Origin of the sequence: Vibrio sp. Isolate30 (genome assembly GCF_022397975.1) — a bacterium.
GTDB classification, from domain to species: domain Bacteria; phylum Pseudomonadota; class Gammaproteobacteria; order Enterobacterales; family Vibrionaceae; genus Vibrio; species Vibrio fortis.
The window spans coordinates 57,672-113,616 of record NZ_JAKEUS010000013.1; the positions used below are offsets into that span (position 1 = coordinate 57,672).

47 protein-coding genes and 2 pseudogenes (1 of these 49 running past the window's edge) are annotated in these 55,945 nt (G+C 43.6%); 20 read left to right on the forward strand and 29 right to left on the reverse strand.

Annotation, left to right across the window (positions count from 1 at the left end):
* The first annotated feature begins 87 nt into the window (after positions 1 to 87).
* Together L1D60_RS21265 and L1D60_RS21270 are read left to right on the forward strand one after the other, a co-directional pair.
* Positions 88 to 1,734: a DUF1800 domain-containing protein gene (locus L1D60_RS21265; protein WP_239842859.1), complete on the forward strand. Its 1,647-nt coding sequence runs from the start codon at positions 88 to 90 to the stop codon at positions 1,732 to 1,734.
* On the forward strand, positions 1,731 to 3,041 hold the full coding sequence (locus L1D60_RS21270) for a DUF1501 domain-containing protein (protein WP_239842860.1): 1,311 nt from the start codon (positions 1,731 to 1,733) through the stop codon (positions 3,039 to 3,041). Before L1D60_RS21265 ends, L1D60_RS21270 begins: the two co-directional genes overlap by 4 nt.
* Positions 3,042 to 3,187: 146 nt before the next feature.
* Here the strand turns inward: L1D60_RS21270 and L1D60_RS21275 are convergent, their stop codons facing one another.
* Both L1D60_RS21275 and L1D60_RS21280 read right to left on the reverse strand, forming a co-directional pair.
* A complete protein-coding gene (locus L1D60_RS21275) occupies positions 3,188 to 3,781 on the reverse strand; it encodes an NAD(P)H-dependent oxidoreductase (RefSeq protein ID WP_239842861.1) in 594 nt (197 codons plus the stop codon).
* A pseudogene (locus tag L1D60_RS21280) lies at positions 3,778 to 4,686 on the reverse strand (EamA family transporter). The gene L1D60_RS21275 and the pseudogene L1D60_RS21280 overlap by 4 nt, the downstream one beginning before the upstream one ends.
* A gap of 127 nt (positions 4,687 to 4,813) precedes the next feature.
* On the opposite strand from L1D60_RS21280, the gene L1D60_RS21285 reads away from it, so the two are divergent.
* Positions 4,814 to 5,296: a MarR family transcriptional regulator gene (locus L1D60_RS21285; protein WP_239842862.1), complete on the forward strand. Its 483-nt coding sequence runs from the start codon at positions 4,814 to 4,816 to the stop codon at positions 5,294 to 5,296.
* Positions 5,297 to 5,497: 201 nt separating this feature from the next.
* A complete protein-coding gene (locus L1D60_RS21290) occupies positions 5,498 to 6,463 on the forward strand; it encodes a DHH family phosphoesterase (protein WP_239842863.1) in 966 nt (321 codons plus the stop codon).
* Positions 6,464 to 6,731: 268 nt separating this feature from the next.
* Here the strand turns inward: L1D60_RS21290 and L1D60_RS21295 are convergent, their stop codons facing one another.
* Positions 6,732 to 7,625, reverse strand: coding sequence for a LysR family transcriptional regulator (locus L1D60_RS21295; protein WP_239842864.1), 894 nt, complete (start codon positions 7,623 to 7,625; stop codon positions 6,732 to 6,734).
* Between the two features lie 111 nt (positions 7,626 to 7,736).
* Between L1D60_RS21295 and L1D60_RS21300 the strand changes: the two genes are divergently transcribed.
* Genes L1D60_RS21300 through L1D60_RS21310 form a run of 3 tightly spaced genes read left to right on the forward strand, consistent with a single transcriptional unit; the run spans position 7,737 to position 9,504 of the window.
* Positions 7,737 to 8,141: a nuclear transport factor 2 family protein gene (locus L1D60_RS21300; RefSeq protein WP_239842865.1), complete on the forward strand. Its 405-nt coding sequence runs from the start codon at positions 7,737 to 7,739 to the stop codon at positions 8,139 to 8,141.
* Positions 8,142 to 8,162: 21 nt separating this feature from the next.
* Complete coding sequence (locus L1D60_RS21305) at positions 8,163 to 8,903, forward strand: SDR family oxidoreductase (protein ID WP_239842866.1); 741 nt, start codon at positions 8,163 to 8,165, stop codon at positions 8,901 to 8,903.
* Between the two features lie 37 nt (positions 8,904 to 8,940).
* Entirely contained in the window at positions 8,941 to 9,504 is a 564-nt protein-coding gene (locus tag L1D60_RS21310) for a cysteine hydrolase family protein (protein ID WP_239842867.1), read from the forward strand.
* Positions 9,505 to 9,672: 168 nt separating this feature from the next.
* Here the strand turns inward: L1D60_RS21310 and L1D60_RS21315 are convergent, their stop codons facing one another.
* On the reverse strand, positions 9,673 to 10,107 hold the full coding sequence (locus L1D60_RS21315) for a bacteriohemerythrin (RefSeq protein ID WP_239842868.1): 435 nt from the start codon (positions 10,105 to 10,107) through the stop codon (positions 9,673 to 9,675).
* A 326-nt stretch (positions 10,108 to 10,433) separates the two neighbouring features.
* Between L1D60_RS21315 and L1D60_RS21320 the strand changes: the two genes are divergently transcribed.
* The gene (locus L1D60_RS21320; RefSeq protein ID WP_239842869.1) at positions 10,434 to 11,267 is read left to right on the forward strand and encodes an NmrA family NAD(P)-binding protein; all 834 of its coding nucleotides are present in this window, start codon (positions 10,434 to 10,436) and stop codon (positions 11,265 to 11,267) included.
* 114 nt (positions 11,268 to 11,381) lie between these two features.
* Here the strand turns inward: L1D60_RS21320 and L1D60_RS21325 are convergent, their stop codons facing one another.
* Entirely contained in the window at positions 11,382 to 12,365 is a 984-nt protein-coding gene (locus L1D60_RS21325; RefSeq protein ID WP_275665789.1) for an AraC family transcriptional regulator, read from the reverse strand.
* A 140-nt stretch (positions 12,366 to 12,505) separates the two neighbouring features.
* On the opposite strand from L1D60_RS21325, the gene L1D60_RS21330 reads away from it, so the two are divergent.
* Positions 12,506 to 13,027: a flavodoxin domain-containing protein gene (locus tag L1D60_RS21330; protein WP_239842871.1), complete on the forward strand. Its 522-nt coding sequence runs from the start codon at positions 12,506 to 12,508 to the stop codon at positions 13,025 to 13,027.
* 95 nt (positions 13,028 to 13,122) lie between these two features.
* Here L1D60_RS21330 and L1D60_RS21335 read toward each other — a convergent pair whose 3' ends face one another.
* The 6 genes from L1D60_RS21335 to L1D60_RS21360 form a co-directional block, all read right to left on the reverse strand.
* A complete protein-coding gene (locus tag L1D60_RS21335; RefSeq protein ID WP_239842872.1) occupies positions 13,123 to 14,502 on the reverse strand; it encodes a nucleobase:cation symporter-2 family protein in 1,380 nt (459 codons plus the stop codon).
* Between the two features lie 161 nt (positions 14,503 to 14,663).
* Positions 14,664 to 15,596, reverse strand: a complete 933-nt coding sequence (locus L1D60_RS21340; RefSeq protein WP_239842873.1) for an EamA family transporter — start codon at positions 15,594 to 15,596, stop codon at positions 14,664 to 14,666.
* A gap of 97 nt (positions 15,597 to 15,693) precedes the next feature.
* Positions 15,694 to 16,407 (reverse strand): AraC family transcriptional regulator, encoded by a 714-nt coding sequence (locus tag L1D60_RS21345; RefSeq protein ID WP_239842874.1) that lies wholly within the window; start codon positions 16,405 to 16,407, stop codon positions 15,694 to 15,696.
* A 95-nt stretch (positions 16,408 to 16,502) separates the two neighbouring features.
* The gene (locus L1D60_RS21350) at positions 16,503 to 17,300 is read right to left on the reverse strand and encodes a CLCA_X family protein (protein ID WP_239842875.1); all 798 of its coding nucleotides are present in this window, start codon (positions 17,298 to 17,300) and stop codon (positions 16,503 to 16,505) included.
* A 292-nt stretch (positions 17,301 to 17,592) separates the two neighbouring features.
* On the reverse strand, positions 17,593 to 18,144 hold the full coding sequence (locus L1D60_RS21355; protein WP_239842876.1) for a carboxymuconolactone decarboxylase family protein: 552 nt from the start codon (positions 18,142 to 18,144) through the stop codon (positions 17,593 to 17,595).
* Positions 18,145 to 18,197: 53 nt separating this feature from the next.
* On the reverse strand, positions 18,198 to 18,440 hold the full coding sequence (locus L1D60_RS21360) for a DUF2798 domain-containing protein (RefSeq protein ID WP_239842877.1): 243 nt from the start codon (positions 18,438 to 18,440) through the stop codon (positions 18,198 to 18,200).
* Between the two features lie 148 nt (positions 18,441 to 18,588).
* On the opposite strand from L1D60_RS21360, the gene L1D60_RS21365 reads away from it, so the two are divergent.
* On the forward strand, positions 18,589 to 19,512 hold the full coding sequence (locus tag L1D60_RS21365) for a LysR family transcriptional regulator (RefSeq protein ID WP_239842878.1): 924 nt from the start codon (positions 18,589 to 18,591) through the stop codon (positions 19,510 to 19,512).
* A gap of 86 nt (positions 19,513 to 19,598) precedes the next feature.
* Here L1D60_RS21365 and L1D60_RS21370 read toward each other — a convergent pair whose 3' ends face one another.
* The 5 genes from L1D60_RS21370 to L1D60_RS21390 form a co-directional block, all read right to left on the reverse strand.
* Positions 19,599 to 20,114, reverse strand: coding sequence for a hypothetical protein (locus L1D60_RS21370; RefSeq protein ID WP_239842879.1), 516 nt, complete (start codon positions 20,112 to 20,114; stop codon positions 19,599 to 19,601).
* A 277-nt stretch (positions 20,115 to 20,391) separates the two neighbouring features.
* Positions 20,392 to 20,625 carry a hypothetical protein gene (locus tag L1D60_RS21375; protein WP_239842963.1) on the reverse strand — a complete coding sequence of 78 codons (234 nt, stop codon included), beginning with the start codon at positions 20,623 to 20,625 and terminating at the stop codon, positions 20,392 to 20,394.
* A gap of 54 nt (positions 20,626 to 20,679) precedes the next feature.
* Positions 20,680 to 21,159 (reverse strand): cupredoxin family protein, encoded by a 480-nt coding sequence (locus L1D60_RS21380; RefSeq protein WP_239842880.1) that lies wholly within the window; start codon positions 21,157 to 21,159, stop codon positions 20,680 to 20,682.
* Positions 21,160 to 21,975: 816 nt separating this feature from the next.
* The gene (locus L1D60_RS21385; RefSeq protein ID WP_239842881.1) at positions 21,976 to 23,748 is read right to left on the reverse strand and encodes a solute:sodium symporter family transporter; all 1,773 of its coding nucleotides are present in this window, start codon (positions 23,746 to 23,748) and stop codon (positions 21,976 to 21,978) included.
* A 113-nt stretch (positions 23,749 to 23,861) separates the two neighbouring features.
* A complete protein-coding gene (locus L1D60_RS21390; RefSeq protein WP_239842882.1) occupies positions 23,862 to 25,964 on the reverse strand; it encodes an alpha-galactosidase in 2,103 nt (700 codons plus the stop codon).
* 258 nt (positions 25,965 to 26,222) lie between these two features.
* Between L1D60_RS21390 and L1D60_RS21395 the strand changes: the two genes are divergently transcribed.
* Positions 26,223 to 27,299, forward strand: coding sequence for a LacI family DNA-binding transcriptional regulator (locus tag L1D60_RS21395; protein ID WP_239842883.1), 1,077 nt, complete (start codon positions 26,223 to 26,225; stop codon positions 27,297 to 27,299).
* 5 nt (positions 27,300 to 27,304) lie between these two features.
* Here the strand turns inward: L1D60_RS21395 and L1D60_RS21400 are convergent, their stop codons facing one another.
* The 4 genes from L1D60_RS21400 to L1D60_RS21415 all read right to left on the reverse strand — a co-directional run bounded on the left by L1D60_RS21400 (position 27,305) and on the right by L1D60_RS21415 (position 32,492).
* A complete protein-coding gene (locus tag L1D60_RS21400; RefSeq protein ID WP_239842884.1) occupies positions 27,305 to 28,636 on the reverse strand; it encodes an MFS transporter in 1,332 nt (443 codons plus the stop codon).
* Positions 28,637 to 28,862: 226 nt separating this feature from the next.
* Positions 28,863 to 30,089: a membrane dipeptidase gene (locus L1D60_RS21405; RefSeq protein ID WP_239842885.1), complete on the reverse strand. Its 1,227-nt coding sequence runs from the start codon at positions 30,087 to 30,089 to the stop codon at positions 28,863 to 28,865.
* Positions 30,090 to 30,185: 96 nt separating this feature from the next.
* Positions 30,186 to 31,037 carry an AraC family transcriptional regulator gene (locus L1D60_RS23615; protein ID WP_239842886.1) on the reverse strand — a complete coding sequence of 284 codons (852 nt, stop codon included), beginning with the start codon at positions 31,035 to 31,037 and terminating at the stop codon, positions 30,186 to 30,188.
* Positions 31,038 to 31,265: 228 nt separating this feature from the next.
* Positions 31,266 to 32,492, reverse strand: coding sequence for a membrane dipeptidase (locus tag L1D60_RS21415; protein WP_239842887.1), 1,227 nt, complete (start codon positions 32,490 to 32,492; stop codon positions 31,266 to 31,268).
* A 364-nt stretch (positions 32,493 to 32,856) separates the two neighbouring features.
* Between L1D60_RS21415 and L1D60_RS21420 the strand changes: the two genes are divergently transcribed.
* Entirely contained in the window at positions 32,857 to 34,113 is a 1,257-nt protein-coding gene (locus tag L1D60_RS21420; protein WP_239842888.1) for a carbohydrate porin, read from the forward strand.
* Between the two features lie 80 nt (positions 34,114 to 34,193).
* Here the strand turns inward: L1D60_RS21420 and L1D60_RS21425 are convergent, their stop codons facing one another.
* Positions 34,194 to 35,576 carry a PLP-dependent aminotransferase family protein gene (locus tag L1D60_RS21425; protein WP_239842889.1) on the reverse strand — a complete coding sequence of 461 codons (1,383 nt, stop codon included), beginning with the start codon at positions 35,574 to 35,576 and terminating at the stop codon, positions 34,194 to 34,196.
* Between the two features lie 97 nt (positions 35,577 to 35,673).
* On the opposite strand from L1D60_RS21425, the gene L1D60_RS21430 reads away from it, so the two are divergent.
* Positions 35,674 to 36,564 (forward strand): EamA family transporter, encoded by an 891-nt coding sequence (locus L1D60_RS21430; protein ID WP_239842890.1) that lies wholly within the window; start codon positions 35,674 to 35,676, stop codon positions 36,562 to 36,564.
* A gap of 145 nt (positions 36,565 to 36,709) precedes the next feature.
* Here the strand turns inward: L1D60_RS21430 and L1D60_RS21435 are convergent, their stop codons facing one another.
* Together L1D60_RS21435 and L1D60_RS21440 are read right to left on the reverse strand one after the other, a co-directional pair.
* Entirely contained in the window at positions 36,710 to 39,892 is a 3,183-nt protein-coding gene (locus L1D60_RS21435) for a multidrug efflux RND transporter permease subunit (protein ID WP_239842891.1), read from the reverse strand.
* A 13-nt stretch (positions 39,893 to 39,905) separates the two neighbouring features.
* On the reverse strand, positions 39,906 to 41,132 hold the full coding sequence (locus L1D60_RS21440; RefSeq protein ID WP_239842892.1) for an efflux RND transporter periplasmic adaptor subunit: 1,227 nt from the start codon (positions 41,130 to 41,132) through the stop codon (positions 39,906 to 39,908).
* A gap of 160 nt (positions 41,133 to 41,292) precedes the next feature.
* On the opposite strand from L1D60_RS21440, the gene L1D60_RS21445 reads away from it, so the two are divergent.
* Positions 41,293 to 41,901, forward strand: coding sequence for a TetR/AcrR family transcriptional regulator (locus L1D60_RS21445; RefSeq protein WP_239842893.1), 609 nt, complete (start codon positions 41,293 to 41,295; stop codon positions 41,899 to 41,901).
* Between the two features lie 30 nt (positions 41,902 to 41,931).
* Here L1D60_RS21445 and L1D60_RS21450 read toward each other — a convergent pair whose 3' ends face one another.
* The 3 genes and pseudogenes from L1D60_RS21450 to L1D60_RS21460 all read right to left on the reverse strand — a co-directional run bounded on the left by L1D60_RS21450 (position 41,932) and on the right by L1D60_RS21460 (position 44,523).
* Positions 41,932 to 43,083 (reverse strand): tyrosine-type recombinase/integrase, encoded by a 1,152-nt coding sequence (locus L1D60_RS21450; RefSeq protein WP_239842894.1) that lies wholly within the window; start codon positions 43,081 to 43,083, stop codon positions 41,932 to 41,934.
* Between the two features lie 150 nt (positions 43,084 to 43,233).
* Positions 43,234 to 43,681: pseudogene (locus L1D60_RS21455) on the reverse strand (GNAT family N-acetyltransferase).
* A gap of 35 nt (positions 43,682 to 43,716) precedes the next feature.
* Entirely contained in the window at positions 43,717 to 44,523 is an 807-nt protein-coding gene (locus tag L1D60_RS21460; protein ID WP_239842895.1) for a sulfite exporter TauE/SafE family protein, read from the reverse strand.
* Between the two features lie 347 nt (positions 44,524 to 44,870).
* On the opposite strand from L1D60_RS21460, the gene L1D60_RS21465 reads away from it, so the two are divergent.
* Both L1D60_RS21465 and L1D60_RS21470 read left to right on the forward strand, forming a co-directional pair.
* A complete protein-coding gene (locus L1D60_RS21465; RefSeq protein ID WP_239842896.1) occupies positions 44,871 to 45,845 on the forward strand; it encodes a DUF1852 domain-containing protein in 975 nt (324 codons plus the stop codon).
* 18 nt (positions 45,846 to 45,863) lie between these two features.
* A complete protein-coding gene (locus L1D60_RS21470) occupies positions 45,864 to 46,898 on the forward strand; it encodes a methionine synthase (protein ID WP_239842897.1) in 1,035 nt (344 codons plus the stop codon).
* 1,639 nt (positions 46,899 to 48,537) lie between these two features.
* Here L1D60_RS21470 and L1D60_RS21475 read toward each other — a convergent pair.
* Positions 48,538 to 49,404 carry a PhzF family phenazine biosynthesis protein gene (locus tag L1D60_RS21475; protein WP_239842898.1) on the reverse strand — a complete coding sequence of 289 codons (867 nt, stop codon included), beginning with the start codon at positions 49,402 to 49,404 and terminating at the stop codon, positions 48,538 to 48,540.
* Between the two features lie 229 nt (positions 49,405 to 49,633).
* On the opposite strand from L1D60_RS21475, the gene L1D60_RS21480 reads away from it, so the two are divergent.
* A complete protein-coding gene (locus L1D60_RS21480) occupies positions 49,634 to 50,191 on the forward strand; it encodes a type II secretion system protein (RefSeq protein WP_239842955.1) in 558 nt (185 codons plus the stop codon).
* A 157-nt stretch (positions 50,192 to 50,348) separates the two neighbouring features.
* Here the strand turns inward: L1D60_RS21480 and L1D60_RS21485 are convergent, their stop codons facing one another.
* Positions 50,349 to 51,344: a zinc transporter ZntB gene (locus L1D60_RS21485; protein ID WP_239842899.1), complete on the reverse strand. Its 996-nt coding sequence runs from the start codon at positions 51,342 to 51,344 to the stop codon at positions 50,349 to 50,351.
* 176 nt (positions 51,345 to 51,520) lie between these two features.
* On the opposite strand from L1D60_RS21485, the gene L1D60_RS21490 reads away from it, so the two are divergent.
* A complete protein-coding gene (locus L1D60_RS21490) occupies positions 51,521 to 51,916 on the forward strand; it encodes a DUF2391 family protein (protein ID WP_239842900.1) in 396 nt (131 codons plus the stop codon).
* 86 nt (positions 51,917 to 52,002) lie between these two features.
* Here L1D60_RS21490 and L1D60_RS21495 read toward each other — a convergent pair whose 3' ends face one another.
* The gene (locus L1D60_RS21495) at positions 52,003 to 53,433 is read right to left on the reverse strand and encodes an EAL domain-containing protein (RefSeq protein WP_239842901.1); all 1,431 of its coding nucleotides are present in this window, start codon (positions 53,431 to 53,433) and stop codon (positions 52,003 to 52,005) included.
* A gap of 1,009 nt (positions 53,434 to 54,442) precedes the next feature.
* On the opposite strand from L1D60_RS21495, the gene L1D60_RS21500 reads away from it, so the two are divergent.
* Together L1D60_RS21500 and L1D60_RS21505 are read left to right on the forward strand one after the other, a co-directional pair.
* Positions 54,443 to 54,712 carry a hypothetical protein gene (locus tag L1D60_RS21500; protein ID WP_239842902.1) on the forward strand — a complete coding sequence of 90 codons (270 nt, stop codon included), beginning with the start codon at positions 54,443 to 54,445 and terminating at the stop codon, positions 54,710 to 54,712.
* A 659-nt stretch (positions 54,713 to 55,371) separates the two neighbouring features.
* Positions 55,372 to 55,945 carry the 5' portion of a VCBS domain-containing protein gene (locus L1D60_RS21505; protein WP_275665798.1) on the forward strand. 2,543 nt of this gene lie beyond the right edge of the window, so only the first 574 of its 3,117 coding nucleotides appear in the window; its start codon is at positions 55,372 to 55,374; its stop codon lies beyond the right edge, outside the window.

The window sequence follows — 55,945 nt, forward strand, 5'->3', positions numbered from 1 at the left end:
TTATGCTGCGCTGGATTGCCGCGAATGATGTTCTTCGCTAGTGTGCGGTAAATTATCTTTAGAGTTAGTGTTTCTGGGTTGTTGTCTATGTTAAAGCGTTCTCACCTCAAACTGAGTGTGTGTTTTCTGAGTATCTCAATTCTCTCGGCATGTGGTGGGGGGGATAGTGGTGGCAGTTCTCCTGCGCCAAGCTCTCTAACGCAAGAGCAGCGCTACGATCTTCTGTATCGCTCGACGTTTGGGCCAGCGCCAGGCTCTTATCAAGAGTTAGAAAGCTTGGGTTATTCAGCTTGGCTAGATAAGCAGTTTTCTATGTCTCCAACCTTGCACTCAACGCGTCTGCAAGAGTATCCACTGGCGGAGAACGCTGACAGTTACAATCAATCCGATCGCGTTGCTGTTTGGTGGGACGTTAGTTTGAATGCACCGGACCAATTGCGTCAGCGCGTCGCGTTCGCTTTGAGTGAGCTTTTCGTGATCTCAAGATATGGCGCAAGTTTGGGTGGTCGTCCGGTAGAGATGACAGACTACTACGATATGCTCATCACGCATGCGTTTGGTAACTATCGCGACCTGATTGAATCTGTCACGCTGCATGCTGCAATGGGTGATTACTTATCCATGATGGCAAACCAAAAAGCGGATCCAGACAATAATCGTTTTCCAGATGAAAATTATGCACGTGAAGTGATGCAGTTGTTTAGTATCGGTCTGTATGAATTGAACCCCGATGGCACAGATAAACTGGACAGTCAGGGACAACTGATCCCAACTTACACGCAAGATGACATCGAAAACCTTGCGCGTGTATTTACTGGATGGCACATCGCCGAAAAAACTAAGCCATGGTGGGGTTCCAAAGAGGGAAATTGGCTTGTCCCAATGGTGGCGTATCCTGACTACCATGATGATGAACAGAAGGTCGTGATGGGGAATGTTTTTGCTCAAGGGCAGACGCCAGAGCAAGACATGGCTCAGGCAATGGATATGTTGCTCAATCACCCGAATACCGCGCCTTTGATCAGTAAACACCTTATTCAAAGATTGGTTACATCGAATCCTTCGCCTGCTTATGTTGCTCGAATCAGTGCATTGTTTTCTGACAACGGTTCAGGTGTCAGAGGTGATCTTAAAGCTGTGATTCGTGGAATTCTGACTGACGCTGAAGCACTGAGTGGCGAAGATCGAACCCCTGCTAAGATGAAAGAACCACTTATCGCGATGACCAACTTTTTCCGCGCATTCGAAGCGAAATCGGCTGACCCTACTGGGCGGTTCCATAACTCCATCAATATGTTTGGCGCATACGGGCAATCACCATTAGGTTCACCAAGTGTGTTCAACTTCTTTTCTCCAGAATACGCTCCAAACGGCGAGATAGCGGCAGCGAAAGACGTTGCACCGGAATTTGAAATACTAAGTTGGAATAATTTTATTCTGACGAACAACCAGTTGTGGACAGCGACGGGACGAACCAATTACGAGGGAGAAACGAATCCAACTCGTATTGTCATCAACACGGCACCGTTAGAAGCGATCGCTAATGATCATGAAGCTCTGATTACAGAAATTGAAAGGCGTTTGCTCTCTGAAAGGATGAGTGATGAGCTTCGGGAGATAGTATTAGAAGCGTTAGAGGAGCTTCGAGATACGCAACAGAGTTTAAAGGTTCGCAATGCCATCTATATCGCTGTCACGAGCCAAGAGTTTCACATCGAGGAGCTAGCCCAATGATTTCTCGTCGTCAATTATTAGCAGCCATGGCCTCGACACCTATTGTTTCGATGATGGGGACTAACTCCGCTTATGCATTGCCAAACAACGACTATAAAGCCCTTGTTTGTGTATTTTTGTTTGGTGGAAACGATGGCTTTAATATGTTGGTGCCTAACGACAACGCACACTACGATGAATACGCGAATGCTCGTCCAGACATTGCCATCCCACAAGCATCACTACTGCCTTTGTCACTAAACACTGGTTCAGGTTTATCGTTGAGTTTGCACCCTTCTATGGGAGAAGCACAAAGCCTGTTCGATGCTGGGAAAATGATTGCTATTGCCAACAGTGGTGTACTCATTGAACCTGCGACTAAGGCAGGGCTGAAGGACGGCACACATGCAATGCCACCTTTCCTGTTCTCTCACAATTCCCAACAAGCCGAATGGCAACGTGGTTGGTCTGGTAGCAACACGACGCTAGGCTGGGCAGGTCGCTTAATGGATGTGTTGAGTAGTGAATCAGACTCCATTAGCCCAAGTTTCAGTCTTAACGGCTATGCTCAGCTGTTGAATGGTAGCGACCATACTGCCAATCTGATCAATGCCTCTTCGCTACCAAGAGTGAATGGAATTAACAACGCTCAACGTCGCAAAAGTTTCGATCGTGTTATGAGCTTGTCGCCACATACAGCCTTTGGACGAGAGTTTGACCGTGTGAAAAGCGATTCGGTTTCGATAAGAGATACGCTCGCAAACGCGATTGGTTCGATACCTGAAGAAGGGCATTTTCCAGATTTATCTTTAAGTAAGCAGCTGCATACGGTTGCTCGTTTAATTAAATCAAGCGATCAGCTGGGTCATCAAAGGCAAGTTTACTTTGTCGGTTTTGGTGGCTTTGACACCCACGCAAATCAATTGAACGACCATGCGGAGCTGATGAGCGCTTTAAGCCAGTCTTTAGCTGCGTTCAACCAATCCATGGAAGCATCGGGTTTGGGTGACAAGGTGACCACCATGACCATGTCTGATTTTGGCCGTCGTTTGGCAAGTAATGGTACTGGTACCGATCACGGCTGGGCGAGTAATCACCTTGTGATGGGCGGAGCTCTGAATGGTGGGCAACTATACGGGCAATGGCCATCTCTGATCCTTGATGGAGAGAATGACTTCAACAAAGGGCGTATGATTCCAACGACATCCGTTGAGCAAATCGGTGCGACGATTGCGAAGTGGATGGGAGTAAATACCGATAGTGCGATGGACTACATCTTTCCTAATTTAACGAACTTCTCAGTGAAAGATTTAGGGTTTCTCAAATGATCTAATTTGAGTAGTGAGGAGTTTGATGTGCTTGTAACTCCTGTCACTTTAAGTTGTTAAGGGCTCGAAAAAGCTATTTAATCTCTTAAGTTTATGTCGACTAAGAACCACCTGTTTTGAGAAGGTGGTTCTTAGTTATCTATTGCTTACATCCCATAGCGGAAAGCTTTGCCAACCTTGACCATATCACGATGAATAGGGGCTAACGCATTGGCGTAAGCGGCGAGTAACTCGACGGTGTATTGACTACGCTCGTGGAGTTGCTGGTCTGTACATTCATGATGAGCAGTTAGGGTGTTTTCACAATTTCTAAATATCAAATGGTCAGGCAAAAAGCATACGTGGTTATTTTTACTGCCCGTCAATCGGAGTTCACTTATCGGGTAAACACCATTTATGCTGGCTGACACGCTCACTAACAACGCGGCTTTGTGAGCAAGTTCATCATCAGAGGTCAGCATCAAAAAATTTTTGAGTGCTGGTGTTGCCATTCCATGCCATTCGGGTGTGATAAAGATGAATGCGTCTGATTGCTTGAGGATTTGAGTGATTGGTTTCCAGCAGTCCCATTCTTCACTGCCTTGCCATACGCCCTCATTCCAAAACGGCAAATTGAGTTGGTGTAAGTCAAGAACTGTTGTGTCATCAAAGTAGGACGAAGCTAATTTTTGCAGATAATTAGCGACATTTAAGCTTTGAGATTGTGCTCTCTGACTTCCGGATACGATGGTGATTTTCATAATAATCCCTTTTTAAGATCTGAAGTTGTGATTGATGGTTGTGTTTTAGTTGAGCGAGGTGTTGATAGGAAAATCGAGACGAGAACCGCAACAGCGCCGAGTGATTGGAGCCAAGTAAGGCTCTGATCTAGAATGAGATAGCCAAGAAAGCAGGCAGAAACACTGCTGAGAAAGCCTAAAAATGAGACCGTTACTGGTGCGAGCTTTTCAATGCCGCGAAACCATAAAAAGTATCCCAAAATGGCTCCAATCAAACTTAAGTAGGCGTAACCCAAGTAGTTAGTTGGTGTAAGTTGAGCTGGAATACCTTCTAGCCAAAGCGCGACGGGCAGTAATGCCACTCCACCAAATAACAACTGCCAACCAGTGAAGCCAAGCATGGTCATGCCTGAAGGGCGCCCCCACTTTTTCGTTAATACCACCCCTGAAGCCATGCTTAATGTGCCAAGTATAGCGATTAGTACGCCTCGTATATCGAGTTGGGTCGAGTTATTCAGTACCAAAAGCGTGACCCCAATAACCCCAAGTCCACATGCTGCCATCTGTTTTGAAGAAAAATGCGCCCCTAATAAGTACCAGCTTAGGATCATCACAATGATCGGTTGAACCGACATCACGACGGAAGCCAATCCACCTGGTAAGTAAGTCGCCGCGAAAAATAGGCAGTAGAAAAAAAGTCCGATGTTTAGAAACCCGAGCACTACCATACGAGATCACCATAACCCAGAGGGAAAGGTACGACTTAAGAGCACTAATAGGAGACCTGCTGGCAGCGCACGAATAGTAGACGCAATTAAAGGACTTTCTGTTGGTAGTGCTTCTGTCGTCACAATGTAAGTGCTGCCCCAGACAATTGGGGCAACAGCCGTTAGTGCGACGGTTTTCATCTGTTGAAATCTATTCATACCTCACCTTTCTGAATCGGTAGTTTTTTTAAAAGTATCTCTTGTAAAAGATACTTTTAAAAAAGTAATTGAGGTTTGTTTTTTAGTCAAGTATCTTTTTGAAAAGATATTTATTGGAGAGATAAAAATGGCATCAGATAAAGTCGATAGGATTCTTGCTCAATGGGATGAAGTGAGACCGGATCTTGACTGTTCAGCGATGGGAGTGGTCGGGCGATTGCGTCGCACCAGTGGTGTGTGGAAGAAGAAGCTAGATCCGGTGTTCCAAGAATACGGGCTTAGCAGTATCGAATTCGATATTCTTGCCACGTTGCGTCGTTGTGATGCAGCCGTCACTCCAACAGAGTTGTATCAAACTCTGATGCTTTCTTCAGGCGCAGTGAGTACTCGTATTGAACAGTTGGTGAAACGTAATTGGGTCCAGCGAATTGCTAGTGAGCATGATAGACGAAGTTGCAAAGTCGTCTTGACTCAAGAAGGTGTTGAATTTGTTGATAAAGTTTTGAATTCACATGTCGCTAACATGGATAAAATGCTAAACGTCCTGAGTAAACAAGAACAAGATCAACTGGCGCATTTGTTGAAGAAAGTACTCTTAGCAGAACAATAATCCTAAGGTCGATCCTACAGGGCTTATCCTCTTAAGGAGCATTGTCGATATTTGCGTCGCTCATGAGAGCTTGTTGTCTGCAATATTGTTCAATCGTGTTATATCACCTAACAACTTGATATTGATATGAAATGAAGTCGCCTGTAAAAATACAACTATATGTTTTGACCAATTCGATTTAGAGAACGAAGGGAACCCCCAATGCATTACGATGTATTCAATGGAGACGCGGACGGCATTATTGCGTTGTTGCAACTGCGCTTGAGCGAACCAAAAGAGAGTGTACTTATTACGGGCGTTAAGCGTGATATTAAGTTACTCTCTCAAGTTGTGGCTCAAAAGGATATTTCTTCTGTTACGGTACTTGATGTATCGATGGAGAAAAATCAAGATGCGTTACATTCGCTGTTGGATGCAAAGGTCGATGTGTTCTATTGCGACCACCATCGTACGGGTGAAGTACCTAGTTCTGCTCACCTTGAAACCTTAGTCGATACTACGCCAGAGTGTTGTACTAGTTTGTTGATTAACCAAAAACTCAACGGTCAGCATGTCGCATGGGCAATCGCAGCAGCTTTTGGCGACAACTTAAAAACAGTTGCGACTAAGCTGGCAATAGAAAATGGTTTCGATGATTCACAAATTGCGTTTTTGGAAGAGCTGGGCACTTTAGTCAACTACAACGGCTATGGAGCATCACTCAGTGATCTCCACTTCACGCCTGTTGAGCTTTACCAAACGCTTTATCAATATCCAAATCCGTTTGATCTCTTGAGTGACGAAGAGTCGGTGTTCTACCATTTACGTTCGGCTTACCAAAGTGACAACCAGCAAGTCTCTATCCTTGCTCCAACCTATGAGAACCATTCAGTGCGAGTCTTCGAATTACCGAGTGAAACTTGGGCGAGAAGGATTAGTGGGGTATTTGGGAACGAGATCGTTAACCAAGATCCAAGCCGTGCTCAGGCTGTGCTAACAAGAAACCAAGATGGCGAATCTTACACAGTGAGTTTACGTGCACCTTTGTCGAATAGAACTGGCGCTGATGAGGTGTGTTCAAGCTTTCCGACGGGGGGCGGGCGTAAAGCGGCTGCAGGCATAAATGCTTTATTAGAAGAAGATAAGCAGCTGTTTATCCAAAGGTTAACAGATTACTATTCGAAGTAGCTTCGAATGGTGAACTGACCACTACGTTCGTTGCTCACATTGTAATTTGGCGTAATACACTCAATAAAACGTCATGGATAATATCGAGAAAGAGCTTTATCAAGCGCGTTAGACCTTAGCTTTAACGCGCGTTTTAGACCAAAATTGCACTATGACTTCATTTTCCCCTCAAGACTTCCCGTTTAACATCCAAAACACTCATTGCCCTCAAAGATATGAGATAAGGGAGCATTGATCTTCTCCTGTAAAATTTTCTGTTCTTGTAGGGTTATGGGTACCTACCGCGCAGTTGTTCTTGGATAAAGTTAACGAAGCAACGCACCTTCAAAGGAACGTGTCTGCTTTGCGGGTAAATCGCATTGATCGGAACGGTATCGCTTGGATACTCTTCCAGTACTCTTACTAGTTTTCCTGATTGCAAATGCTCATCCATCATCCAAATAGGGAGTTGGGTAATACCTAAACCAGCAAGCGCCATCTCTAGATTGGTTTCACCACTATTACTACGAAAAGTGCCTCGAACAGGGATAGAAACATCTTGGCCATTGTCGACAAAATGCCAGTTGTTGAGGGAGCGATTAAAGGTGTAAACAATACATTGATGAGATTTGAGATCCTTTGGTTGTGTAGGCACACCATGTTTCTTTAGGTAGCCAGGCGCAGCCACTAATAGCAATGGGTTATTGAAAAGTGGCCTTGCGATTAATGACGAATCTTCCAGTTTTCTCGCACGAATGGCGATATCGATGCCTTCAGCGACAAGGTCGATATGGCGCTCATCGATCACCATATCCACCTCTATGTCTGGGTATTCCTCTAAAAATTCCGCAATTAACGGTGCAAGGAGAATCCTCGCTAATGGCGCCGCCGCTGCAATGCGCAACGTTCCCTTGGGTGAACTGACTTGGGAGCGAACACTAGCTTCTACTTCATCAATCTCTTGCACAATGTTCAAGCAGTGCTCGTAGTATTCTTGCCCTGCTTGAGTTAGTGATAACTCGCGGCTTGTACGTGTGAGTAGCTTTACCCCCAATTTATCTTCGAGTGCGGCGACTTTTTTGCTAATGGTTGCTTGAGAAGAGTTTTGCTCTCTGGCTGCGGCCGAGAAGCTTCCTGTTTCTATTACGCGAAGAAATACGCGCATTGCCCCGAGTTGATCCATACATGTATTCGATTTTGGAATAGATGTTGTTCATTTTAGCTTGGTTCTATAACAAATCCAGTGTGGTTAATATCTTCTTCGTCAACCAAACATTCGATAGAAGAGAGAAAAATGATGAAACCGACTCATACCAAACAAGCCATTCGTGAAGCTATGGATCACCTGATTGATCGTGCTACAAACTTTGATATTGAAGCCCTAGACACGATTTACCACCAAGACTTTCACACCACGCTGATCATGCCTGATAGCACAGTGCAAACCTTTAACAAAGCGGAGTTCAAAGCGCATTTCGCTAAGCAAGCTCAAGAAGGGAAAAACCAACTCAACACATGGGCAGAATGGCATGATTTCCACATTCTGGGTGACTCAGCGGTGTGTGTATTAACTCGTAAGCACAGTGGCATGAATGGTGAAGAGATGATGTTGTTGTGCAACATCGAATTGCGATTTGAAGATGAGCGTTGGCAAGTTCTGCGTGAGCAAATCTTTCTTCGCCCTTTGATTGAAGCGTAATGGTGACGTAGGGGAAGCATTATGAACAATAAAGTTGTCATCATTACCGGTGGCAGTGATGGGATTGGCAAAGCAGCGGCTTTAGAGTTTGCTCATTTAGGCGCCAATGTATTGATAACAGGGCGAAGAGCATGCGCCTTAGCGGAAGTGGCTTCACTACATCGAAACATTGAAACGATAGTTGCAGATAGTGAAGAACAAACCAGCGCTCAGCTGATCGTAGATGCCGCAATCGAAAAATGGGGACGCATTGATGTGCTGGTAAATAATGCCGGTGCGGGTGCTAATGCGAGCTTGGACGAGATAGGCGCAGAGAGAATTGAGCAAATGTTCTCGATCAATGTCGTCGCAACAAGCTTGCTGACGAAGGCGTGTCTCCCATACCTAAGAAAGAGCCAAGGCAATATCATCAATATATCGAGCACCATTGGACATATGCCTGCTCCGAATCTTTCTCATTACGGAGCAAGTAAAGCCGCCGTTGAGTATTTAACTCAGTCATGGGCTCTGGAGCTTGCGCCAGACATTCGTGTGAATGCGGTGGCTCCTGGGCCGACTTATTCCGGTGCGTTAACTGGGATGATGGGGTTGTCAAAAGAGCAAGCGAAAGAAGTTGAGAAGAAAGAAGCATCAATGATTCCTATGGGGAGGCGAGGAAACCCGGAAGATATCAGCCGATGGATTGTTAAATTGGCTGAGCCAGAAAGTGCTTGGGTAACAGGGCAGGTGATTGGTGCTGATGGCGGATTAGGTTTGCGTTAAAGCGCATTAACATAGCAATTAATATTTGGAGTTAATTATGGGCAACACAGCATTACTGCTTATCGATTATCAAAATGACTATTTTCCTTCTTACAATGGAGCTAAATGGCCACTATCTGAAACTGAAAATGCGGCGAATAATGGTGCAAAACTGCTTTCCCTGTTTAGAGAAAAGAAGGGACTTGTGATCCATGTTCGGCATGAGTCACTCACAGATGACGCCCCGTTTTTTTTGCCTAATTCTGAGGGAGCAGAAATTCACTCATGTGTTGCTCCGATTGATGATGAGCCTGTTATTGTTAAGCACGAAATCAATAGTTTTAAAAGCACAAAGCTTGATGAAATCTTGCGTCAAAATTCGATTGAAAAGTTGGTTATTGTTGGGGCTATGAGCCACATGTGTATTGATGCTGTGACTCGTGCTGCAACTGACCTCGGTTATGAGTGCAACGTGGCTCATGACGCGTGTACAACCTTGGCACTTGAATTTAATGGTGTGATGGTACCGTCTAGCCATGTCCATGCAGCGTTCATGTCGGCTCTCAGCTTCGGTTACTGCAATGTTGATACTACTGCTAACTTAGCCAAACTGATTGCTTGATCAAACACAAGCAAACTATAGGTAAAGGGAATTGCCTATGGTGTAGATATGCCCTTTTCTTGAACACAACAACGCCCATTGTCTCAGATAATTGTTGTGTAAATGAGGTGGGCACATCACTTCGGTAAGAGTCGTTTATAAACTGGTTTCACATGGTCGACTCTGGAGCTAGTTACTGTTTTCTAACGTCAGTAGGTTGTGATATTTATCTGAAGAGCGTAAGTATCTGGCTAACGCACGATCATTTTGTTCTGCAATGATATGGTCGATGAGCCAGCGTGCCATAAAAACAATGATTTCTTTAAGTTCAATCTGACCATTAACGTAATGTGTGTATTGATTTCTCAGTTTTTTGAGCAGCATTTTATGTACTTTTTGGTGCTGTTCGAATCCGTCGTAATGAGTGATCATCATGATGTTGTCTTCGCTCAAAAAGTGGAACTCTGCGTAGGCTATCACTTCATCAATTAGACGGCGTACGATCGCTTTAGACTCGTTCTGAAACATGATCAGCTTGTTGATCATTGCGAGTAAGTTTTTATGCTGAAGATCGAGCTCTTCTACATCTAAGTTGTATTCTTTTTTCCATGTGTAGAGATGCATTGTGGCCCTCGATTGCTCTCGTTAGTTACGCTATTGATAAGATGAGTTGCACTTTATAGATTTATTTTTCGAATGAATAACTTAACCATACATTTTGTGAGGACAGATAGGTTTTTTAGCAGTTTATTGTTTCATTTTTCAATACAAGCGACGGAAAAATAACATGTTTTGAGGACGAACTTACTTACTATTCTTTGCTAGTAGTTAAAAGCGACATCACGAACTTTCTGTAAACAAATCCGAATTTCACATCAATCAACCACGGTTTTCCTAAGTCATCATAGTGCAGCAATTAAGCATTAAGTGATATCAGTAGGAGAACGATCATGTCAGACATCAATTCAGTAAGACCCATTGTGATTATCGGCAAAAATGCCAAAACGGGTGTTCGAGTTAACAAGCTACTGTGTGAACTTGGTATTGAAACGCGCCAAGTTTCTCGTAGTGCTGCTACGTATTTTGATTGGGGAGCGCGAAGCTCATGGCCTACTGCTTTAGCCGGTGCACGCTCAGCTTATGTTACCTATCAACCTGACTTGGCAGTGCCTAACGCTGAGGGAGACATCAGTGCATTCGTCGAAGTTGCCAAAGCACAAGGTGTCGAGCACATCGTATTGCTTTCGGGTCGTGGTGAAGAGGGTGCAGAAAAAGCAGAACGTATACTTATCGATAGTGGTTTAGATTGGAACATTGTTAGAGCCTCGTGGTTCGCGCAAAACTTTAGCGAGAGCTTTATGGCTCAGGGTATTTTAGAAGGCGAACTTGTGTTACCCGCAGGCGATACCCCAGAGCCATTTATTGACACTGATGATATTGCAGAAGTTGCGGTGGCGGCATTGGTTGATCCAAGTAAGCGCAATCGCCTCTATGAAGTGACAGGCCCGGAGTTGATGACGTTTCAAGATTGTGTTGATGAGATCTCAAAACAGCTCGGGAAGGAGATCAAGTTTACCTCTGTGAGCATCGAAGCATATTTAGGTATTCTAGAGAGCCAAAACTTACCAGAAGATTATCAATGGTTGCTGAATGAGTTGTTCACCGTAGTTTTCGATGGACGTAATTCAAATCTTACTCATGGCGTTGAAGAAGCGACGGGACGTAAGCCGACTAAGTTCGCAGACTATGTATCTAAAACGATCGCCGCCGGTTACTGGGATTAGCTGTCGGCCATTGGACTTAATAGTCGTTTATTGGATTTAGCTGCTTTGATCGAGAGTAAAAAGTGAAACATGAAGAACAGCCTGAATGCTTATTCGGGCTGTTTTCGTAAATGCCTAGGATTTTGGGTCTAGGCTATTCTTTTTAGTGGTCGATGGAGATTCACCGTATTTGTTCTTATAGGCTCGGCTGAATGCTGCCTCTGATTGATAGCCGACGTCGAGAGCGATATTCAAAATATGAGCTTTACCATGTAGCAGCTTTTCTCTGGCGAGAGATAGTCGCCAATCGGTGATGTATTTCTTGGGCGTTTCCCCTACAGTCCTCTTGAAGTACTCAATGAAGCTGGTACGAGACATCCCTGAAATATCAGCCAGCGTTTCAATATCGATATTGGCTGCACTGTCGCTATGGATTCTCTTCATTGCGCGAGATAAGCGTTTGTCGGTATGCGCCATTATCCAACTCTGGTTATCATCAGATACTTGGTCTATCCAGGCTCGAATACCCTGTAGAATAAGCACGTCGGCCAATTTAGATACCACTAATTCCGAGCCATATTCTTCATTTTTCGTTTCTCTATGTATGGCTTGAACGACACTCTTAATTGTGTCGTGAGCCTGTGATTGTGAGTCAATTAATACGAACTCAGGCATGGATGTAATAACCGAAGTCGTGACCTCGTTTTCAAACAAAACCGTGCCACATAGAGTCGTTGTTGTATCACCATTTCCTTTGGTTGTGAGTCGTTCATAGTGCTCCGTGATTTCTTCTATGTCATTCTCAAATAAATCGGTGGCAGCTGACTTATTTATATCGACGATGTCATGTCCAGTCCCGCGAGGAAGTAAGACAAAATCGCCGGCATTCAGCTTAATCTGCGTTCCATCGACAACGACAATCGCTTCACCTTCAAGAACCAAGTGAAACATGGTGCTCGATGGGATGGACGGCATCTTGATGCCCCACGGTTGTTTCATCGTTGAGTGAGTGTAAAACACGCTACTCATTTTCAGTTCACTCAAGGGAGAGCTAGCACCACTCTTCTTCCGATTCTTCGTATCAAACTTTGATAATGCTAGCCTGGCTTTGTCTTCCATAAATGTATTTCCTGCAAATCTTCGCCGATTTCCTGTCAATCAAATCATCGCTTAATTGGATGTAATAAACAAACTCAACAAGCGTCCCTCATAGGGAAGTTTGTTTGGATTGTGCTTTTCGCAAAATATGGGAGGTTTACATGGCTAGAAAAAGAGTATTGATTGTGTACGGTTCGGGTTTTGGTTCGACAGCAGAAATTGCATATGCTATCGCTCAAGAGTTACAAGAATTGGATATAACAACGGAAGTGTTGCCCGTAGAGATTGCAAGAGCCCCCTATGCTGATGAAGCGGTTATTATTGGCGCTCCAATCCGCTATGACAGGTGGTTAATTGAAGTCCGAGATTATGTCCGAACGTATCAAAATGAACTGTCATCTACATCTGTGGCATATTTCTATACCTGTTTGGCGCTTGCAAAACAGCCATCGAATTCATTCAATTCGCCACAGGTTTACGATCAAACATTGATTAAGATGAATCGTAATGTTGAACCCATCATGGTTGCTGGTTTTTCAGGTACATTACAACCAAAACTTATGCCTTGGTATTACCGATACCCACTTAAGCTAATTGCAATAGTCAAAGGGGTAGAGGATGGAGATTATCGTAATTGGGATATGATTAGGCGTTGGTCTCGCCAATTGTCGAAGGTTGTATGATTGAAGCTAGGCGACGTCTCGATTGTTGAAATACTTCGGTTGGCTGAGCTTGGTCAACTAACCGAAATATGCTCATCTCGCTATTGATGCTTGTACTAAGCTTCACTCGCTCGAGTGTTACGTGGCAAAGGTTTTTCGCTTTTTTCAGGGATGAACGCCATTAATCCAGTAATGATTAACGCGGCGATACCCGACATAGTGACAGGAGAGCCGAAGATACTTTGAACTAACTTAGGCGCTTCTTTTAGCAAATCTGGCACGAGCATAACGCCAAGACCTAAGCCAAAAGAGATGGCGATAGTCATAATACGGCGGCGATCTAACTCCTCATTAGCAATGATCTTGATACCTGCCGCAGCGACAGTACCGAACATAACTAGAGTTGCCCCGCCCAATACTGGTTTTGGAATGGTCATTAATACTGCTCCCAACACTGGAAACATCCCCAATAAGAACAGAATGCCCGCAATAAAGTAACCAATGTATCGACTCGCGATACCAGTAAAGTGAATCACTCCATTATTCTGGCTGAATGTGGTATTTGGGAAGGTGTTGAATACGGCAGCAATGAGTGAGTTAACGCCATCACCTAGTACGCCAGCCTTAAGACGTTTGATGTATTTAGGTCCTTGGATAGGTTGGCCTGAGAACATACTGTTTGCCGTCAAATCACCTGTCGACTCGATAGCCGTAATTAAGTAAATGAACGCAATTGGTAAGAACGCTTGCCAGTCGAAAGCAAAGCCGTATTTGAACGGTACAGGAATACTCAACAACGGCTGCGAAGCGAAGTCAGGCATAGATGCTTTACCCATGGTAATCGCTATTGCCCACCCAATGCTTAAACCTATCAAGATCGACGACAGCCTTACCATGATGTTCTGACTAAGGTTTAAAGCGACGATGATTCCAAGAACGATCGCGCCAAGCATGAGGTTACTTGGAGCCCCGAAGTCTTCAGCACCGAACCCACCTGCGATATCGGTGACTCCAACCTTAATTAAAGAGATACCTATGGTGGTAATAACAATACCAGTCACGACCGGCGTGATGACGACTTTTAGCTTATCGATAAAGCGAGAAAGCAGAATTTCAATGAAGGCACCAAAAAAGCAGACGCCAAAAATAGTCGCTAACATTTCATCTGGATCGCCACCATTGGCTTTAACGAGAAAGCCAGCGCCCAAGACAGAGCCTAAGAAGGCGAAACTGGTGCCTTGTACACAGATCATCCCCGCTCCAACAGGGCCAACTCGCTTCGCCTGAATAAAGGTACCAACACCAGAAACCATCAAGGCCATACTGATTAGATAGGGGATATGTTCCCCTAAGCCAAGTACACCACCAATGATAAGAGTGGGTGTGATAATGCCAACAAAGCTAGCCAGAACATGTTGAAGCGCCGCATAACTTGCGGCTTTGACTGATGGGCGATCATCCAGTCCGTAGATCAATTCACTGTTACGTTGTTCCATGTGATTTCCTTAATGTATTTATTATTGTATACAATCCTTAATCTACATAGTGAGCAATATACGTACCAATGATGAAGTGCCCATTTATTGGGGAGTCAGATATAAAACCATGATTGTGTTGCACTAAAAGTTGCCAGCCTTGTTCAGTGTTGGTGCAATCGTTAGGATTCGATCAGCCTGTTTTCGGATTGCTCGTTATGTGTTGACTGAAAAAACAAGCAAACCATGATTAAAGCAATTCCAAACCACCCCATAGCAGGAATGTGCTCTTCGAGTATTAAGACAGCGATGACTGCAGCAACAACAGGCTCGAAAAGCGTTAGGATATTGGCTGTGCTCGCATTGATGTGTCTTAATCCCACCCCAAACATGATGTAGCCAACGCCCATTGGAATCACAGCCATATATATGAGCACCAGGCTATTGGTTTGAGATGCAAATAGGTTGTCTCCTGATGCCAGCAGGGTGGGTAGAAGTAAACATGCTCCCAGCCCAAAGATGGCACCCATAGCGGCCTGTGATTGAACCCCCTTATTAATAAGCTCTTTCGCCATTATGGAATAGGTGGCGTAACTCAAGCCTGCGACGAGTCCTAGTAAGATTCCCCAAAGTTTAAGCTGCGGTTCAGAGTGACTGTGAGTGGTCTCAGCATTGACGAGAAGAACAATGCCAATAATTCCTAGGACTAAGCTAAAAAGTTTACGAATATTTGCATTCTTATTTGTGCTAAATAGACACTCGAAAAGAAGAGTGAACAGTAGGGCGGAGGCTATAGAGACCACGGTGCCAGTCGCAACACCAGCCATTCTCATTGAAGTATAAAAAGCCATTGGATAGATCATTAATGCAAGCGCGCCAATCACTACGTCTTTTCTGTGGCGCTTTAGTAACGAAGCATCTTTTTTCAAGGCCGTATTTGCTAACAAGGCCTGTATCACACCACCTACGCCCATAGAGAAAGCACCAATAGCCAATGGGCTCACCTCCGGAACCAAGGTAGCCGCTGCACCTGTTGTTCCCCAGAGGATCGAAGCCAGTAATATAAAAATAGACCCATGCTGATGGGGGGCTAACTGAAAGCGTGCTGTAATCATTTCTTAATCCGAACATCCATTTGATGTTGAAAGGATAAGCGATGAATAAAGGTCGTACTTTGCTGAAAAGACGAAATTGTATTTTGAAAAGACGCTTTTAATTGCGTGTGAACTGGCGTGGGGGTAGGCCGAAATGAAGAGAGAAGCGTCGGCTAAAAGCAGAAAGATCGTTGTAGCCAACTCTTTCAGCGATAATTTGAACGGGTAAATCAGTATGGGTAAGAAGCGCTTTGGCTTTTTCCATTCTATGGTGAGTAACGTATTGTTGGACGCTCATACCAAGGTTAGTTTTAAAAAGCACTTTAAATTGAGTCGGACTAAGACAAGCCACTTTCGATAACTCGGCAATTGAAAGAGGGTTCGCTAAATTGTCAAAAATCTCACTCTGTGCAGCACGTATCCGAGGGTCAATTTTTGAAGTTATCGGTTGCTGGGTGAGTAGCATAGTAAAGACATCGAGAATCGAAGACTCTATCGCTTTATCTACTTGATATTGTAACTGTTTTTCTACAAAGTAGATAAAGCTCAGTAGTGGCGTTGTGGTAGAAAACACGTGCACATCACTCTCGAGAAGATGGTCTGGAAGTGCTGGCAAGTCAGCAACAATAAATCGAGCGGCTTCATCGGCTTGAAAACCATGGGTAGTACCTGCAGGAATCACAACACACTCACCCACAGTCACTTTTCCAGAGAAGTTATCCATCTGAATGTTGATGTTGCCTTGAACAGGCAGTACAAGCTGGTGGTAGTCATCATGTGAATGACTGTTTAGCTTCTTAGTGTAGGCTCTGATACTGAGAGTGGGCTGCATTGCGATATCCATCCATTTGACAGCAGATTGAATCAGGTGATAGCACTTAGTTGATATAGAAAGCGTTCCATTTCGTTATACGACAGTTAAGTCTTTTATTGCAAGCTACTCAAGGCTTCCCCCAGAGGTTTAAAGTAGGCTTGTAGTGCTTTATGAATCTTCATCCGATGTTCTACGTCTGGGTAAGCCTTGATGTGTTCAGGTTTGGTCGTCCCGGACACTAAGTAGCTATTTTCAATTCCAGAACACGATTCGACAACCGACTCAAAGGCTCTCGCCATCATCTCTGTTGGAAGAGAAAAATAATGACTTCCCATCGCTTTGTCGGCTAAAACACTTCGTGACACATAGTCGTGTCTGTCTTGTTGATCATCAGTGAGCAGCGTCGCGTCAAAGATCTTCAGTAATCTGTCATTCAACGGGTGTGGAAAGTGCCTAGCGCTTTTTAACCAACAGTCGCTCGCAAAGATTGTTCGTTTTTGTGGACCTGATCGGTCGCCGATGTCAAACGCTTTTTCTGCAATATAGTGGTCAAAAGCATGCCAAAACTCATGCGCTAAAGCGCCAGCTCCGGCATTTTTCGCGAGCGCGAGTTCTCTTTGATTTGGTGCGTAATGGGCCTGAACACCTTTTTGTCCACCGCTACCAAAAGCCAGATTTAAACTACCTCGTAACCCAATGGCTTTTGGTGGTAGCGCCAGTATATAAGCAAGATCGGCAAATGAATCGAAGATCAGGTTGGCGGCTAGGTCTTTCTCTTCTTGGTTGACCCATTTACCAACACGAATGCTACCAATGCCAAAGGTATCTCGTATGTCGATAAACGACACTTGCTCCCCATGACGATAGTCCGGGCCTTTACGAGTTTTGTATTTGAAGCTAGTTAAACGCAAGATTCACCTTGTGCGATGGGGAGTTATTGGATCTGATATTTCAAGCACGTGTATTGTACATCAATTGATGGAGGTGTGGTGGGGTATGAATCTCGCTGAAACATTGAGTGCCACAACTCATTTGGATGACCTCGAATCTCTAAAGTTCATCCACTTTATACGTCATTGCCTGTCTTTTTCTTGCACTCCATATGTTCCCTCGTTGTAGTGTTGTTAACAGACATCTAAACATGAAGTTTTGTGAATAAAGAGCGAACGTACTTGTTCGCTCTATGATATCTAGATCGCGGGATTATTTTTTAGACCAAGCAAACTTCTCAAATACTTTGTCTACGGGTGTGTGAGCAACGTGGTTTACATAGTTACTGATCACTTTCTGCGATAGACCAAGTATCACTTCTAGAACCTGCTGCTGGCCATAACCCGCTTCAAAAAATGCCGCTAGATCTGCTTCTGATACATTGCCACGCTCACGCACTACAGCAAGAGTGAAGTCTTTCAGTGCTTGAAGCTTTTCAGTTGGCATTGCTTCATCGTTACGCAGTGCTTCAGTCAATGCAGGATCAACCTTCATTGAGTGCGCGATCCCAGTATGTGCAGGGACGCAGTAGTGACACTCGTGTTCAACGTTGATGGTTTGCCATACTACTGTTAGCTCTTCAGCATCAAACGATGTGTTGGTGAATTGCTGATGCAGTTGCGTGTAAGCCGTTAGGATTTGAGGAGACTCAGCCATGACCGCGTAAAGACCTGGTACCATCCCCATTTGCTTTTGTGCGCCTTCAAGGATTGCTTTGCTTTTCTCAGGTGATGATTCAACAGTGTGTAGTTTAAATTCGCTCATTTTCTCTTTCCTATTATCTAACTTATTAACTTTACGGACTTATTAACGTTTACTTATTTTATCTCTGGCTCTAGCAGCACTTTGGTTACGAATACACGTACCGTTGGCGCAACAAGGGCGAGTACTAACAGTGCAGATGGCACCATTTGTGAAACTGCGTTTAACCATGCATCAAAGAATACGCCGTTCTCTGGCAGTGTTTTAGCTACCATGATGGCTGGCATGCTAAGAAGCATAGTAGGTAAAACCATAGAAACCATTAGTGGGTACTGGAACTTACGTGAAAACTTTTTCATGATTGACTCTCTTATGCCTAACTTCGATTGGCTAACTGATGGGGTTATATTAGCCCTGAACTTCTTGATCAAAAATAGACAACATTGAACTTGAATCTTTCATATTTGAATGATTAACTCAGAATGCAATCCTAAAGAGCGATCAATTATGAAAGCAAAAGACATCTCCAATCTCTATCTGTTTTGCCAATCTGTCGAGTGTGGTGGCTTTGCAGCAGCGAGTCTTAAAACACACGTTTCAGCCCCAACGTTGTCAAGGGCGGTAGCAAGTCTTGAGGATAAACTGGGTGAAAAGCTGGTACACCGTAATGCAAAACAGTTCCAACTCACCAACGCAGGTGACGAATACTACCAGCGCTTCGCTGCTCTCTTTATGCAGTTAAATGATGAGTGGACACAGCTTTCGAATAGTCAGCCAGTATTAACGGGTGAAATCCGAGTCTCTTGCCCTGAGCCATTTGCGGACAACTTCCTGCAAAAGATGGCGATCGAGTTTATGCAGACTCACCCAGAAGTATCGGTAACCATTCAATTTAGTGCAGGCACTGAGCGCTTCTTTGATGAGCAGATTGACCTTGCGATTGTGACGACACCACCTCATGCCAATCATTTAATACAGCGTCAGTTGTTTGAATCGCCATTAATGCTATCGGCCTCACCAAGCTATATCGAAAAATATGGTCAGCCAGAACGAGCTGAAGAGTTGATTAACCATCAGCTACTCTCAGGTAACAACATGCCATATTGGGAGCTCAAAGAAGATGGCAAGGCGATCCGTATTCCCTATCAGCCTCGTTACTCAATAAGTAGTCTGCGTTTAAATATTGATGCGACAATAACAGGAGCTGGGATCTGCATGATGCCAAGAGCAGCCTTTGAAAAGCATGCAGCAAGAAATGAGTTAGTAGAGGTATTGCCAGAGGTTGAATGCCCAACGGGTAAGGCATTCTTGGTGTGGGCAGACAGAAAATTGATAGCAACCAGAGTGGTCGCCTTTAGGGACATGATTTTTGAACGGTTTGGGCAATCGGCGGAATTTTTGGCTTCGATTAATTCAGAGCGAGATTCGTAGTTATTGTATTTATGAAATGCCTATTTATAAATGAAATGCGCCAGACTAGACGAACTAATCTGGCGTTTATTTTATGACTTTAACGATTACTTTTTGCGAAAATATAAGAATGCATTTAACCAAGCCAACCCAAGAATAATCAGTGTCATTACCGGTGGTTTAGACTGAAGCGGTAGCACTTCTGTCGGTACACTTGGCAATAGGTGAACATACACTGCGACAATCATAATTGCGGTCGTTAATAGTGTTGATAATTGCATCGCTTTATCTTTAATCGGTGCTGCGAGCGCCTTATTACCAATCATCACCATCAGTAGCAGAAAACCTGCAAAAATCTCACCTAATTGACCCGCCCAACGAGACAGAGTCGGGAAAGGCAGTTCACTCAGTGCGATTTGTTTTGCGAACATGGTCGTAAACGGGTCAAAGAATTTTACCGTTCCCGCCATCACCATAAAAGCACCAAGAAGACCGGTTAGGATCTTTTGAACTTTTGTTCCTACTCTGTCGGTTTTGTCATAGCTACGAACCAAAAAAATACTCGTAACGAGTAGCATCGTGCCGATAAGAGATAACTCAAGAATTAGTTGTGATGTGCTCATAGCAAACCTTCATTATGTATTAGCAAGTTGATGGCGCTATTCTACGAAATACTCTAAAGCTCAAAAATAGACAACTTCGTTTTTTATCCATGCAAAAATGAAAGCTTGAGCTATATATGAATCTACTTCCAAGAGCGTTTTGAGGCAGTTTTGAGTTAGAAAGTGGCAAGGATCATTTCAGGTGTACCAATGTGAAAGTTCAATAACCTCAGTCAAAGCCGCTTATAACCTAACAAAAAAACGCCAGCGTTCTTCGCTGGCGTTTTAGTTTGTGCTGTTAAAGCGTCACGGTAAGCGGAGGTTCTGGAACTTCCAAGAAACACGCTATCACTCGGTACAATTCGCCTTCTGCAACGGTGATCTGACCGTCAGATTCAATTGCTAAACGACACGCTTTAACGAACTGGTGTCGTTGAAGAGGCTTAGGAAGCGTTGGTATGTCAGCAACAATAAATCGAGCGGCTCGTCTGCTTGGAAACCATGCATTGTTCCCGCCGGAATAACTACACACTCACCCATAGTCACCTTTCCAGAGAAGTTATCCATCTGAATGTTGATGTTGCACCTAAAGTGAAACTTTCTTAACCATTCCAGCTTCTGCATGCCCTGGAATATTGCACGCAAACTCTACTGTATCCTCACCGTGAAAGTGCCATAAAAGCTGTTTTGCTTTGCCTGGCTGAACCGTAACTGCATTGCCTGAATCATGATTATGGTGTGGCATTTTCCTCATCATCTCTCTATGTTCTAGTTGTTCTTGTGCAGAACCAATGGTGAATTCATGCTCAATCTTACCTACATTCATCACCACAAATTGCACTACGTCATTTGGTTCAATTTGTACTTCTTTCTTGAACTTAATTGTCATGTCGTCCGCTAGTAGAACATGTACTACTTTATCTGGTTTCGCTCCTTTTGCTGGCATCCCAACATCTGACATCCCCTCCATGTTCATCATAGAATGGTCCATCTTTGAATGATCCGTTTTTGCCATTGCTACCGACGTAGCCAAGGTAATTAATGCGGTCAATAGTGCCTTCTTCATAATGTTGTCCCTTTGCTCATTAAGTTGTTAGGGGCTAAGAAAATTAGTCAGTCCTTAATTGGGTTTGGACAGTAATGTTTGCTGAATTACACTGAAAGCGGGCGCAGTAATTTATGAATACGGGAGACTTTCGTGCCGATCTTGATTGAACGGTGTAACGCTAACGTTGGAGATAATATGCTTAGTAAGTACGCGATATCGTTTGGGTAGGAGACGTTTGAGCATATTGATAAACAGCAGTGATCAACATTAGGGCTGGAGTCATCGCAATGGTAGTTGTGTTGTTGATGAGTATCATGTGATGAACTGTTCAGACCGATATTGTCAATATGATGTTTTAGTTGGGAGTTATGATGAGTGGTTGATAATGCAGGAACAAATGCAAGTAAGCTATTCATTGATGTGATAGACGCACTAGACACATAGTTAGCCATCAGCATCGCGAAAATACTGAGGATCGTAACCCATGTATTTTTAAATGAGTGAGTCATAGGGCACCTATCAAAATGAATGAGATGATATGAACGCTATCATTCGGCTGGCTCAATGTTTTGTTGTCAGTTAGCTGGCGTTTAACCGTAGTGACAACATTTGTCTATGCTTAGTTTAGCGGCTCTAAAGCAAATTGGCGCATCAATGTTTGCGCTTTTATGCCCAATATCTTCTGACCTTACTAAAAAACGATAGAACTTAATTGCGGTCTATTGGACTATAATGTCTGCCGACAGTAGGATACGGTCAGCCTACCAACTTGGAGCATACACAAAAAAGCAGAGCCGATAATAGGCTCTGCTTCACTTTTGGGGATTGAATTAGTTACTGTGCGTTCTGAGCATTAAGCTGCGCTGTTTGAGCTTTCTTTTTTCTGATACGGGCAAATAGGCCGCCTAGAATTACGATGCCACAAAGTGCGTAGGTCACCATGAATGACGTGTCACCTGCGACTAAGCCTAAGTCAGAGAAGGTGATGTAAGCGCCAAGCACCATGTATAGAATTACAGCAGAGGCTTCAAAACGGAACTCCCAAGGCTTGATGTCCATCGCTTCGTTAACTGGAAGCACGTAGTCCGTATCACGTGGACGCACTTTACCGATTGCAAACATAATGCCGCAACATAACACGAACAACACTGCTAGCTGGTGGAAGAAGTGCAGTTCAGCCAATGGCTTAAGTGGACCTAAGTAATCGTGCATTGAAGCTGGTGTGAACTGTACAATACCGTAAGCCGCAACAAATACTGCCAATGAAACTTTCGCCGCCATCGCTGGTACACGCTTAGTGATGTAACCCATAAACACGATAGTGAAGATTGGTACACTAAATAGGCCAGCTAGACGTTGTAGCAAGTCGAACAGGCCATTCGGTGCGAACATGATGAACGGTGCAATGCCGACAGATAGGATTGCAATGAACAGACCGAATGAACGACCTTTGTTAACTAACTGTTCATCAGAGAGCTTGTTCTCTTTATCAAAGATTGGTTTGTAGACGTTAAGTGTAAATAGCGTCGTTGATGAGTTTAATACACCGTTGAAGGTTGACAGGATTGCACCGAACATTGCCGCTAAGAAGAAACCAACAAGCGGTTTAGGCAGTACTTCGTTAACTAAACGCGTGTACATAGTATCGGCTTCGTAGCTTTGACCTGTTGCATCTACCGTACCAAACATATGGTAAGCAATGATGCCTGGGATAATTAGGAACAGAGGTGTCACAACTTTAATTGCACCCGCAAGGATAACACCCTTCTGACCTTCTTTTAGGTTCTTAGCACCAAGTGCACGTTGGATAATAGCTTGGTCGGTACCCCAGTAGTAAAGGTTAACGAGTAGCAGACCAGTGAACATTGTTGAGAAGGGTACGTTAGGATCGTCTTCTGCACCGACTGCTTGTAATTTGTCGGTTGCGTTGGTTGTAATAACGTCTACACCTTCCATGAAACTACCGTCACCCAGAACGATCAGGCCGAAGATTGGGATCATCAAGCCACCAACAATCAAACCCACACCGTTTAACGTGTCTGCGATTACCACCGCTTTCAGGCCACCGTAGATAGCGTAGAACAGACCAAGGAAACCGATAATTGATGCGATGAGTAGAATCGCTTGGAAGCGACTGATTCCGAGCATGCTTTCGATGTCAAAAATACCACCGATAACCATTGCACCGGCGTATAGCGTGTTTGGTAGAAGGTTGATGATGTAACTCAATAGGAACAATACGGTTACGAACTGCTTTACTGATAAGTCATAGCGAGACTCTAAGAAATCAGGAATCGTGGTAATCCCTTGTTTCAGGTAACGAGGCACTAAAAAGAGCGCGATAATGATCAGTGTGATACCTGAAGCAACTTCATACCCCATCACTGACATGTTGCCTTTAAATGATAGGGCACTCATACCAACGAAACTGGTCGCGGAAAGGTTAGTTAGAATAAGTGAGCTCGCGATAAGGCCACCGGTTAGGCTTCGACCACCGAGGAAGAAGCCATCTTTGGAGTCATTTTTCTGATTCTTAACACGTGACCAGGTGTAAAACACCACCAAGCCAGTGAAGAAAAAGAATGACAGTAGGATTGTCATTGGCATAGTTTTGTCCTTAAATTATTAGAATTTTGGATGTAGTTATCCTGTCAGGCAGAGGCGTCATGATGATTTTCACAACAGCCTTTGCCCGATATTTTGTTTTGACTGACGACGAATTAGATTTTTTGTAGGTGTACGATCAGTGCAGACTCTGGGTCGAGGATTGGCAACGTCACGCCGATCTCTTTCAGATTATCGCCACTTAGTGTGAGCGTTTTATCTAGCCACTTTGGACGTTGCTTCATCAGTTGGAAACTTGTTTGAGGCATCTCAACCAACTTCACTTGATACTTAGCGTTGATATCGGCGCAACTGATTCTCAGTGGAGAGGGCAGGGCATGATCCGGCATCGCTAGTTGGCAGACAGTAATCAACATTTCATCGTCACTCTCGACGCCGTAAATGTTTTGGTTCTTGTCTGCAGCATCGATACGGAAACTACGGCCACCATGAAGTAGGTGACGATACTCTTTGTGTAGTGCGATATAGCGAGAGAAGGCTTCTTTCTCTTCTTTTGATTCTTTGACTGGATCAAGCTCAACTCCCATGTGACCACCCAAGGCGGTAACTCCGCGCATGTTGATGCCGTGGCGACGATTGGTTGAGTGACACTCGTAAGGGCCAATGTGCGCACCCATCACTTCCGGCGGGAAGAAATAGCTCATGCCTTTTTGAATAGCTTGACGCTCTAACGCATCATTACAATCAGAGGCCCAAAATCGTTGGGTACGCTTAAGAATTTCAAAATCAATACGGCCACCGCCAGAAGAGCAAGATTCAATTTCCACATCTGGATGGGCTTTGTTTAGCTCATCGACAAGACGATATAGCGCTTGCGTTTGGCCATGTACTGCAGGGCGACCTTGATGGCCGGGCTGAACCAGTTCGCGGTTCATGTCCCACTTCAAGTAAGTAATGTTGTAGCGTGTGAGTAGATCATTTAGGCGTTCAAAAAGATAGTTGAAGCAATCCTCATTCTGTAGATTGAGCACGTATTGCCAACGGCCAGAAGGCTGGTGATAGCCCTGTAGACCGAGAACCCAATCAGGGTGATTGCGATACAGATTTGAATCTTGGCTTACCATTTCAGGTTCTACCCAAAGACCAAATTCCATTCCTTGTTGATTTACATGATTGATCACCGGCTCTAGACCATTAGGATATTTCTTTTCATCTAGATACCAGTCACCCAAAGCTGCTCGTTCGCCATCACGACCGATGAACCAACCATCATCAATGATGAAACGTTCGACGCCCATTTCAGCCGCTTCTGTGGCCATTTGCATGATGTATTCAGGTTTATGGTCGAAATAGATACCTTCCCAAGTGTTCAGATGTACAGGGCGTGGCTTGCTTACTGGGAACTTAACAATATTATCGCGAACAAATTGTTGGAAGCGTTGAGAAATGCCGTTGAGACCAGTATTGCTGTAACACCCATACAACCATGGCGTTTGATATTGGCCTTGAGCTTCAAGAATCGACTCTCCAGCAAGCAAAAGCTCACCAGCCTGCACGAAGCGGCGGCCATCACTGCGCACATCTGCACGCATTTGGTGGTTACCACTCCAGCCAAGGTGGAAGCCCCACACTTGACCAAGCTGCTCGCTGAATCCGTTAGTACCTACAAATAGGCCAGGGAAGTTTTCATGAGAAGTGCGACCACGACGGTTTTCTTGCATGAATCCGCCATGCTCGAAACGTTGTCGTTGTGTTTGGAACTCGTGGCACCAACGACCGTGGAAAGTCATCAGCTCATTAGCGTGGTTTGGCAAAGGCAAAGTTGAAGAGAGTTTGCCAAGGTAGTATTTACTATTGCCTAGGTTTTTTACACTAACTCGTTTTTGAACAACATCGGTATCGAAGTCAAGTTTAAGCTCGACCGTCAGCTCAAGGCTTGCAACATCATCAAGCATCACAAAAGTGACTTGGTTATCCTCAAGTTGTGTCGATGTCAGCTTGAATACGGGCGCCCAATCGTAGCCGTCGCGATGTCCTTCAATCCCGGGAGCATTGAAGTGACCGCTCCCTAATTCTGGACACAATGATAATGGCACATCGACATCTAAACGAGCTTGAGAAATAGGACGCTCTGTTGAAAGCAGCAAGTCTTCATCTATCTGGGCTATTTTTGCTCCCCAGTGAAGGATCTCTGGTACTCGTTCTGTTTTGATAATTAGACTGTGATTCTTGCTTTGTAAATGGACAAACTCACTCATTACTTGCTCGCTCTGCTATTTGTTTGCGTGAACATTTTATCTGAGAGATATATTGCTCTTATACGTGACTTTTAGAACTCAAATAGCGCTTAAGTGTGATCTCAGATGGCTTAGAGATTGAATAAGTTTGGGCTAGATCGACTGTTTTCGGGAACAAAAAAGTAATGTTTTCGCAAACATTTTTGAGGTGTGTGGCGTTATTTATCAAACCCATTTGTTAGAGTTGACGTAAGACCATTTTGAGAACAAGAAAAGACGATGAATGTAACCTTCAAAGATGTCGCCAAATTAGCGGGCGTATCAACGCAAACTGTATCTCGAGTCACAAATGGGTCGGAGAGTGTTGCTGAATCGACACGCATTAAAGTGAATAATGCGATCAAGCAGCTGGGTTATGTACCTAATAAAGGTGCACAAATGTTGAGCCGAGCAAAGTCGACCAATATTGGGCTAGTGACTCTAGACATGGCTTTACATGGAGCGGCTTTAATTGCCAATGGCGTAAGAAGAAAAGCTCATGAGTTGAACTTTGGAACGGCGTTTTCGGTCGTGTCTGAGCCCAGTTTATCAAGCATTCAAGGTGCGATGAGGGAGCTCATCGCGCAACAAGTTGATTGTATTATTCTCAATGTACCGTTGAGTAAAGATGATGCCGTTGTGTTGGCAGAAAAATTCCCAAGCCTACACCTGATTTTTATCGATGTACCAGATGGGACCCCTGTACACTTCGTTCATGGGGAGCATGCTGTCGGTGCCTCTGAAGTGATCAAGCATCTTGTAGACACAGGACGAACCCAATTTCTATTGGTTGCAGGACCGGAGGCGTCTACCGCTGCAAATATCCGTCTGCAATCATGGTTAGCTGAAATTGCGGACTCAGGAACCAAAGCAGTGGATTGCTATCGAGGTGATTGGCAAGCCCACAGTGGTTACCTTGCGATCAGTGAAGCGATCGGAAAGCAGTTGAGTTTTGATGCCGTGGTGGTCGCCAGTGATCAAATGGCGCTAGGCGTATTGCGCGCACTGGATGAGTTTAATATCAAGGTTCCTGATCAAGTTGCCGTTGTTGGTTTTGATGGCATCACGGACAGCGCATATTTCAATCCGCCTCTGACGACAGTGAAACAAGACTTTACGGCTATTGGCGAACAGTGTGTCATTCAAGCGGTTGATTTGAAAAAGCAAACCTCCAATACGCCGATTCCATTCAAGCAAACTCGTATACCAGTAGAGCTGATTGTACGCAAAAGCAGCCATCCCAAAACACATCAAACCTACGACAAAAAGGGCATTCAAGAGCTATTGAAACAGATTGAATTACGCTTGCCTGAATAGTCAGCTTAAAAAATAGCTCGCTTTCTGTCTTTTAGATAGAAGGCGACGCTAATGACGATGAATAGGAAAGTGAAGTAATAGAAAAACGATGAGAGCGAAGCGATGAAGTCTATGTGTTGCTCAACCTCTTCGTTAGTGTAGTTCTGAGATAGCAGCTTGTAATAGTAGGCGTAGAGAACACCAATCGAGCCATAACCCACGTTAAACATGAGCCCCTTAAAACTAAGAACCGTTGCTCGGTTATTAGACTCGGTCTGTTTGTTTAAGTGGTAGCTGATAAATATATTCATTGTCATGATGATGAAGATAAGTACCAACGCGGGAATCACACCATAGATGGACCAACCTAAACTGATCCAGTAATAGGTTGCCATACTCGCCACACCCATGATCAAAATAAACGCTCTAGGTGCCATGCTCTCAGCTAAACGTCGACTTTGACCCGCCATAATGATTTTCAACAGACTGACCCCTGCACCAATCAAACCAAAATAGATAATGGGAATATCGATGGCCGTGTAATATTGGCTGTTCATGGTCAGGAACATGCGAGATGTATGCTCAAACAAGCTGTAATAGAGCATGATAAATAACACATATGGCGTCGATAATACCCACTTCCCTGTATTTAATGTGAGTTTCATACTCTCGACTGTGCTGGTTAACTTGTTGCTACCTTGTGGGGTAGGCTTGCTTTCTTCTTCCATGCTAAAGGCAGCATAGATTGCGATCAGGGCGACGATAAGCGTGGCGTAAACAGGGATACGCATAATATCTTGGGTGTTCTGCGGTGCATCGAACCCAAGAACCTGATAAACACTACCCATGAAGTTAACGTCGTACATTGCCGCGCCGACTAGGGTGACAAAAATACCGACCGTTGAAGCGATTCTCAGTTGGATTTGTAGCACCCTAGGCCACAATTCCTCATGACCTTGTTCTTTTAAGGTGTCGTAAGCTAAAGCTTCATCGGCGCCACTCGCAAGGGCCATTGCAAGCCCACTTAACACTCGGTTTATCAAAAAGACGGTAAACACAAGGCTAGGATTACCTGTAGGCACAAAGGCGATCATGGCGATTTCGATAAACATTACAATCGATGAAAGTACCACCAACTTCTTGCGGCCGAGAGTGTCCGCAAAAGCGCCCGATGGGACTTCAGCCAGTACGATGGTCGCCGCCCAAACTACGTTAAGCATGGCAAATTGAGACAGTGTTAAGCCGTAATCCAAGTAGAGTAACGTAAATACTGGGTAGTAAAACCGAGCAAAGTAACTACTTCTAAACATGAGGAAATAGCGAACGTTACGTATTTGAAGGATTTCTTTTAGCGTCATAGAGCGGGTTACGCCTTCGTTATTATGTGATTTGATTAATACCTTTCTTAGTGTGATAGCAAAGGATTGATAAGTCGATAAAATTCCTCAACTCTTTGTTTGAATTAAAGTAGGTAGAAAGTGATGGGGTGTTCGGTGAGACTTTTTTATGTGGAAAAGAGAACTTTTGGGCAACTTAAGTCGCCCAAAGTATTTTATTGATTCGAATAGCTCATTAGCAAAAAGATTACTTCCATGTTTGCTCATAAACTCGCATTAGGTTGCCGCCGAATAGCTTGGCTAAATCGTCATTTGTGTAACCCATTTCCCATAAACTGTCTACGACACCTGCCATGTGTTTAGATAGCTCCGCACAGCCGGTAGAGCCTTTATTAAAAGCATTAACCATGTAGCCGTTATCCGCATACTTGTCTGGGTTGGCAATGGTGAAAGGTACGACTTTCGCTGTTGTCATCATATCATCGGTTGCGATACCCACATGATCAATCCCCGCGATTTGTACTGCGCCATCAATCATCTCTGCAAACTGTTTAGGCGTAATATCTTCAGGCCAAACACCATCCATCATCCACTCGGTTGCGGTCACAGCGATAACCCCACCCATATCGGCAACCGTTTTTGCTTGCTCATCAGAAATCAGGCGGTAGCAAGCCGCTAAACGAAAATCTGGGTCACCTTTTTTTAGTTTCTTTTTCGCCATGCGCTTTTCTGTTTCCGTTAAGGTCTCGTGCGGCTCACATCCATAAGTTGAGGCGATAGGCGAATGTGAGTAGATGACAGGCACACCTTTGTGATGCTCTTGCATGTAGTCCGTAATGTCTTTGGTTGTATAGTGAGATGTATGCGAAAGGTCTACGGTAATTCCGTGTTCCACCATCTCATCGAGTACCTCTTTACCAAATTCAGTCAAACCACTGGTGTCACCGTTGATCATTGAAATCACACCAGATCCTGTCAGTTCCGTTTCGTTGTAGGTTAGCTGCATTGTTTTTACGCCATACTCAGCCATGACTGCCACGTTTGCTGCGTCGCCCTCTAACGGCATGGTGGTTTGGCTCGCCCACATAATCGCGTACTCACCGTTGTCGTGCGCTTTTTGAAAATCATCGACACTCTTAACGTAACGAATCGGTGTTTTTGCGGAAGAAGACGCTTTGGTCCATTTTCCATGCTCGGATTTAAAAGCAAGTAGATTAGGTGTATGTGGTGCACCAAGGGTCACTGATGCGCCAGTAATTCCGCGCTCATGAGCCAAGTCAATGTAATTCGCTACTTCAGAATCTTTGCTAAACCCTGTACCGCTTGGTGAGGCGTAGAAATCGAGCACAATATTGTCAGCAACGTATTGCTTGGCTTCTTTGGATGCAAATTGGTGCCAATCTTTGGTCTCAATTGATGCGTGTGCATGAAAGGTCGCTGCGGAGATTAACGTTGCGATAAGTAGCTTTTTCATCTGTTTGCCCTCGAATTAGTTTACGAGTGCAAATATATCGATTTGAAACTGGGAAAATGTGCAATTTACGACAATGTAAAACAGCGCATTGAATTGTTAGGGTTGTCGAGTCTGTTTAAGCCATTGCAGTGGCGTTGTGTTTTCAGATTTTCTAAAGGCTCGAATAAATTGAGAGGTGTCAGCATAGCCAAGGTGCTCTGCCACATCGGAAATTGAGGCGTTGCGCTCAACCAAGACTCGTTTTGCAAAAGCAATGTTTAATGACTCTTTGATTCTTCTAAACGTATAACCCTCGGTCTTCAAATATCGTTGGATAGTGCGTTCATTGACCTCAATGATTTGGCTCAGTCGTTCAATTGAGAGGTTCTCTCGCCCAATATAGCCTTCAAGCACTGCGGAGATCTGCTCTGAATAAGTGCGCTCGTTGCGGTAAATAGTCGCGGGATAATAGTCATTGTGATTTGATTCAAGTGTAGCGGCCTGCTCGTAGAAAAGAGCCGTCGAATGCTGACCTACGAACTGAGGCGTGCGACTGTCTATGCTGAGTTGGTTAAGGTCAGAGGCATGTCTGTGCTTTAAGTGATATTTAATCGGTGTACCTAAATGCGTATCTATCCTTTTACAGTAACTGTGAGTGGTGACTAACAAATAAAGTTCAGCCAATAATGGAAACGAGTTTTGTTGTGGTAACTCAAGCTCTACAGAGCAAAAACTGACGCTTTTATTTAAGGTAATCGAATGGACAGGTATGTGCTCTACGAGGTGCTGTAGTAATGGTGCTTTTGGGCTGTTGGTCGGTTGAATTTGTTCAATGAACCTTTCTGCAGACTGCTGCAATAGTGAGATGAATACAGAGTAGGGTAACTTATCATGCGCCTCTGCAAGTAGCTTTGCGAAGGCTGAAAATGACGTAAATTGGGCGGAACTGGTCTTTAAATAAATAGGCACGTTGGCGCTTTGTATTAATGGCCAAACGTCTTTTACTTCACTTTTGAGAGACTCAATAAAAGTAATGACCGCGTATTTATGGATCAGAGGGATCAACTCGCACTCTCCTGTCTCAATTATTGTGGATTGTTGTCACTGGTTGTATGTAAAGATTATTGGTATACAAAAAACGCTCACAAGGTTTGGTTGTGAGCGTTAAGTCTCGTTACGATAAAGAGCGATTAGACTCTATTTCCAAGTTTGCTCATAAACGCGCAATAGGTTGCCACCGAATAGCTTAGCGAGGTCGTCATTTGAGTACCCCATTGCCCATAAGCTATCAACAACGCCTGCGATGTGTTTTGACAACTCGGCACACCCCGTCGCCCCTTTGTTAAAAGCACTAACCATGTAGCCGTTGTCTGCATACTTGTCTGGGTTAGCGATGGTGAAAGGAACCACTTTTGCTGTTGTCATCATATCATCGGTTGCGATACCGACATGATCAATACCGACAACTTTGACTGCTCCATCAATCATCTCTGCAAACTGCTTAGGTGTAATGTCTTCAGGCCAAACACCATCCATCATCCACTCCGTTGCGGTTACCGCGATAACACCGCCCATATCAGCAACCGTTTTCGCTTGTTCATCAGAAAGTAGTCGGTAACAAGCCGCTAGACGAAAATCTGGATCACCTTTTTTGAGGTTCTTCTTCGCCATGCGCTTTTCTGTTTCCGTCAGGGTTTCGTGTGGTTCACAACCATAAGTTGAGGCGATAGGAGAGTGAGAGTAGATAACAGGCACACCTTTGTGGTGCTTCTGCATGTAGTCCGTAATGCCCTTGGTCGTGTAGTGAGATGTGTGAGACAAATCGACGGTAATACCGTGTTTCACCATTTCATCAAGCACCTCTTTACCAAAGTCAGTTAAACCACTGGTATCGCCATTGATCATTGAAATAACACCAGAACCAGTCAGTTCTGTTTCATTGTACGTAAGCTGCATCGTTTTTACGCCATACTCAGCCATAACTGCCACATTGGCTGCGTCACCATCTAAAGGCATGGTTGTTTGGCTTGCCCACATAATGGCGTACTCGCCATTGTCATGCGCTTTTTGAAAATCATCGACGCTCTTAACGTAACGAATCGGTGTATTGGCTGAAGAAGACGCTTTGGTCCACTTTCCATGCTCGGATTTAAACGCAAGCAGGTTAGGTGTATGTGGTGCACCAAGGGTCACCGATGCGCCAGTGATGCCACGCTCATGAGCCAAATCAATATAGTTCGCCACTTCAGAATCTTTGGTAAAGCCCGTACCGCTCGGAGAGGCATAAAAGTCGAGAACAATGTTGTCAGTCACATACTTTTGAGCTTCTGGTGAGGCTAACTCATGCCAGTCCTTAGTTTCTATTGAAGCGTTTACTGGCAAAGATAGCGAGGCGACCGCGGTCGCGATGAGTAATCTACGCATGATAATCCCTTACGCAATATGTGTTGTATTTTCTATGGGGCTGTTAATTTAACTACAGCATAAATTTACGGTGTAGATTGAGTATAGAACAGCATCTTATTTGTAATGCCCTGTTTACGAACAAATTTTGAGTATCAGATCAACAACACAAAAAATAACTAGTGTGTCACCAAGTGGCCATTACGGCCTACACTTTGAGAATAAGATGCCTTTTGTCTTTTAAATCTATTCAATTCTTAACGCACTTCGGCCGGAAAGTTAGGGTATTGATATCTTTTGTCATCCGGTGTCGTAAAGTGCATATATTTGGATGCTAGGGGATCTAAACTCACATTAAGAACATCGACATAAAAGAGAGTCTTAAATGAATACAAAACTGTCTACTTTAACTCTGACGATTCTTGCCGCATTAACCGCATCTACCAGTTTTGCTGCAAATTTTGAGAGTCCAGATTCGGTTGAAAACACCATTGCTCAACAAAAAGCTGAGCAGCTTGATTGGCGTGAATCTTTGGCTGCAGATGGTTTTACGTTTGGTGCGGACTATTTTTCTTTAAGGGTTCAGTCTTCGGACGGAACCCGCGGAGATTCGGTAAGTGCAGCCTCGGGTGTCGCACGTATCTATGGTTCTTGGCATCTTACTGATGATGACTCAAATAATAATGGAAGCTTGGTATGGAAGGTGGAACATCGTCATGCTTATACCGACAACTCTCCAAAAGAGTTTGCTTGGCTTGGTCAGGATCAAATTGGATACGCAGGTATGATTGCACCCGCTTTCAGTGATCAAGGCTTTCGTGTCACGGACTTAAACTGGAAACAGAAAATTAATGATGGCAAAGGCACTATTATTGTCGGCTGGCAAGATGTGACCAACTATGTTGATGTTTATGCACTTGCAAGCCCTTGGTCAGGTTTTACCAATCTAGCGTTCTCGACAGGGGCAGGTGCCATGGGATTACCAGATGATGGTATTTTAGCTCTGTCTGCTGGGCACATGATAGGGGGCAACTTCTATGTTGTTGGTGGTATCGCTGATGCGAAAGGTAAGTCAGATGATATTTTTGAAGGTTTCGATACCTTGTTTAACGACACCACCTTATTCACGACTTTAGAGTTGGGTTGGACTGCATCACAAGAGCAGATCTATACCGACAACTTCCATGTAACTTTATGGCACATGGATGAAGGATCTCGACATAGTTTATCCTCAACAGTTTTGCCTGATGGCACTGTTGTAGGAGGGGAGTCTGGAAAAGGTATTAATTTCTCTTGGAGTCAGTTCATTACACCGCAAATCATGCCATTCGTACGTGGTGGGTTATCTGAGGGCGATGTCGCCTTATACGATAAATCGCTTTCGGTTGGTTTAGGCTATTTTGGTTTGAGTCAGCCTAATAACAATTTAGGTTTTGCAGTGAACTGGTCCGAAACAAACGGCGATACATTGCAGACTTTCTTGAATGCTGGCGAAGATCAAGTGGCGGCAGAGCTTTACTACAACATGCAATTTGGCGATCACTTTCAGATCACACCAGACATTCAATACATTAAGGATCCCGCCTTCTCAAACGAAAGCAGTGCATGGGTATTTGGTATCCGAGCGAGAGTGTTTATTTAAGAAAATGCGAATCAATTTAAAAAGTGGGTGTCTTGTGGCCCACATTTTTCTCTGAGTTAATGGCTTAAGAAGTTGGCTCGTTAAAGCGAGTTTCTAATTGCATCCGCCAATAAGTCTATCTCCCTTTTCACATCTTCAGTTAGGTCAAAACCAATATTGATCCTAAAACAATCGTTGTAGAGCGGCAGCGTACTAAACAGTTGCCCCAATCGAATATCGATTTGATGCTTTTCAATTAATGCGGTGAACTTTTCGAGGTCCAGTTTTGGCACTTGTAACCACAGTACCATCCCGCCTTGCGGTTGGCTGATGTTAACCCCGCTTGATAAACGTTTGGATAAGTAGTTGAGATAAGACTGTCGTAAACTCAGTAGCTTGGTTCTTCGACGCTTCAACTGCTTGGCATAGTTACCCGATTCAATGAAGTCGGCTACGGCCAGTTGAATCGGTAGCGAAACTCCGAAGCATGAAGCAGAGTGATGTTGGCGATAATTGTCAGCAAACCGGCCAGGTAAACACCAACCAAGACGATAGCTCGGCGATAAGCTTTTAGATATCGAACCGCACCAGAGTATGTAGCCATTTGAATCATAATACTTGGCTGGTAACGGGGTGTGTTCTGAATACGATAATTCTAAATATACGTCGTCCTCAATCATTGGAACTTGGTAATGATTGGCAAGCTCGGCGAGTTTTTGTTTTTGCTGAGCAGACATAGTGATACCTTGCGGGTTCATATGTGACGTACAAAATATACCAGCCTTTACACTCCCTTGTTGCAAATGTAGCTCTAACTGGGAAAGGTCTATCCCTTCATCGATTGACGGGATCTCGACAATGTTCCTCCCCATTTTTCCCAGTAGATCTAAGATCCCACTAAAGCATGGAGAACTGATGGCTATGGCGTCGCCGACTTGAGTACAAGACTCTAGGGCTGCTTTAATAGCAGGCATGCACCCCGATGTGATCACAAGATCTTGTGGATTGATATGGATGCCCAATTTCGAAAAATGAACACTCAAAGCGTCACACAATGATGGATCGCCCTGCGTGTTAGGGTAATGATTCAGTCGGTTTCCTAATCGCTTACTTGAGCGACGAAAACTACGTTCAAGTTCGAGCAGTGCGGTGTCATCGATAGTCGTGCTAGATACACCAAGTGGGCCGTTGTGATGCGAGTGAATAGAGAAACTTTGATGAACTTGAGACACTGTACTTACAAACTGCGTCCATTCCGGCGTGTTGTGTTTTTTGCTTCTTGCAGAAATATAGTAACCAGCCTGTGGGCGTGAATGGATCCAACCTTGAGATTCCAGCTCTTGATAACAGCTGACCGCCGTCGACATGCTTACAGCTTGCTGTTTTGCTAACTGTCGCAGGGAAGGCATACGAGTTCCTTCGCTTAATTTTCCATCTTCAATTTCTTGAACAAACTGATTTGCCAATGTTTTGTAAAGACTCATAGATGCCAACTGTACTTATTTTTTTGTTAAAAACTGTATCTGTACTGGAAACTGTACTTGATTGATACTCTTTTTCAAAGCAGAAGGAGGGCAGTTTATGGTTAGAAACGATTTATTTTTGGCTGTTTTTGTAATGGCTATTTGGGGCTTTAATTTTTCGATGATCAAAATGGGCATTACAGAGGTTCACCCATTATTGGCGACAGCCGCACGATTCACTTTGGCGGTGATTCCTGCAATTTTTTTCATTCGTAGGCCAAACGTCGCTTGGCGTTATCTGTTCAGCTACGGGTTGGTTTTTGGTGTTGGTATATGGGGAATGGCATCGTGGTCGATTACCGCGGGCTTATCTTCAGGTATGTCTTCGGTGTTGCTATCGTCAAATGCGCTTATCAGCATGGCTGTAGGGGTATTCATTCATAAAGAGTTGGCTTCTAAAAGGAAAGTTATTGGTGCTATGACAGCACTCATTGCATTAATGGTCCTTGTTTCAGCGACCAACGGAAATGTGACGTTGCAAGGTGGTATCTTCATCATGATAGCGGCGACTTGTTGGACAATTATGGGGATGATCGTCAAGGCTTCTAAAACAACTCAAGCGTTCGCGTTCAACGTATGGGGAATGCTGTTTGCGCCAATTCCATTGGTTATGTTTGCGGTGAGTATTTACGGGCCAAACATCGTGACAGAAGCGTTTGAACTATGGGATATTAATACGACGATTGCTGTGCTGTTCCAAGCTTATCCAACCACGCTATTTGGTTACTGGGTATGGAATAGGTTGTTGATTCGATACCCGCTGAGTACTACCGCACCAATGACTCTGCTAGTACCTGTTTTCGCATTGATATCAGGGTATTACATGTATGATGAAATACTAAGTACTGCGCAAGTTGTTGCCTGTATTCTTTTCCTTATCGGAATAGGGCTGATAGTTAAACCTGGTAAGAAGGTAACCGAAGCGGTCGGTAAGCCACTAACGAACTAAGCATGTGAATCGACAGATGCTTACGTACATAACCATTGGGTTAAAGCGTATCTGTTGTTGAGCTTTAATAAACGTAACTCGTAGTTCAAAAAAAAAGGCAGCCCCAAATAGCACGGGCTGCCTTTCTAATCACTTGAATAAAGGATTAGACAGTGGATTCGTTAATTGGCTTTAATGATACTTGCGCTGTTTTATCGCTTTGCTCTTTTGGGGTACGTTTAGCCAACACATAGTAGAACAGTGGCGTGAGTAGCAATCCAAAGATGGTTACACCAATCATGCCAGAGAACACAGCGATGCCCATTGCTTGTCTCATCTCAGAACCAGCACCCGTTGAGAACACCATTGGTACTACACCCATGATGAAGGCGATTGAGGTCATTAAGATTGGGCGAAGACGTAAGCGCGATGCTTCAAGAACCGCTTCCATTACAGTATGACCTTTGTCTTGCAACTCCTTGGCAAACTCGACGATTAGAATGGCGTTTTTGGTCGCCAAACCAACCAGCACGATTAGGCCAATTTGGGTGAAGATATTGTTGTCACTACCCCATAGAATCACGCCACTGATCGCTGATAAAAGCGTCATAGGGATGATTAGGATGATCGCCATTGGCAGACGTACACTTTCGTATTGCGCAGCAAGTACCAGGAATACCAACAAGATAACCAATGGGTAGATCAACATGGCTGTATCACCGGCCAACTTCTGTTGGTAGGTCAGTTCTGTCCATTCGTAAGTCATGCCAATTGGTAGCGTTTCAACAAGGATCTGTTCAATCGCGGCTTGTGCTTCACCTGAGCTGAAACCTGGCATCGGGCTACCATTGATTTCTGCTGTAGTGTAGGCGTTGTAGTGCATCACACGATCAGGACCAGCACTGTAATTCACATCTACAAATGCGCCCAAAGGAATCATTTCACCGTTCGCGTTTCGAACCTCTAGCTGGCGAATCTGCTCTGGTGTTTGGCGGAACTCTTCATCGGCCTGAACGTTTACTTGGTATGTACGACCAAAGCGGTTGATGTCATTGACGTACGTGCTCCCCATGTAGGATTGCAGGGTAGAGAAAACATCGTCTAATGATAGGTCTTGCTTGAGTGCTTTCGTACGATCAACATCCAGATCTAACTGTGGAACATTCACTTGATAGCTCGAAAACACGCCAGTTAGCGCCGGGTGTGCCCATGCTTTCATGATCACTTGTTGAGTCACACCATATAAGGCTTCATAACCATGGTTCGCTCTATCTTGGATCTGCAAACGGAAACCGCCAATCGTACCCAGACCTTGAACTGGTGGTGGTGGGAAGATCGCAATGAATGCATCAGGGATAGAGGCAAATTTTTGGTTCAGCTGACCAGCAATCGCATTGGCACTTAAACTCGGGTCTTGACGTTCGTCGAAATCGGCTAACGGAGTAAACACAATGCCGCTGTTTGGACTATTAGTGAACCCGTTAATGCTCAGCCCTGGGAATGCAACGGAGTGTTCAACACCTGGTTGTGCCAACGCAATCTCAGACATTTCACGGATAACTGCATCGGTACGCTCAAGTGAAGCCGCATCTGGTAATTGAGCGAACGCAACCAAATACTGCTTGTCTTGACCTGGAACATATCCTGTTGGAGTTTGATCGAATTGGTACGCCGTTAAGCCAAGTAGGCCTATATACATCACACCAATCAAAGCTCCAAGTCGAATGGTCTTCTTGACTGCGTAACCGTAAGCGACAGAACCTTTGTTAAATAGCTTATTGAATGGGGTAAATACGAAGCGCCCAAACAATCCATCCATTGTACGCGTTAGCCAGTCTTTAGGTTGGTCATGACCACGTAACAACAAAGCCGATAGAGCTGGGCTCAACGTCAGTGAGTTGATTGCAGAAATGAATGTCGAAATCGTGATAGTCAACGCAAACTGTTTATAGAACTGACCCGTTAAGCCAGACATAAACGCCGTTGGGATGAATACCGCAGCGAGTACCAAAGTAGTCGCAACAATTGGGCCTGTCACTTCTCGCATCGCTTTTTCAGTTGCCGCGATAGGTGCGAGACCTTCTTCGATGTTTCGCTCAACGTTTTCAACCACCACGATCGCATCATCAACAACGATACCAATAGCAAGTACCAAGCCGAACAATGACAGGGCGTTTAATGAAAAGCCCATTAAGTACATGAAAGCGAATGTACCGACTAGCGAAACTGGAACCGCGACTAATGGAATGATCGATGCGCGCCAAGTTTGCAAAAACAGAACAACAACCAGTACAACAAGCAATACCGCTTCAAGCAGAGTTTGCACGACTGCTTCAATAGAACCACGAACGAATACCGTTGGGTCATACACAATCTCGTAGCTCACACCTTGTGGGAAGCTAGCTGACAGTTCTTCCATTTTAGCTCTTACGTCATCAGAAATCTGAATGGCGTTTGAACCAGAAGCTTGGAAGATTGGAATTGCAACCGCGTCTTGGTTATCAAGTAGTGAACGAAGCGAGTAGGTTTCGGCACCTAATTCAATACGAGCGACATCTTTCAAGCGGTTGATTTGGCCATCTTCACCAACCTTGATGATGATATTCTCGAACTCTTCAACTTCGCTTAAACGACCTTTAACATTGATAAGCAGTTGGAAGTCTGACGAACCACTTGGTTGAGCTCCCAAGCTACCTGCTGCAGCTTGTTGGTTCTGCTCGCGAATCGCAGAAATGACTTCACTAGGGTTTAGGTTCAAGCTTGCGACTTTGTTTGGATCAAGCCAAATACGCATGCTGTATTCGCCGCCACCAAACAGGCGAACGGCACCCACACCTTCAATTCGGGCAAGTTCATCCTTAACGTTAAGCGCTGCGTAGTTCGCAAGATACAGCAGGTCATAGCGCTCATCTGGAGACACTAAGTGAACTACCATGGTCAAATCTGGCGATGACTTTTCCGTCACAACACCAAGTCGCTGAACGGTTTCAGGCAAACGAGGTAGGGCACGATCAACACGGCTCTGAACTAGAGTTTGCGCTTTGTCTACGTCGGCACCAATGGCAAACGTGACGGTGAGCGTCATTACCCCATCCGAAGTCGCTTGAGAAGACATATACAGCATGTCTTCAACCCCGTTGATCTCTTCTTCAAGGGGCGACGCGACGGTGTCAGCTATGACTTTCGGGTTTGCGCCCGGGTAGGTCGCTGTTACAACGACAGTCGGAGGAACTACCTCAGGGTATTCAGTGATAGGCAGTTGCCATACAGACAATGCACCACCGATGAATATGAGTATCGACAGCACGGATGCAAAGATCGGCCGACGAATAAAGAACTGGGAAAACATTGCAACGGTTCCTTTATTGCTTCACTTGCAGAGTCAGTAGTTCAGTGCGCTGCTGATCTCTTAATGCTTGTTGCTGGCGAATATTGGCAAGGGTCTTTTCATCAGCCATAGCAACTTCGTCAGGGGTAACAGGCATGTTAGCGCGAACGCGTTGTAAGCCATTCACGACGATCTTTTCATCGCCTTTTAGACCATCTAACACAATACGCAATCCGTTAAGACCTTCACCAAGAGCGATCGCTCGGTATTGGACAATATTGTCATCGCCTAAAACCAAAACATACTTGTTGTTCAAATCTGTACCAATCGCTTTGTTATCAATCAACACGCCTTGGTAGCTATCAGAGCCCGCGATGCGCATTTTTGCGAACATACCCGGCAAAAATTGCTTATCCGCGTTATCAAAAACGGCGCGAACTTGAATGGTTCCTGTTGATTCATCAATCGCATTGTCTACAAAATCGATGTAGCCGATATGAGGGAAGTCAGTATCGTTAGCTAGCGCCATTTGAACGACATTTTCAATTTCGCCATTCGCTGAGATGAGGTTGTTAATTTCTTGATATTTAAGGAAGTTGCGCTCGTCAATGTCGAAGTAAGCATACATTTTCGAAGTAGACACTAAGGACGTAAGTACCGTTTGACCTGTAGTTACATAGTTACCTTTGGTCACTTCTGCAAAAGAAACTTTACCTGTAATTGGAGCACGTACTAGAGTGAACTCAAGGTCTAATTCAGCTTTTGCCAAAGCAGCTTTAAGAGCTGAAACACTTGCCACACTGCGCTGTTTATCTGCAAAACGTGCATCAACGGTCTCTTGGGAAATCGCTTTGGTTTTGCTCAGTCTTTGAGCGCGTTCATAATCTTTGACTGCTTGATTCAAGCTTGTTTGAGCACTGCTAAGTTCCGCTTTCAAACGGTTAACTTCAGCAACAAACAAACGATTGTCGATTGAGAAAAGCACTTCTCCAGCTTCCACGAGATGACCTTCACGGAAGTGAACACGATCAACGTAGCCCGACACTCGTGGCATCACAGTTATGGTTTGAGGTGATTCTAATCGGCCAGTGTATTGATCAAGCTCGGTAACCTGTTCTACAAGCACTTGTGCCACTTCAACTGTTGGCGGCGGTGGCGCTGATGCAGGAGCTTCGGCGTGTGAATCTTGACATCCAGACAACACCAATGGCGCTGCAAATGAGATTAGTAGAAGAGGCGTTCTAAGGTGTTTGCCTACCATCTCGCTATCCTTATGTTAGTTTTGTACCGATCGGTATAATAATCCTGACTTTTGATATTGATCAAGTAAAATTTATAGAATGAATGGTTACAACATATGGACAACGTATGCCTGCCGCATTACCATTTAGGGGATTGAACGAATAAGTGGTAGTGAGATTATGGTAGTCGGTACAGCAGGTCGACCACGCAGTTTTGACCAAGAAAAGGCGCTAGAAGAAGCATTAAAAGTGTTTTGGGAACAAGGGTTTGAAGGGACTTCTCTTTCTGACTTAACCAAGGCAATGGGTATCAATAAACCCAGTATGTATTCCGCCTTTGGCAATAAAGAACAACTGTTTCTTAAAGCGGTCGAAATGTACAAAGCCCGTGAATCAGAATATTTTTATCAGGCATTAGAACAGGCTGACATACGAAAGGTGATCACGGACATCATTATTGGGTGTGCAGAAGCACACAGCTGTAAAGATAAGCCAAAAGGTTGTTTGATGATCCAAGGTGCCTTGGCATGTAGCGCTGATGCTAGCCCGATCAAACAGGCGATGATCGATTGTCGAAAAGAGATGGGTGAAATACTGCTAGCAAGGTTCACCAAGGCTCAAAATGAAGGCCAGTTAATTGAATCTGCTGATCCACAAGTGATGACCCATTTCATGGCCACGTTTCTCAATGGTTTATCAGTTCACTCTATGGATGATGTGTCGCCAGAGATGATTATCGCAGTGGCGGAGCTTGGAATAAATGACTTGCACGCATTCTGTGTAAATTAATGCTTTAATTCAGGTTAAAGGGGTTCGTTTTTAACCCTGGAGCATGAGGTTTGGACTGTCTTGGTTATTCAAACCTCTCAAGTAGCGCAGTACCATTTCATTACTTTTCCAATCACCGAGTTGGATGAGTTGGGTTAAATTTAAGCCTGCATGATAACCATCTTGTAGTGCGCCGACACGGCTAGAGTGACCGCTCCATACATTTCGGTGAGCTTCTGTTGATGTGACAACGTCACCCAATTCAACGAGCAGATCGTGAGCACGCTGATAAATGCGGTCGATAGTCATTCCCGACATTGGAGTCTGTCGATAGCCTGCAGGTCGTCCACCTTTGACGGTTAACCAACAAAAGATAAAATCATCTTCATCCAACGGCTGACAATAGGTTTGGATATAGCGTTTTACAATCGCTGAAAACCGGCCTGTTAATCGCTTCGGCTCTGGACTGATTGTGGTTTTAGATGTAACACGTTCGATGTTGATGTCGCCATTTTCAAGAAACTTAATGTGTTTTTTTCGTATCTTACCAATTTCGCCCTCTCGAAGTAGGGTGCCATAAGCAACGGTAAGAACAGCGAGATCTCGATAAGGAACCGCGCGCTTTTCATTGCCCCATAAATCCATCAATCTTAGCAAATGGTGCTTTCGAAATGGCTTAGCTTGCAGCTCGATAACTTGCGAGCCGGTAATTTCCATCTCATCTTTTGGCAGTGATTTAAAGAACGTGGAGATGGCCGGCAGTTTAGTGACGTCATCCGTATTCATAATTTTGTGGAACAGACTAAGCTGCGCTCGATATTGCTTAAGCGTATTAATCTTCACATCGAACTCTAGCTTAAGCGACTTGAACCAAGTTAATAGGACAGGGGCGTATATTGGAAAACTATAAACGTTTTGTTCTTTGCAGTAGTCATCCCATTTACGCACAACGAACGCTAACATCTTTAAAGTGTGAATACTTAAGCCGCCGCGGTTTTCTTCGAACTCGTCTAAGTGCTTTCGCACTAGAGGTAACTCAGTCCAATTAGGATCAAAACTCTCATTAAGGTTGGGAAAGTTAAGTTTAAAGCGGCTGAGCTTTTCTTTTTGCTTCTCCCACTGCTGGACAGTTTCTTGATGAGAACGCCCAGGTGACAGCGTCACTTGGCTTTGTCGTTTCGTTGGGAAGTTCGAGTTGGTCATTGTTTCTATTTTAACAATATAGTGTGATATAACTGTAATTATATCACACTATATAATTAGCACGACGGTCGACCTAAAAAACTCCATCAAGCTTGGTGAGTTTCGTCTGTTAATTAGACAGTGAGCCGAAATGGGAAGTTGAGATGATGATCAGAAATTAATATACAGCCTAAGCATGTCTTTATGCTGGATACCGTTTTCGAATATTGGCTCGCTGTAATTGATAAGGAAATAGTCTTTAGATACCGAATCAACACGAAACCCCAACCTCTGATAGTACGTTAATTGATAGCCAAAGGTACCAGTTCCTAACTCTAAGCGAGTGATACCTTTGTTTGGTAACTCTGCAAGCACCGACTTTAAAAGTTTTGTACCAATACCAAGACGTTGGAGACTGGGCAGTACTGAGACATTAAAAAATCTCAACAGTGGTAGAAGTGGCTGGTTTAGCAATACAAGCTCCTAGTACTTCATTATTATCACAAGCAATAAAGCACCAAGAATCATATAGATACGAGGAAATACTCGCCTCGGATGGATCTGCTTCTAACAGCAAATCAAACGGAACCTGGCAGGGTTCAATTTCTTTAAATTCCAAGAAGAATTCCTCGTGTATAACTAAAACGCTAGGAACTAATTAAACGCCATATTTGCAGCCATCACCACCAAAAGAACGGCAAAAATTTTCTTAATCGTGGCAACAGGAAGATGGTTAGTTGCCTTTGCTCCCAATGGTGCAGTAAACCAAGAGGTCGAAACAATACCAAGCAAAGCTGGTAAATAAACAAAACCGGCAAAACCATCACTCAACGAAAAGTAGGGAAGGCCAGAGCTCACGTAACCGACAGACCCAAACAGCGCGATGATGATCCCACATGCCGATGCACAGCCGATAGCCTTTTTGACGTTAACAGAAAAGAAAGACAACAAAGGAACCAAAAGAGCACCGCCACCGATACCGATCATCGCAGACAATGCGCCTGTGATGGTGGTAAGAGCGGTAAGTACACCTTTATTAGGTAAGGTACGTTCAGGTGCGTTGTCAGTTTTGCTACTAATGAACATTTTAATTGCGATAAGAAATACACTCACCGCGAAAATGGTTCTAACGACTTGGTCTGGCAATTGCGCGGCCATAAAGCCACTGATCAGCGCGCCCGAAGCAACACCAATCATAATCCAAGGTGCAATATCCCACGGCACATTGCCATTTTTGTGGTGAGCGATAGCAGAAGAAGTCGAAGTGAAGAGTATTGACGCTAAAGAGGTTGCAATAGCGACGACTACCACTTGCTCCGAAGGCAACACGCCGAACTGCAACAAAATAATGCTTAAGATTGGGACGATAACTAGACCGCCACCAATACCCAATAGCCCAGCTAAAAAGCCAACGCCGCTACCTAACACAGCACAACACAATATCAGTACTATTTCACTCACCCTTACTCTCCTATTAAATATTAGGGTTTGCATTCCATACAAAGCAAATCATCAAAATGTGATGAAGTAATATAACTGAGTAGCACATCAATGCCACCCTATAACTACATGAATATTTCTCATAATCAATGTGAAGGAATACCACTGTTTTTTGACTCTTGATTCGCGCTATAAAATAAACTCTTCTCTAAATCTAGCGACAACTTACAGTTATATTGGCATTTGAAGTTATTCAATTATTAAATAAAGCTGTGGTGACTAATGACTGGGACTATAAAAATAATCCAGAAAGCCTAGAGAGAGTAAGGAAATTAGCTTTCAACTCAGGAAATAGGATACCGCTCAACATGACTACTGATTTCAACTTTACGATTAAAAGCATCGGACTTGATGAAAATTACCACCCTTCAGACAGTACGCGTATTACAACCAACTTTGCCAACTTGGCGCGTGGTGAAAACCGTCAGAGAAATCTTCGTAATGCATTGAACATGATTAACAACAATTTCAATGCTTTAGCAAGCTGGGACAACCCAAATCGAGACCGCTACTCTGTTGAACTAGAGATCGTGTCTGTTGATATCGACATTGAAGGCAAAGGCGAAAACTTCCCATCTATCGAAGTATTGAAAACTAACATTGTCGATCACGCGACCAATGAACGCATTGAAGGTATAGTGGGGAATAACTTCTCTTCATACGTGCGAGATTACGATTTTAGTGTTTTGTTGTTAGAGCATAATAAAGACAAGCCTGGCTTTAGCGTTCCTAATAATTTTGGTGAACTGCACGGTAATTTATTCAAATCGTTCATTAAGTCTGACACATACAAAGCGAACTTTAAAAAGCTACCTGTTATCTGCCTAAGCGTATCAGACAATAAAATATACCAACGTACAGACAACCAACATCCAGTTTTAGGTTTCGAATATCAACCAAACGAATCATCTTTAACTGAGCAATACTTTAAGAAAATGGGCCTAGAAGTGCGTTACTTCATGCCGCCAAATAGTGTTGCTCCGTTAGCATTCTACTTCTTTGGTGACCTACTTAACGATTACTCGAACCTTGAGCTGATCAGCACTATTAGTACGATGGAAACTTTCCAGAAGATTTACCGCCCAGAAATCTACAACGCGAATGCGGTTGCGGGTAATCGTTACCAACCAAACTTAAAGAACTCAGATCACTCACTAACAAAAATTGTGTACGACCGTGAAGAGCGTAGCAAACTAGCAATCAAGCAAGGTAAATTCGCGGAAGAGCACTTTATCAAACCGTTCCAACACACGTTAGACCAATGGTCTGCAAGTTTCGCTTAAGGCTAGGGGATTGTATATATGTCAAAACTACTACCAACCTCTACCGCAGGCAGTCTACCTAAACCTTCATGGCTCGCTGAACCAGAAAAGTTGTGGTCACCGTGGAAGTTACAAGGTAACGAGCTGATCGATGGCAAACAAGATGCTTTACGTGTCTCATTGCAATCTCAAGAACTTGCTGGTGTCGATATCGTCAGTGATGGTGAACAAACAAGACAGCACTTTGTGACGACTTTCATTGAGCACTTAAGTGGTGTTGACTTCGAAAATAGAAAAACCGTTAAAATCCGCGATCGTTATGATGCAAGTGTGCCTACAGTAGTAGGTCCGGTTTCTCGTCAAAAACCTGTTTTTGTTGAAGATGCGAAATTCTTACGCTCTCAGACTAAACAACCGATCAAGTGGGCGCTTCCCGGCCCAATGACGATGATCGACACGCTTTACGATGATCATTACAAGAGCCGTGAAAAACTGGCGTGGGAATTCGCTAAAATCTTGAACCAAGAAGCGAAAGAGTTAGAAGCGGCTGGTGTGGACATTATCCAGTTTGACGAACCGGCATTTAACGTATTCTTTGATGAGGTGAATGACTGGGGTATTGCTTGCTTAGAAAGAGCGATTGAAGGCCTTAAGTGTGAAACAGCTGTCCACATCTGTTACGGCTACGGTATTAAAGCGAACACGGATTGGAAAAAAACACTTGGTTCAGAGTGGCGCCAATATGAAGAGGTATTTCCAAAGTTACAGAAGTCGAAGATCGACATCATCTCTTTGGAATGCCACAACTCACATGTTCCAGTAGAACTACTTGAATTGATTCGCGGCAAGAAAGTCATGGTTGGTGCAATCGATGTAGCGACCGATGAAATTGAGACGCCAGAAGAAGTAGCAGAGACATTACGAACTGCACTCAAATACGTCGACGCTGACAAGCTTTACCCATGCACTAACTGCGGTATGGCACCATTATCTCGCACTGTGGCCAATGCCAAGTTGGACGCTTTAAGTGCCGGAGCCGCCATCGTTAGAAAAGAACTTGAAGTTGGTGCTTAATACCAAAACGCTATGATAAACGGGGCTTGAGAAAGTCCCATTTTTAGTTTGTTTTGAATGAAAGCTGACATATAGATCACAGCGCATTTTAAAATTGCCCCAACGCTCAAGTAAACAAAAACCATCTTCATTACCTCTCAAATATCCCCTGAGCAATCCAAACCGGAACCTGAGTCAACTCGCAAATACAAGACTTATACGGTCTTAAACTTCGTTTGGCGCATCATTGGGACGCTGCATCACAATGCAAATTACCCAACCGAAATTCAATCTGAATTCTGAGCTAGATATTCATTAGAGGGTAGGTGAGAACAGCCAGCTCTCACCCTATCAATTCCCGCATCATGGGGGACACCCCCGACCGCTCGGCCCCAGCCACCCGTCATCCCCCGCTCAAAAATAACATTGTCCACTTGACAATATTATTTTTGAACTATAAATTCAGGCGAAGCCCTTTATAAATTTCTAAAGTTTAGAAGTGTAAAAATTTCTAAATCTTAAAGAAGGGTCTCAAATATTTTTCCTGCTAAAATCGTTTGATTTAATGAGTTTTACTAGAAAAAATATCACCTCTCTGGCCAATTCATGGCCAAATGATGGCCAAATGATGGCCAAATGATGGCCAAATGATGGCCATCTACAAGCATCCTCACACTAGAATATTATTCGTATTAAACCCTGTAAAATCCCAAATGGCCGTAAAATGGCCACAAAATGGCCACAAAATGGCCAGTCACTTAACCACTAATTTGTATCGAATGGCTTCAAATTGGTGCAGAACTGCCTAAATCACATGTATAGCTTCAGAAGTAGACAGTACGTAATATTTTTTGAGCCTAGTCTAAGTACCAAATAACTCAGTGGAATATTTATGCTCTAAAATGCATTGGTATTCACCTCGTACTTCGTGTAAGTTCGGCTATATTAACCGTTATGGTATTGGCCATAAGATAGATTCTAGGCTTGTGTCTAGAATATGGAGTCCAAAGTCCGTCAGCGATCATCCATTGTCGGAGAGTCTTAAGTGACACTGAAACGTCATGGAGTTCTTGAAGTTTTTCGTGGGCTAGCGTTGGTCCGAAATCAGAATAGTACTGATGAATGAGTTCTAATGCCTGCAACTTGACGCTTTCATTGACGCGATTTGAAGACGGCTTGCCTCGATTTCCATGTACCAGAGAAGCTGCGCCTTGTTGAATGAAACGAGTAATGAGCCGTTGGAATTGTCGATAACCTAAATCCGATAACTTTAAAGCGTCGCGTCGGCTTAGGTTATGGCGTAAGACACCTTGGATTATCATCAGTCTTTGTAATTCACGGTCGTTCATAGTGATTAGCACCCTCAAACCTCCAAGGAAATGTAGGACATTTTCGCTTAGTTATAACAAGCTAACTGCGCATTAGATACATTATGTTAAATTTAAATTGAGTGGTATAAATAAGGCAGAGTTTTATTTAAATACCCTGCCTTACTTCAATCTTAGTCTTACTACGTGATATTGAAGTTATTTAACCAAAGTGCTTATTTACCATAAAATAGATAATAACCATAAATGTTGTTGTTCAGCGAATGCTGAGCATTCTTGAACAGCAACATTTTTACATTATCTATCCAAGCAAAACGTCGTGATTCTAAGCCTTATAGACTAACAATCTTTGAGCCCATGACATTCGCGACACCGCTAACTTTAACTCGTTGAACGCCATGTTCGTTTGATTCTACTGAAGCGAAGATCTGAGACAAGCTACCCATGGCTCGGCCTTGCTCAAAAACAAATGAACGTGAATGTTCGAGCGCCAAATACTTATCTAGATAACAAGCAAGAGCGCCACTTGCGCTTCCCGTCGCAGACTCTTCTGAGATACCAAACAAAGGTGCAAAGTTGCGACAACTTGCGGTTACTTCGGTGTCCTCGGATAACTCAAACACATGAGCGCCAACTAGTTCGTGATCTTTAGAGAACTCAATCAACTTTGCTTCATCGATATTTACTTTATCGAGATACCCTTTAGGTACTTGGATAATAAGATCAGGTAAACCAGTCGATACCACCTGTGCTGGCAAACTTAAAGAGTTCAACACGTTTTCATCGATGCCAATTAAACCGGCCACTTCGGAACTTGAAAAGGTACGCCCAAACGTTGGTAAAGCCTGCTCCATGGTGACCTCACCCAGAGCGTTGACCGATACAGGTAATATCCCGGCCTTGGTTCTCTGACGATATTGACCGTCAGTGATAAAACCTTTTTGATGTAATACAGAAAACGTCGCCAACGTCGCGTGACCACAAAAATCGACCTCTCCAATGGTCGTAAAGAAAGAGACTTCAAAGTCCACTTCTACGTCGCTACTTACAAACGCAGTCTCTGAGTAACCGATAACCTGAGCGATGTGCAACTTATCCGCATCGTTGAGACGATCAGCATTCAGAACGCCACCAGCTGGGTTTCCCCCGCTTCCATCCTTGGTAAATGCGTTAACTAAGAATACCTCTATGTTTTCCATCAACCCTAAACACCTTGTTTTATCTTTGACGACTAACTTACTGATATAGTTAAGTAAGTGCAAATTCGCTGTTTAATTACAAACTTGTGACAAGTTTAGGTATGTTCTGATATAGATTCACCGCTCTGAATATATATCTCCCTTTTGCCACAGCTTTACAAATAACAGGATTTTAATTGTGTCTTTAGTTCGAGTGACAAAATTGAAAATTGCAGTAGCTAGCACTGCTTTGATCGTGGCTAGTCTACTCGGTTGCCAAGCGTTCAGTTCCAATGCGTCTGAGACTGAAGAAACAAAGCTCATCATCCACTACCTTGACCAAGTATTAGATGTAACGCACCAATATGCCGTCGACAATGGTGGTTTGCCACCTATCACTTTAGATACTGACGCTAACTTTGGTTATTTGAATATCAACAACCTTATCGAGAACCCAGGAGTATCCACGTGGCAAGGTCCATACCTACCCTTCGAAGATACTTGGATCGGGGGGGACCAGTACATTAGCCATCCTGACTATATCGCGACACAGATCTTGCTAAAAGAAAAAGACAGCTCATGGGTGAGAGGAAGCTCTGAAACGGGCTGCCAACCTTCATCTGAGGCATGTTCATTAGCGGCTTGTATCTGGTTAGTACCACTCGGAGCGGCTCAGGAGATCAACCACATGATTGATGGTGAGATGAATATGGCTGATTCAGATGCCGAAGGTACCATTCGATTTGAAAAAGCTATTGTGGGGAGCCTAGTATGTAAAATTGGTGACGATTATCCTTTGCCAGAATAATTCATTCACTTTGTCTTTAGATAGCCCAATTGGATTATAGAAATTTAGTTATAGTGCATCATACTACTTACGTCTCCCTGTTAGCTTTAAATGAAAGCAGTTAAAGAAAACTTGATCGTTCGCAGTTCAAAATGGGCACTAGAAAATACTCGCGCACCTAAAACCATTTCTTAAAGTAGAAGTAAGCTCCCAGTAGGCCCGTGCAGCCAATACAAATACCCACAACAAACCAAAAAGCGAGTTCATTTTCGATACCTGGCATTCCTCCGACATTAACTCCCATCAAGCCAGTGAAAAAGCCTAATGGAAGAAAAATGGCTGCCACAACGGTTAAAACAAAACTGCGATTATTAAGCTCTTCAGACACCCTACTCAGAAGCTCCTCCTTGACCATATTTGTGCGTTCTTTAATAGTATCGATGTCTTCCACATAACGGATCTGCCTATCCGCGATGCTACGTAACGCCATACGATCAATATCACTCAACCAATGTAATGGTTCGGTGGCGAGCTTGTTTAATGCTTCTCTTTGTGGAGCGATATATCGCCTAATACCAATGCACTGTTGCCTATTCTTAAGAAGTTTGGAACGCAATTGACTCGGCTCATCAACAAACAGCGCTTCTTCAATCTCTGATGCATTGTCTTCTAAGAAGTTAATCGTATCGTTCATCCTCGCGACCACTCGGTCAGTCCACTGAACGAGCAACTCTCCTGCAGATAAGGGACCCGAATGGTTTTCTAGACTCGCCAAAATATCTTGTGTTGAGGTTAGAACTCTCTTCCTCGTGCTAATCAATATTTTGCCATTAGTCCAAATTCTAACGGACACCATATCTTCAGGATCCGCTCCTTCGTTCAAATTCACTCCTCTTAAGATAAGAAGCAAATTATTTACCCGAGTAAGAACATGCGGACGATTGTCTGGATTGATCAAACCGTCAACAGCAATTTCATTCAAACCACTACAGTTTTGAATCCATTGTTGAGCTTCAGGTTCACTATAATCAAAATGCAACCATAGCCCCGATTGGTCACTTTCAAAATCATTAACCTGCTCCCAACCGATTAAATCACCACCTCCAGCACCATCTAACAACATTGCATGGATAAGGCCCTTAGGAGCATTCTTTGCGTAGCCAAATTGAGACATGTTTATCCTCGTTCAGAATGAAAATTTATCAGTTTTAGATAGTTACAGAAGCACTAACAGATTCTTACTGTATACTAAACATAGTTAGTTTTTCTGCTATATACTCTCAAAAATGTAGCGACACCGTATTAGACTATTAATTCGACCAATGCACGTAATATTGGCTAGGAGGCCTCGTGTCAAAGAGCTTCAACCTTGAGGATGCAGGGCAGATTTTTGTTGGCGCCTTTGCTCTCGCCGTGCCAATTTCATTTTCTGAAGAGGCTTGGTTGTTGGGTGAAAGTTTGCCAACAACGAACCTCACTTTACTTTTTCTTCTGTCGTGTGTGTTTTTGTCAATTTATGCCTTTGAGAGCGTTTACCAAAGGAATATCAGCGGTAGAGTGATGGAATTTATATCGCGTATCGCGATTGCTTATGTATTAACAATAATGGTCGTTGCTTTAGTTTTGCTGTGCATTGACAAGTTACCAGTGCTTGATTCTCCGTTGGTCGCTTTAAAGCGCGTCATTGTCATCGCTATGCCAGCATCAATGGGCGCTATTATTGTTGATGGCTTTGATAAGGAATGAATATAGTCTAAACAACTTACTCTCACAGTCCGAAGCGAGGTATTAATACCTTATCTTGCTTCAAGTACTCAAAAATCATAATAGTTTTATGAAACTCTTAATGTATTAACCAGCTTTTTGGGATGAGAAAAATGTAAACCTTGCAAACATACATGAGCCTTTTTAGGCACGTATTTAGCCTGTAATTTTTCTTCTATTCCGCATACCACTAACGTAAAGTTAACTTGCTCAGACAAGCGAAACATAAATCTCAAAAATTCATAGCTGACAGGGTTCTTCCCCATATTCATAGCAAAACTTCCGTCCAGCTTTACTACATCAAAAAGCCCTTTATTTAAAAGTTCATAGTTCGTATAGCCTGAACCAAAATCATCTATCGCAAAGCGACAGCCCAAGCGTTTCAAACTTTGAAGGTTGTCTAGTACATGCTTCTGCAAAATCGCTTCACTATGTTCAACCAACTCAAAAATCAACTTTTTACGAACTTCCGGGCAACGTTTAGTTAAGCTGAAAATATCGTTATAAAATGAGGTCATCGCAAGGTCAGACATAGCAATGTTGATACTAAAATCCCCTTGCCCTTCATTATCTTTTTTCGCTAACTCAACGACTTTCCTAATAATCATAAGAGTCAAAGAGTAATGAATATGTGGGGTATCACTGAGCAACGACATATAGTTTTCTGGCTCAATATGTCCACGTTTACGCCATACCAGCAAAACTTCGCGAATACACTCTTTGTTATGATTCATACTATGTACAATAGGTTGATAAGCGAGCTCGAAGTTAGCCCCACCATCACGAATATCTCTTTGTAAGTCTTGAAGCATATGGCGTTTACGTAAATTCTTTTGATAATCCTTTTCACTGTGGATGTACAATCCATCCTGGTTCTGAATTGCACGTAAGATCCCATAGCTAATGCGCCTAAACAGACGATCTGGTTTAGCGATATCATAAGCACTGGAAAAGTGTAGCGTCGTTACCGAGTAATCAAACGGCATTTTCTTACCATTAATAACCATTTGGTTCGGCAATGCAGCCCTCACTTTCTGTTGATGTTCGACCTGAAGCTTGTTGTTCAGGGGAGCATCAGATACAAAGATCATCACGATATATCGATCATCATAGAGTCCAATCAAGCTAGGCTTTAAGTCACCGCTTAATTGACTATGTAGCTTTTGCTTAATCTTCATTGACGTCTGTTGATCAAAATATTGATAGAAATCTCCGTTACGCCCTACGCAGATAACATGAGCGGTGTAATACACTTCACCTTTTTTGGCCTCAAGGTTCGCCATTTTTTGTTGAATATAATTAATATTAGGAATGTTACTCTCTTCGCATATGAACCGAGCTTGTTCTAATTTATGTTTCTCGCGTTCTAATCGATTCAGTGCGTAATTATGCTTCTTACTTTGGCGAGCATTGTAGAGAGTCGCGATGATGACAACACCAAGCATAATCGCTGTCACGCCGGTTGTAATTGGAGAAAATGGGATGGTTTCAATATCCATACGTCATACTCAAGTAAGAAAACAAAAGCAGAACATACCGATCCAAAGCACTAATATCAATGGACTGGCATGAAACCAAGCGTATAAACAGTGGCTACCTCGATAAATAATAGAGCATTAACACCATTTATGTGTTAATGAAATCGATTACAAAAACAAATGAATCCAAATGGTTGTTGACCTTAGTATTGTTGACATAAATTTACGATTCCTCCCGGCCTTTACTTTGCATAAAAAAACACAAAAATGAATATTCAGTCAACCAAGCTGTTGAAAATCTGCTAGTAACCGCTTATGGCGAGTCGTCATACGAAAAAAATAGTCATCTCATTCATAACAAAAATGAATATCTAACCAGTTACTCATACCGATAAATCCACGCCACAATAACCCCAACGTGTAAATTTATGTAAATAAAATAGAAAATGTGACCAACATCAACAGTTAAAATGCAGCAAGTTGACTATTGAATAGGATTGAAATCCAAACTAGCTAAAGGTTGGACTGGCCACTTTTTGTGATACAGATCTAAATTATAAAATAATTACAATATTATTTATGAGACCAACAGCTATAAGATAAAAATCCAACAAAAATATGGTGTTGTGTTTAGTTGAACCCATGCAAAAGTAGCCATCGATACCCCTTAATTTGATTTAGAATGAGCAACGATAAGAGCTGGAATACATTGTTTGTCTATGAGGTCTATTGCCTTGATAACAGCATGCTCCATCACATCAATATAGTACTCCAACAACACGAAATCCGATTTGGTTGTGATTGTTCACGGCTTAGCCAAAGGTGCACCAAGTGGGAACTCACTAGACAGATTGCTCTTCCGTCATCACCTTGAAACAGACGATGTATTAGAACGAGAAGGAAGGTTAGGCAGAGTTGTAATGATATGAACTCCTAATCAGGCAGAGAAGTTGCCGAACACTACAGTAAAAAGTTCTGGGCTAGATGGCTTGGAGAAGTTCCTAAATCTCTAACGACAGATGACACCGGAGTGGCGCAAAATCTTAATGTGCCGAACTATCCTATCGCTGTTGTTGCTGGTACCAAAACCTACCGTTGGACACATAAGTACTTCGATAAAACGAACGATGCTCTCGTCAACGTAGATTCAACAAAAATATCAACGATGGATGCTTATTGGGAAGTAAATATCTCTCACCACCAACTAGGATCTGAGCCGAGTGTGATTCACCAAGTCGTTTACTATCTGATAAATGGTGAATTCAAATCTAAAGATGCTATCGATATTAATCATTACTAATTTCGAATGTGCCCGCAGACGAAAAACCAACCCCAAAAAGACTAATTTCAGAGAATATATCAACTGCTAATCGCTATAAAATTGCACGCTGAAGTCTGCATTAGAAACGTAGAACCCTCCCTTTTTTGAATATTTATCTTTGGCATTTTCAGCAAAATTTGATGAAGTTCTAACTACTTTTCAAAAAGCTAACTTAAAGTAGAAAAATCACGATTCCTGTACTTTAATCAAAAAGATATATGGATGGTTGAGTTAGGTTTATGGAAAAGAAAATGATTAATAAAAAGGCTCGTGACGATAAGCGGTCAACTAAAATTGAAACACATAACAAACCAAGTAAGAGTAAGAAAAAAAATATAAAGCTATTTTCTATATCTAGGGTTAGAACACTTTTACCTAATAACCCAATGCTAATTCTCCCTTCTTTGCTTTTTAAGCCATCAGACACACAAGCGAGCGCGATACAAGATTTAGTTTCTCATACCAATGACGATTCAAACGAACCAACAGATATAGAGCAATCGCATAAAAAAGTAGAAGCCCTGTCGAATCCCGACAACCTTTCTACATTATCTCCAGAGGAGCATACACAAAGAGATTCGAGTAAAGACAGCACCCCTCTTACTTCTTCTCACCACATGTCAACACATAGCCACTCAATGGGGCACAATTTGGGGCACTCTACAAACCAATCTCCAGTAACTATTACTCCTAGTAATCTGGCAACCCAAACACCCCATATCCCCTTAAACCCAACAACTACAAATAATGCACCAGCAAAAGTTAGCAGAGCTACTGTGGCTGTTGATGAAACTGACTCAGCAGTCACCACTTCAGGCACCCTCACCAGCACCGATGTCGATAATCCGAATAACGCTTTTACACCGAATTCGATAACTGGAACTCATGGCAATCTAACCATCGATGCCAATGGGCATTGGGTCTTCACCGCCAACAGCGCCTTCAACCAACTCAATGTTGGCGATAAGGTCGAAGAAACATTCACRGTRACGTCTGTYGATGGCACACCATCCACCATAAAAGTCACTATCAATGGCACTAACGATGCCGCCATCGTCAGCAGTGCATCTGTCGCTGTCGATGAAACGGATTCTGCCATCACGACTTCAGGCACCCTAACCAGCACGGACGTCGATAATCCTGACAACACCTTTACGCCAGAGTCCATCACAGGCACTCACGGCGACCTAACCATTGATGCCAATGGGCATT

Excerpts from the sequence above, each read along its gene's own strand:
- L1D60_RS21495 (WP_239842901.1), bottom strand. The coding sequence starts at position 53,433 with ATGGATATTGAAACCATCCCATTTTCTCCAATTACAACCGGCGTGACA.
- L1D60_RS21345 (WP_239842874.1), bottom strand. The coding sequence starts at position 16,407 with ATGCAGCCCACTCTCAGTATCAGAGCCTACACTAAGAAGCTAAACAGT.
- L1D60_RS21475 (WP_239842898.1), bottom strand. The coding sequence starts at position 49,404 with ATGGAAAACATAGAGGTATTCTTAGTTAACGCATTTACCAAGGATGGA.
- L1D60_RS21310 (WP_239842867.1), top strand. The coding sequence starts at position 8,941 with ATGGGCAACACAGCATTACTGCTTATCGATTATCAAAATGACTATTTT.
- L1D60_RS21420 (WP_239842888.1), top strand. The coding sequence starts at position 32,857 with ATGAATACAAAACTGTCTACTTTAACTCTGACGATTCTTGCCGCATTA.
- L1D60_RS21400 (WP_239842884.1), bottom strand. The coding sequence starts at position 28,636 with ATGACGCTAAAAGAAATCCTTCAAATACGTAACGTTCGCTATTTCCTC.
- L1D60_RS21405 (WP_239842885.1), bottom strand. The coding sequence starts at position 30,089 with ATGAAAAAGCTACTTATCGCAACGTTAATCTCCGCAGCGACCTTTCAT.
- L1D60_RS21370 (WP_239842879.1), bottom strand. The coding sequence starts at position 20,114 with ATGAGCACATCACAACTAATTCTTGAGTTATCTCTTATCGGCACGATG.
- L1D60_RS21445 (WP_239842893.1), top strand. The coding sequence starts at position 41,293 with ATGGTAGTCGGTACAGCAGGTCGACCACGCAGTTTTGACCAAGAAAAG.
- L1D60_RS21285 (WP_239842862.1), top strand. The coding sequence starts at position 4,814 with ATGGCATCAGATAAAGTCGATAGGATTCTTGCTCAATGGGATGAAGTG.
- L1D60_RS21270 (WP_239842860.1), top strand. The coding sequence starts at position 1,731 with ATGATTTCTCGTCGTCAATTATTAGCAGCCATGGCCTCGACACCTATT.
- L1D60_RS21395 (WP_239842883.1), top strand. The coding sequence starts at position 26,223 with ATGAATGTAACCTTCAAAGATGTCGCCAAATTAGCGGGCGTATCAACG.
- L1D60_RS21340 (WP_239842873.1), bottom strand. The coding sequence starts at position 15,596 with ATGATTACAGCACGCTTTCAGTTAGCCCCCCATCAGCATGGGTCTATT.
- L1D60_RS21360 (WP_239842877.1), bottom strand. The coding sequence starts at position 18,440 with ATGAAAAAGTTTTCACGTAAGTTCCAGTACCCACTAATGGTTTCTATG.
- L1D60_RS21425 (WP_239842889.1), bottom strand. The coding sequence starts at position 35,576 with ATGAGTCTTTACAAAACATTGGCAAATCAGTTTGTTCAAGAAATTGAA.
- L1D60_RS21470 (WP_239842897.1), top strand. The coding sequence starts at position 45,864 with ATGTCAAAACTACTACCAACCTCTACCGCAGGCAGTCTACCTAAACCT.
- L1D60_RS21295 (WP_239842864.1), bottom strand. The coding sequence starts at position 7,625 with ATGGATCAACTCGGGGCAATGCGCGTATTTCTTCGCGTAATAGAAACA.
- L1D60_RS21265 (WP_239842859.1), top strand. The coding sequence starts at position 88 with ATGTTAAAGCGTTCTCACCTCAAACTGAGTGTGTGTTTTCTGAGTATC.
- L1D60_RS21325 (WP_275665789.1), bottom strand. The coding sequence starts at position 12,365 with ATGGAAGACAAAGCCAGGCTAGCATTATCAAAGTTTGATACGAAGAAT.
- L1D60_RS21290 (WP_239842863.1), top strand. The coding sequence starts at position 5,498 with ATGCATTACGATGTATTCAATGGAGACGCGGACGGCATTATTGCGTTG.
- L1D60_RS21335 (WP_239842872.1), bottom strand. The coding sequence starts at position 14,502 with ATGGAACAACGTAACAGTGAATTGATCTACGGACTGGATGATCGCCCA.
- L1D60_RS21390 (WP_239842882.1), bottom strand. The coding sequence starts at position 25,964 with ATGAGTGAGTTTGTCCATTTACAAAGCAAGAATCACAGTCTAATTATC.
- L1D60_RS21440 (WP_239842892.1), bottom strand. The coding sequence starts at position 41,132 with ATGGTAGGCAAACACCTTAGAACGCCTCTTCTACTAATCTCATTTGCA.
- L1D60_RS21275 (WP_239842861.1), bottom strand. The coding sequence starts at position 3,781 with ATGAAAATCACCATCGTATCCGGAAGTCAGAGAGCACAATCTCAAAGC.
- L1D60_RS21435 (WP_239842891.1), bottom strand. The coding sequence starts at position 39,892 with ATGTTTTCCCAGTTCTTTATTCGTCGGCCGATCTTTGCATCCGTGCTG.
- L1D60_RS21300 (WP_239842865.1), top strand. The coding sequence starts at position 7,737 with ATGATGAAACCGACTCATACCAAACAAGCCATTCGTGAAGCTATGGAT.
- L1D60_RS21450 (WP_239842894.1), bottom strand. The coding sequence starts at position 43,083 with ATGACCAACTCGAACTTCCCAACGAAACGACAAAGCCAAGTGACGCTG.
- L1D60_RS21305 (WP_239842866.1), top strand. The coding sequence starts at position 8,163 with ATGAACAATAAAGTTGTCATCATTACCGGTGGCAGTGATGGGATTGGC.
- L1D60_RS21315 (WP_239842868.1), bottom strand. The coding sequence starts at position 10,107 with ATGCATCTCTACACATGGAAAAAAGAATACAACTTAGATGTAGAAGAG.
- L1D60_RS21365 (WP_239842878.1), top strand. The coding sequence starts at position 18,589 with ATGAAAGCAAAAGACATCTCCAATCTCTATCTGTTTTGCCAATCTGTC.
- L1D60_RS21380 (WP_239842880.1), bottom strand. The coding sequence starts at position 21,159 with ATGAAGAAGGCACTATTGACCGCATTAATTACCTTGGCTACGTCGGTA.
- L1D60_RS21465 (WP_239842896.1), top strand. The coding sequence starts at position 44,871 with ATGACTACTGATTTCAACTTTACGATTAAAAGCATCGGACTTGATGAA.
- L1D60_RS21355 (WP_239842876.1), bottom strand. The coding sequence starts at position 18,144 with ATGAGCGAATTTAAACTACACACTGTTGAATCATCACCTGAGAAAAGC.
- L1D60_RS21415 (WP_239842887.1), bottom strand. The coding sequence starts at position 32,492 with ATGCGTAGATTACTCATCGCGACCGCGGTCGCCTCGCTATCTTTGCCA.
- L1D60_RS21320 (WP_239842869.1), top strand. The coding sequence starts at position 10,434 with ATGTCAGACATCAATTCAGTAAGACCCATTGTGATTATCGGCAAAAAT.
- L1D60_RS21385 (WP_239842881.1), bottom strand. The coding sequence starts at position 23,748 with ATGCCAATGACAATCCTACTGTCATTCTTTTTCTTCACTGGCTTGGTG.
- L1D60_RS21485 (WP_239842899.1), bottom strand. The coding sequence starts at position 51,344 with ATGTCTCAATTTGGCTACGCAAAGAATGCTCCTAAGGGCCTTATCCAT.
- L1D60_RS21330 (WP_239842871.1), top strand. The coding sequence starts at position 12,506 with ATGGCTAGAAAAAGAGTATTGATTGTGTACGGTTCGGGTTTTGGTTCG.
- L1D60_RS21430 (WP_239842890.1), top strand. The coding sequence starts at position 35,674 with ATGGTTAGAAACGATTTATTTTTGGCTGTTTTTGTAATGGCTATTTGG.